Source organism: Flavobacterium hiemivividum (genome assembly GCF_004349145.1).
In the GTDB taxonomy this organism is placed as follows: Bacteria; Bacteroidota; Bacteroidia; order Flavobacteriales; family Flavobacteriaceae; genus Flavobacterium; species Flavobacterium hiemivividum.
Genome location: NZ_SMFO01000004.1, coordinates 230,686 through 288,356, shown reverse-complemented (window position 1 = coordinate 288,356; position 57,671 = coordinate 230,686). Strand labels below are relative to the sequence as shown.

The following is a 57,671-nucleotide window of genomic DNA, read 5'->3' as shown; positions in this document are numbered from 1 at the left end:
TAGATTTTGACGGAATTGATGATTATGTTGATTTAGGAACAGGATTTAATGGATCTTATAGTATTGAGGCATGGATAAGACCAAAAACCAATATTGGAACTATTATAAGCGGCCCAACATTTGAAATTAAAATATCAGACCTTCCAGTAACAATTATCCCTAATTCTCGATGGTATCATATAGCAATGTCCAACGGAAAAATATATGTTGATGGAATCGAAATGAAAAATGCAGGGACAGGAATAGGCGGAACTAAAACTATCATTGGTGCTCGATGGAACAATACATCTGGAAAACCTGAAAATTATTTCACTGGTTGGATCGAAGAAGTTCGTATTTGGAATAAAAATATTACTCAAGAGCAAATACGATTTATGATGAACCAACATCTCCAAAACGCCACTAATATTGGTGTTGAAATTCCAATTCCCGTTGAAGGAGGATTAGTTTATTCTGATCTAGCGGGCTATTATCGATTAATTTCGGAATTTCCTGATTCCTCTAATTTACAGACTTATAGTAATACTCTAAAACCTGTTAACGGAATAACACCAAATTTAGCAATTGCCGGAACTCCGGCAGTGTTATATAACATGACTACACATCAACAAAATACAGCTCCAATGCCTTATATTTCTGCAGCTGACGGAAAATGGACCGATATCAATACCTGGTTAAGACCCACAGTTTGGGATATACCAAATAGCAACGGCCTTAATGCTAGCCCTATTGATTGGAATATTGTAATCACAAGAAATAATACCACTTCAGATGCAAAAGACATAACAGTACTAGGTTTAAAATCAGAATCAGGTAAACTAACTATGGCGGACCCAGCTCCCGCACCTCAAAACGAAACTAACGGTGGTCGCATGCTGTGGATCACGCATTATTTAAAATTGGACGGGAATATTGATTTAGTTGGAGAATCACAATTACTGCAAAAACGTTATGGCTCTTATGATTCTGATTTCTACTTTTCCACTGCCCAGGTTAGTGAAAGTATTTTTGATGAAGCTAGCTCAGGTTTTATAAAACGAGATCAACAAGGCAAGAAAAATAGTTTCAATTACAATTACTGGTCATCACCTGTTACGCTGCAAGGAAACCCAAACAATGCACCATATACAATTGCTGGTGTGCTGAGAGATGGAACTGTTTCTGCTATTCCCAAAGCAATTAATTTTCAATATGGAGCTTATGATGCAGATGGCCCCGTTACTAGCCCAATTAAAACAACTTACCGATGGATTTGGTCCTATAATTCTCTTACTCCAGATTCGAATACAGATTGGCAAAATTATTACCAATGGAATTATGTTGGTACAAATGCAATAAAAGTAGGTAATGGATTTACTATGAAAGGATCTGGTGGGACGGCAGCTATCAATGCCACACAAAATTATGCATTTATAGGGAAACCGAATTCAGGTGATGTTGATTTAACCATAGGTTTAAACCAAACCTATTTAATAGGGAATCCTTATCCTTCTGCCCTTGATGCTAATCAGTTTATCAGGGATAACTTAAAAGACTGCGTCGGTTGCCCTGCAGCGGGAGGCTTTAACGGTACTGCAAATACGTTTAGTGGTGCGCTCTATTTTTGGGACCATTTTGGATTATCTAACAATCATATTTTAGCACAATATGAAGGTGGATATGCTACCTATACCTTATTGGGCGGATCTCCTGGAGTTTCAGATTCCCCATTAACAGCGACAGCTAATAATGCTGCACTATTAGCTCCTAAACGCTATATTCCCGTGGGTCAAGGATTTTTTATTAATGCTGCCGCGAATCCAAATAAAGCAGGAACATCAGCTGCTGTACAAGGTGGAACTATAAAAATAAGAAACAATCAACGAGTATATTATAGAGAAACTTCAGCTTCATCACTATTCCTAAAAACAGCGGGGACTAAAAAATCAGCAGCAATCAAAATACCTGAAGACAACCGTTCAAAAATTAGACTTGGTTTTGATGCCCCAAACGGTAAACATCGACAACTCCTTGTGGCAGCAGATCCTAATACTACTAATCAATTTGATATAGGTTACGATGCAGAAATCTTTGATGCGAAAGACAATGATATGTACTGGGAAATAGAAGATAGTCAACTTGTAATTCAAGGGATTCCAAATTTTGATGATAACCAAATAATACCTATTGGAATAAATACAGCAAAAGAGGGGTTAAGCACCATAAAAATTGACGCTTTAGAAAATATACCAGATAGACTGGAAATATATTTATTTGACAACGTGACCGGGCTTTACCACGATATAAAAAATAATAACTTTACTATTTCACTTCCAGTAGGTAAATACAATAAACGTTTCTCATTACAATTTGTCAATAAAACCTTAAGTGTAGATAGCAATACACTAGAAGATGGAATCCTGATTTATTATTCGAATGTCAATCAGACTTTAAACATCCATAATAATTTTATTGATGCAGAAGTCACTAAAGTTGACCTGTTTAATTTATCAGGCCAAAAAATAGCACATTGGGTTATTGAAGAAGTAAAACAAAATAACATTAAAATTCCGATTGCTAACGTAAGTACAGCAGGATACATTGTAAAAGTTACCACTACAAAAGGAGCTTTTAGCAAAAAAATAATTATAAAATAGTATCGTAAATTATGCGTATTAAAACTATTTAAAATACTGAATCGTATTTAAATTATTAATACATTTGACATTGTAAACCATTAAAAACTAAAAAGATGACAAAAATACTCTCCATATTAGCGATTGCTTTATTTACAATTACTGCAAGTGCGCAAGAGGTAAAAACGGCTTCTAAAAAAGAAGTACAAAAAGAAAAAGAATGTTGCTTAAAAGCAGCCGATTCTAAAGCGATGACTGCAGATGAAATTGCTCAACACAAAGCCAAATGTAAAGCAGAAGACAAAAAATGTGATGCTAAAATGACCGGCACTGAAGAAAAAAAGTGTTACTCTAAAAAAGCATAATTAACTTTTAATATAATAAAAATGCCTCCATTCGGAGGCATTTTTATTATAAAATGGGTTTGCGAATGAATTATGGTTTTACTCTCACACTCCATTCAAAATCCATTTCAGAGACTTGAACTCCTTTTTCGTCAGTTCCTATCGCTTTCATCCAGAAGGTTTGCCCCTCGCCTGTTGCTATAGATTCTTGAATAGCGCGCTCTATTAAATGACCGTCTTTGCATACAAATGTTATTCTTCCGGTGGCTTTTTTAGTAAAATTTCCTTTATTGTTTGCTACTAGCATTGATATTTTTCTACCGCTTTTTTGAATTTGATACATCACTAAAGCTCCTGTCGAAAGTTCGGCGGCCATTGCCTGCACTGCAAAATACATCGAGTTAAATGGGTTTTGGTTAATCCATCGGTGCTTCACTGAGGTCACACAGGCTGTTTCATCAAGCTTCTTCACTCGAACTCCGCATATAAATGCCGAAGGCAATTTGAAAAATAAAAATTTATTTAGTTTAGACGCCGTAAGTTTCATTATCAGTGGTTTTTTTGCTAATGTACAAAAAAATACTATGCGTACATATAATCTTTATTTGTTAAAAAAATGTTAACTTTTACTACTATGCGATACAAGATACTGTCTTTTAGACATATATTTGTATAAGAAATTACTAGGTACTCTTATTTAAATTGTCCTGAGGGTTTCGATCATCAATCATCAAAAAAAATAAATCAAAACAATGGAAGCAACAACCGAAAAAAACATCGCCACCTTTACGCACCTAAGTGCACTAACCCAATATTTTATCCCTTTTGGGAATTATATTTTTCCAATAATTCTTTGGAGTTCGAAGAAAGACAAGTCGGAATTTGTAGATCACAGCGGAAAACAAGTTCTAAATTTTCAATTAAGTTTGCTACTATACTCAATAGCTCTTGCGCTTATCGCTATTCCAATTTTAATCTTTACCGTTTTTAATTCAATTCCGTTGAATACAATTATCAACGATGAAAGCGTTGTATTCGATAATTTTAATTTTAGTGAAAATATAGGATTAATCACCCTAGGAATAACAAGCGTATTTGTATTTATCTGTTTAAAAATTGCAGAATTCTTTCTTATTATTTATGCTTCTATAAAAACATCGAATGGAGAAAAATTCAAATACCCTATAACGATTCCATTTATAAAATAGTGAGTCACTAGCCCTGATGGAAGCGGCATCCTTTTTTATCTTGAACTTCTTTCAAGATAAAAAAGATATAGCGGACAGCAGGAAAAAGCTCCAAAAAAAAGAGAATAAGTAATTTAAGATTACTTTGTTACTCACAATGCCAAATCATCCATCAAAAAACGAATAGTTTAATCAACTAAAAAATCAAAAAAAAAGAATTATGAACATTGAAAACACAAAAGCCCAGATGCGCAAAGGTGTTCTCGAGTTTTGCATCTTATCTGTATTGAAAGAAAAAGATGCCTACACATCGGAAATATTAGACACTTTAAAAAACGCAAAATTACTAGTGGTAGAGGGAACTATTTATCCGCTGCTCACCAGACTAAAAAATGACGGATTGTTAAGCTACCGTTGGGAAGAATCAACTTCGGGACCGCCAAGAAAGTACTACGGTTTGACCGAAATAGGACAGACATTTTTAAAAGAACTAAGCAGCACTTGGACAGAATTGTCTGATGCAGTAAATCTAATCACAAACCAAAAATAATAGCCATGAACAAGACTGTAAATATAAACTTAGGCGGAATGTTCTTCCATATAGATGAAGACGCATACCTGAAACTAACACGTTATTTTGAAGCCATAAGACGATCACTATCGCAATCTTCTGGTCAAGAAGAAATCATAAAAGATATCGAAATGCGTGTTTCGGAACTTTTAAGCGAAAATCAAAAAACAGACAAACATGTTATAGGTCTAAATGATGTAGATCAAGTGATTGCTGTAATGGGACAACCGGAAGACTACATTATAGAAGACGATAATCCATCTTCACAAACCTATAATAATACCGCTCCTAGAAGAACAAAAAAATTATACCGAGATACTGAAAAAGGGATGCTTAGCGGAGTTTCAGCTGGATTGGGACACTATTTAGGAATTGACACCGTATGGATTAGAATCATCTTTATCCTATTAGTATGGGGAGCAGGAACGGGAGTTCTATTGTACATTATCCTATGGATCGTTACTCCCGCTGCAATCACAACCTCAGAGAAATTAGAAATGACTGGAGAACCAGTTAATATTTCGAATATCGAAAAAAAAGTTAGAGAAGAATTTGAAAATGTTTCAGAGAAAATAAAAAATGTAGACTACGACAAATATGGCAACCAAATAAAAACAGGTGCCGGTAAAATAGGTAGTTCATTTGCAGATTTTATCATGACAATTTTTAAAATTTTTGCAAAATTTCTTGGGATCCTATTAATTATGACTGGATTAGGTGTCTTGATGGCGTTGTTGATAGGAGTGTTTACTCTAGGGACCACCTCAGTTATAGAATTTCCTTGGCAAGGTTTTGTAGAAGCGGGAAACTTCACTGACTATCCTATCTGGGTTTTTGGACTATTAATGTTCTTTGCCGTAGGTATTCCCTTCTTTTTCTTGACCGTATTGGGTTTCAAACTTTTGGCTCCAAATATGAAATCGATTGGAAATATTGCTAAATACACCTTGCTTGCCTTATGGTTAATTTCAGTTGCATTAGCTATTTCTATAGGAATAAAACAAGCATCTGCTTTTGCCGCAGACGGACGAGTAGTGCAAAAAGAAAATATTATACTGCAGCCAACGGATACGCTTTTTATTAAATTCAAACACAATGATTTTTATGCTAAGAACGTTGATGATCGTGATGATTTTAAAATTGCACAAGATATTTCTGGAACAGATCTCCTATATTCGAATGATGTAAGTTTGAGAATACAAAGTACAGATGAAAAGGTAGCTTATATCCAAATAGAAAAAGAGGCAAAAGGGAAATCGCTTTCAGAAGCTAGACTAAGGGCAGAGCAAATAAAGTACAGCTATAAAATTGAAGGAAATCATTTAATCTTAGACAACTATTTAATTAGTGATTTGAAAAATAAATTTCGTGATCAAGAAATACAAGTCACCTTATATTTACCAAAAGGAACATTATTAAAACCAGATAGTTCTATGCGAAAATATGATCGTACAGATGAGGATTACTTTCTATGGAACCCAGATTCTAGCAATGAAATCTACAGAGTAGAAGACAATAAAATTAGATGTTTAAACTGTACAACCATTGAAGGCGATTACAGTAATGAAGAAGAGGAGAACAAAACAATCAGGATCACAAAAAATGGCATTTCTATCACAAATGATACAATCAATGTATCAAATGACGATCTTAAAGAACTAAAAATAAATAACGATGGTATAATTATTAAAACCAAATAACCATGTTAAAAATCATAACCATAATAACCAAATTCATCCTGATCGCATTAACTGCTTTGTTATTAACATCTTGCAACCATTCGATAAACATAAAATCCATAACAGGAAGTGGCAATGTTACGACGGAGAACAGAACTGTAAGCAGTGATTTTACAAGTATCGAAGTTAGCAATGCTATTGATCTGATAATTGAACAATCAGATAAAACGGAGATTACTGTCGAAGCCGATGATAATTTACAAAAAAGCATTACTACAAAAGTAGAGAACGGCGTACTAATCGTAGCTTGTGACTATAATTCATTTATAAATATCGAATCAAAAAAAGTTACAGTAAAAATGCCCGTTATTGAAGCTTTACGTGCTTCAAGCGCTTCTTCAATCAATAGTGTAAATACTCTCAAGGGCGCAAACATTAGTCTTAGAACATCTAGTGCCGCCTCGATGAACTTAAATATAGCCTCAGACAATATTGATTGCAAATCCAGTAGTGGAAGTTCTATTAGTATCGAAGGAATGGCACTTAGTCTCAAAACTACTGCTTCAAGTGGGAGTGATATTAATGCAAACGACTTACTTGCAAATGAAGTAAACGCTGTAGCCTCAAGCGGCGCGACAATCAACGTGCACCCAATTGTAAGTCTAAAAGCGAAAGCATCCAGTGGCAGTAATATTAACTACAACACTGCACCAAAAACAGTTGAAAAAAGAACTAGCTCAGGCGCAAGTATTGACAAGATCTAACTTCCTAATTCACAATTAATAACTAAATCATCCATCATAAGCGGATGATTTTTTTATATTTGTAATAACTATAACATAAATATAAAATGAAAAAATATACTGTAATCATTCTACTGATATTTTCAACGACTCTAACATTCGCACAGAAAAAGGATAAAATAAAAGGCTCAAAAAAAGTAACTACTGAGCTAAGGGAAGTTGGTAACTTTGAAACGATAATAGTAGAAGATAACATCGAAGTTTATCTAGAAAAAGGAGAAACTACGGGGATAAAAGTTGAAGCTGATTCTAATTTACATGAGTTTATTTCAATGGAATTAAAAGATAAAACGCTTCGTTTTTTTACTACTATAGAACCTATAAAATTTAAAAAACTGGTCGTAAAAATAACTTATACAAGCGATTTAAAAAGTGTGTCTTCAAGAAATGATGCCATTGTAAACGCGATACAAGAAGTACAAATTGACTCTATTGCTTTTAAAAGCATCGATAATTCAAAGCTGTTTCTGAATATCAATACTAAAAATTTTGTTCTGGAAGCTATTGATAAATCACAAGTTGAATTGAATGCCAAATCAGAAAAAATAAAAATTTCTTTGAGTGGTAATGCCGAATTGAAAGCCTTAATAAATGGCCCAGAAATGATTTGCGACTTGTATCAAAAAGCGCAAGCAAACATAGAAGGTGCCGTGCCAACTGCCGTTATTCGCTTGGACAACAACTCTAGTTTTAAAGGCAACAAATTAACCATTAAAGATTTAGAATTAGTTACAGAGAGTGCCTCGAGCGCTATTGTAAACGCAGAAACATCCATAAGCATAAGCGCTAAGTCGAAATCTCAGGTTCAACTTTACGGAAACGCAAAAATTGAAATGAAAAAATTTACTGAAGAAGCTAAATTGTTTAAAAAGGATAAATAAAAAAACAAACACAAATGAAAAGTCCCATTTATCGAGGTAAATGGGACTTTTTTATTGGAAATTGCTTCTAAAATTAGTCTTTAGCAGCTAAATATCTTTCTGCATCAAGTGCTGCCATACAACCTGTACCTGCAGCCGTAATTGCTTGACGATACACATGATCTGCAGCATCTCCAGAAACAAAAACTCCTTCTACATTCGTTTTTGAAGATCCAGGAGTATTAACAATATAACCAGTTTCATCAAGTGTTATAAACTCTTTAAAAATATCTGTGTTGGGTTTATGACCAATGGCTACGAAGAATCCTGTTGCAGGAATCTCAAATTCTTCATTTGTAGTTTTATTCAACGCTTTTACACCTGTTACAACTTGTTCGTCTCCTAAAACTTCAACTGTATCATGATTCATTAGAATCGTAATGTTTTCTGTTTTACGCACACGAGCTTCCATAATTTTTGAAGCTCTAAATTTTTCACTTCGCACTAACATCGTCACTTTTTTACAAAGCTTAGACAAATAATGTGCTTCCTCACAAGCTGAATCTCCAGCTCCAACAATTACCACTTCTTGATTTCTATAGAAAAAACCATCACAAACTGCACAGGCAGAAACGCCACCTCCCATTTTCAAATAGTGTTGTTCTGAAGGCAATCCTAAATATTTAGCTGATGCTCCTGTAGAAATAATTACAGTTTCACAATGCAATTCTTTAGTTTCATTAATCCAAACTTTATGAACATCTCCTGAAAAATCAACTCTTGTTGCCCAACCATCACGTACATCAGTACCAAAACGTTGTGCTTGAGCTTGTAAGCCTACCATCATTTCTGGACCAGTAATTCCCTCAGGATTTCCAGGCCAGTTTTCCACTTCATTAGTTGTTGTTAGTTGGCCTCCAGGTTGCATTCCTTGGTACAAAACTGGATTCATATTTGCTCTGGCTGCATATATTGCTGCAGTATAACCTGCTGGACCAGAACCTATAATAAGACATTTAATTTTTTCGATTGTATCTGACATAATAATTGAAATTTATTTTTTAAAACAGCACAAAAGTAACATTTAATAAATTGGTTAACGAAGGCTATTTATTGTTTTTTGTTATATCCAAATAAAAAAATCCTTTCTGTAGAAACAGAAAGGATTTTTTGTCGGGGTGGCAGAGTTTATTCCGATACCGGAAATTCGAAGCTGCGGTCTTCCCTTAAATCCAGAGTGTGAACTTAAATGCCGACTTAAAGGTTCTACAATTTCCATCGAAGTGCAGCCAACATAATATTTATCAATTAATTTTGAATATAAGATGTAAACGTAAAACATAATTCTTGGGTATAAAAAAACCTTCTTGGTTCACAAGAAGGTTTTTGTCGGGGTGGCAGGATTCGAACCTGCGGCCTCCTGCTCCCAAAGCAGGCGCGATAACCGAGCTACGCTACACCCCGTAGCGAGTGCAAATATAAAACTTTTTTTTCCTTAAACAAGATTATTTCAAGATTTAGAAATAAAAAAAATAATCTTAAAATAACACTTTCATTCTATCAACTACCATTAGCTTCATCTTATGTCATTTACGCTTCCTCACTTTTGATCTATTGCTTTAAAAGAAAACGCTTCGATTTGGAAAGTACTTTATTGATTAAAAAAAAACGAACACAGAAAGCATTACATCGAACCTTAAGAACATTAAATTCAAGCTTCTCAATTCGAATAAAAAAGCCGCACACACAAGCTAGAGCTACCATCTCAAAATTCCTTTAAACGAATTAAGAAACCACCAAAAATAACTAGCAATATGCCCCTAATCAAGCTTTAACGAATGTTAACAAAATAGATTTTTAGAAACCATAATAAATTGTATTTTTACGGTTCAAAATTTATAAAATAAATGGGCAAAATCATTGCGATTGCTAATCAAAAAGGAGGGGTTGGAAAGACTACAACATCTGTAAATCTTGCCGCTTCCCTAGGTGTTTTAGAAAAGAAAGTATTACTAATAGATGCTGATCCACAGGCCAATGCGAGCTCAGGATTAGGAATTGATGTTGAAAGTGTTGAAATTGGGACATACCAAATTCTAGAACATAGCAGTACTCCTAGAGAGGCAATTATCAAATGTTCAGCACCAAATGTAGATGTAATCCCGTCGCATATTGACCTTGTTGCCATCGAAATCGAATTGGTAGATAAAGATAATAGGGAATATATGCTTAAGAAAGCATTAGAAAGTATAAAAGATGACTACGATTATATCATCATCGATTGTGCTCCTTCACTTGGACTACTTACTTTGAATGCATTGACCGCAGCTGACTCCGTAATAATCCCAATTCAATGCGAGTATTTTGCACTGGAAGGTTTGGGTAAATTACTAAATACGATAAAAAGTATTCAAAAAATTCACAATCCAGATCTAGATATTGAAGGACTATTATTAACCATGTTTGACTCCCGACTTCGTTTATCGAATCAAGTTGTTGAAGAAGTGCAAAAGCATTTTAACGATATGGTTTTTGACACTATCATTCAAAGAAATGTAAAGTTGAGCGAAGCGCCTAGTTTTGGCGAAAGCATCATCAACTATGACGCAACCAGTAAAGGAGCGACTAATTATTTACATTTAGCTCAGGAAGTTATAAAGAAAAATAGCAAATAGTTTTATGGCAAAAGCACTAAAAAAACAAGCCCTTGGGAGAGGATTATCTGCATTATTAAAAGATCCAGAAAATGACATTAAATCAGTAGACGATAAAAATGCCGACAAAGTTGTGGGAAATATTATTGAGCTTGAAATAGACGCTATTGAGATAAATCCTTTTCAGCCCAGAAGCAATTTTAACGAGGAATCATTAAAAGAACTTGCTACTTCCATAAAAGAACTAGGGGTTATACAACCTATTACTGTACGAAAATTAGACTACAATAAATACCAGTTGATTTCAGGGGAACGTCGTCTGCGCGCTTCTACCCTAGTGGGATTAACAACCGTTCCAGCATACATCCGTATTGCAAACGACAATGAATCCTTAGTAATGGCCTTGGTTGAAAACATCCAACGTCATGATCTAGATCCTATTGAAATTGCACTTTCCTATCAAAGATTAATTGATGAGATTCAATTGACTCAAGAACAAATGAGTGAGCGCGTAGGAAAAAAACGTTCTACGATTGCCAATTATTTACGTCTTCTAAAACTGGATCCGATTATCCAAACAGGAATTCGTGATGGCTTTATCAGCATGGGTCATGGTCGCGCGATTATAAATATCGAAGATTTAGACATTCAAACTGATATCTATCAAAAAATTGTAAGCCAAAACCTTTCTGTTCGTGATACCGAAGCATTGGTAAAAAACTATCAAGAAAGCCTAAAGCCACAACCGGCAAAAACAGCAAAATCATCAGGATTTGAAATAGAAGAAACTCAGAAAAAAGCATTTACTAACTATTTTGGTAACAAAGTAGATGTAAAAGTAGCTGGAAACGGGAAAGGAAAAATCACAATTCCATTTCAATCAGAGGAAGACTTCAATAGAATCTTGGAATTAATAAAAGGATAGTGAATAAATTTCTTTACATAGGAATGTTCTTTTTTATTGTAGGACACACCACTCTTTTTGCGCAAGGAAAAAAAGAAACGACTCTCGTAGCTAAAGACACGATATTATCAAACAATATCGATCCCTTAACTCCTGCAAAAGCAGCTTTCTATTCTGCCATTTTACCAGGTCTGGGGCAGGCTTACAATAAAAAATATTGGAAAATCCCACTTGTTTATGGAGCCATGGGAACCAGTCTTTATTTCTACTTAGACAATAATAAAAAATACCACCAATATCGAGATGCTTATAAACGTAGACTTGAAGGTTATAATGATGATAATTTCTCTTATCTAGATGACTCTCGATTAATTGCGGGACAAAAATTCTATCAGCGTAATCGTGATTTATCTTCCTTGTTTGTAGTGGCATTCTATGCTTTAAATATTATTGACGCTAACGTCGATGCGGCCTTACTGCAGTTTAACGTTGACGAAAACTTATCAGTACGACCTGTAATTTATCCTAATGATGTAACATTAAAGACAAATGTGGGTCTAACCTTTAATTATAATTTTTAGATTCTAATCGAAATAGCTCGTTTAGAACCTTCTTTTTTAATTTATAAATAAATACCAAATGAAAATTGCGCTTTTAGGATACGGAAAAATGGGTCAAGTAATCGAAAGAATTGCACAGGAAAGAGGTCATGAGATTGTCTTGAAAAAAGATGAAAACAACACCTATGACGGACTCTCTACTGCCGATGTTGCCATCGACTTCAGCGTTCCTACAGCAGCGGTTCCTAATATTTCGAATTGTTTTCTTGCTAATGTACCTGTAATTTCAGGGACAACAGGTTGGTTGGAACATTATGACGAAATGGTCGCACTTTGCACTGAAAAAAACGGTGCTTTCATATCCAGCTCCAACTTTAGTTTAGGAGTTAATATATTTTTCGAAATAAACGAATACCTAGCCAAAATGATGGCTAAACTAGATAATTACAGTATTGATATGGAGGAAATTCACCATACTCAAAAACTGGATGCACCTAGCGGAACTGCTATTTCTTTAGCCAAAGGAGTAATGGAAAATAGCAATTACACTAATTGGACTCTAGATGTGCCCGCAGCAAATGAAATTCATATTGAAGCAAAAAGAATCGGAACGGTTCCTGGAACACATACGGTAACATATAACTCAGTTGTTGACAGTATCGAGATAAAACATACCGCACACAATCGTGAAGGATTTGCTCTTGGAGCTGTAATAGCGGCAGAATGGATTGTGGGAAAACAGGGCGTTTTCACAATGAAAGACGTCTTAGAATTAAAATAAATCAAATCACTTTTTAAGGGAAGTATCTTTTAAACTTCCCGTTCTTTATAACTAAAAAATTAAGCTATGTCTCTATATCAATGGTTTGTGTTTTTCCTACTTGTACAAATAGTTCACTTTTTAGGAACTTGGAAACTATATGAAGCCGCCGGCAGAAAACGTTGGGAAGCAGCAATTCCAGTTTACAACGCTATTGTTTTAATGAAAATCATTGGCCGCCCTACTTGGTGGACACTATTGCTTTTTATTCCAATTATCAACTTGATAATGTTTCCTGTAATCTGGATCGAAACTTTGAGAAGTTTTGGAAAAAAAACAAGCTTAGACACTTTTTTAGGAATAATTACTTGTGGATTGTATATCTATTATGTCAATTACACTCAAAAATTAGAATACATTGCTGACAGAAGCACTCAACCGCACAATAAAACCGCCGATACGATAAGCTCTTTATTGTTTGCAATCATCGTCGCAACAATAGTACATACTTATTTCGTACAACCATACACGATTCCGACATCCTCTTTAGAAAAGTCATTATTAGTGGGAGATTTCCTGTTTGTAAGCAAAGTTAATTATGGAGCCAGAGTGCCTATGACTGCTGTTGCCTTGCCAATGGTTCACGACTCTATACCGATGACTAAATCACCATCGTACCTGAAATGGCCACAAATACCGTACTTAAGGTTACCTGGAATAGAAGATATCAAACGATCAGATATTGTCGTTTTTAACTGGCCTGTAGATACTGTACATTACTTTTTTGAACCAAAGGGAAGACCCGGCGTAATCAAACCAATCGACAAAAAATCGAATTATGTAAAAAGATGTGTAGGAGTTCCTGGAGACAGTTTGTCTATAAAAGATGGTATTGTTTATATCGATGGAAAAGTGCTGCAACTGCCTGAAAGAGCAAAACCTCAGTTTTCATATTCAGTAGCTTTAGACGGAAAAACGCCAATTGATTTCGAATATCTATTAAGAAGCATGGACATCACTGACGCTGTAGGCTATAAGAGTGATTTAAAAGATACATTAATATTTAGAGCACTAACCGCTGATGGAGCCGCTAGACTACGAAACGTACCTGGAATTACTGCTGTAACCCAAGAAATTGCTAAAGGAACAGAAAACGGTATTTTCCCGCACATCAATAACTGGAATCAAGACAATTTAGGTCCCATATATATTCCTGAAAGAGGAAAAACAGTAGCGCTTACTGCAGAGACATTACCTTTTTATCAAAGAATCATCACTGACTATGAGCTGAAAGATAACGGAGAAAAAAACGATCTTAAAGTTACAGGAGGCGAAATAAGACTAAATGGCGAGCTTATTAAAGAGTACACTTTCAAACAAAATTACTATTATATGATGGGTGACAACCGTCACAACTCTGAAGATAGCCGTTACTGGGGATTTGTACCCGAAAATCACGTTGTAGGTAAACCAGTATTCATCTGGTTGAGCTGGGACACGAATGGAAAAGGCCTGAATAAAGTGAGGTGGGATCGAGTTTTCACAACTGTTAATGGCGAAGGGCAACCTGAATCTTATTTTAAATACTTCTTAATTGCATTAGCAGCCTTTTTTGTAGGTGAGTATTTTTGGAAAAAAAGAAAAGCAAAAAATAATATCTAGTTTAAAGTTTTAGGTTTAAAGTTTCATGGATAACATGGAACTTTAAACCTAAAACAAAAAACAATACAATGAATACACTACTTCATCCTACCTATTTCCCATCAATAAGCCATTTTGTCGCCATGTCACAAGCTGACAGTATTATTTATGAAATAGAGGATAATTTCCAGAAACAAACCAACCGCAACCGTACTTATATCTATAGTCCTAATGGAATTCTACTACTGAATATCCCCGTTAAGCACTCTAAAGACAACCATCAAAAGACTAAAGATATTCAGGTTGACACTGATTTTGACTGGCAAAAGCAACATTACAAATCACTAGAAACAGCCTATAAAAGCTCTCCTTTCTTTGAATTTTTTGAAGATGATATCCGTCCTTTTTTCGAAAAAAAGCACAAATTCCTGTTGGATTTAAATTTTGAGACCTTAGAAATTATATCTAAATGTATGCGTGTAAAGTTTGAGTCTACGAAAACCACCGAATACATTCAACAAGATAATACTGATTTAATTTTAGATTATAGGTTTCTAGCTGACGGAAAAAAAGATCCTTCTTCTTTTGAAAGATACATGCAAGTATTTGAGGACAAGCATGGCTTCATCAACAACCTAAGTGTGTTAGACTTAATCTTCAATGAAGGAAAATTTACTTTAGATTATTTAAAAAACCAAAAGTTAGCGCTTAAATAAAAGTCACTGTATTTTTATTCCAATGACAACTTCGCCATAATGGGATAATGGTCGGAATTTTCAAAGTCCGAAAAGCTTTCAAACTTTTTAACAGTCATCTTCTCATCTGCAAAAATATAATCAATTCTGGTGGGGTAATACTTGAACTTATAAGTTGCTCCAAAACCTACTCCTGCTTCTTCAAAACTATCTTTTAAACTGCCTTTAATATTTCGATAAACATAAGAGAATGCGCTGTTATTCATATCGCCACATATGATAATCGGGTAATCAGATTCTTTTTCATGTTTTTTAAAAATCTCTGCTTGTTGCTGTTGAAGCTTAAAAGCCTTACTAATTCGACTCAGCATCATTTGGGATTTATCCTTATTAATCACGTCAATATTCTCCGATATTTCACTAACATCAGGCGAGATCTTTATAGATTGCAAATGCATATTATACACCCTAATGATATCTTTACCTTTTTTTATATCGGCATAAATAACACTGTTATTAGTACTTGGCAAAACAACATTTCCTTGATTTATGATAGGAAACTTCGAAAAAATAGCTTGCCCCGTTTTAATTTTATTCCCCTCCATTAATATGTATTTATGAGGATACACTTTCAGGTCAATAACTGCCGAAGACGAAAATTCCTGAATGCATAAAATATCCGGGTTTTTATCGTTTATAAACTCTAAAATATCCCCAGCGACATCTGGTTTATCTAGCCATTTAAACAGGTTAAACAAGCGCACATTGTAGCTCATAACGGTAAAATTCTTTTCGTCAGAAGGGTATTCTTTGGCAGAAAACTTATAAAATTTATTTATGAATGTAATCCCAATCAGCAGCACCAATCCAGACAAAATCATTCGTTTCTTGAACTGAAAACCCCAATAGATAAAAAACAGACCATTTAGTATGAAAAACAATGGCATCAAAAGGGTCAAAACAGATAATATCGGGAAAATCTTTGGAGCTAAAAACGGTAAAATATAAGCGACAAAAGTGACAATAATAAGAACGACGTTCAAACTATACATTGCTTTATTGAACCAGGAAAGATTTTTCATATTTTTACTTGTTCCATTAACCGCTTAATAAAATAATAACGGGTATTTTCTTAATTTATTTCTAAAGTTGCTATAACGCACTTATTTTCCAGCCTTAAACAAAAATTCTTTCTCTTCTTTAGTCAAACTATCGTAACCTGATTGGCTAATTTTATCCAAGATTTCATCAATTTGCTGTTGCGCTTTGTCTTTTGTAATAATTTTAGAAGCCCTATTTTCTGCAGGTTTAGCATAATTCTTATGCACTTTTCTAAATGGTGTTGAAGGTGATTTTTTAACTAAATTGGTGAAAAACGTAATAAAACCTGTCACGATTTGACTTAAATCAGTTCCGTTTTGAAGTACTCGGATAAAAATAAAACCAAACAAAGCTCCAGCTAGATGAGAGATGTGCCCGCCGGTATTGTCTAAACGGAATTGCATGAGATCTAATAGTAATATCACCGCCGTGATATGCCACAATTTAATATTACCTATCAACAACAACCTAACATTCATCAATGGTTGATAAGTCGTTACAGCTACTAACACAGCCATAATTGCTGCAGAGGCACCTACAATCGAAGCACTTAAATTCAAAACGAAATAACCGGTTACAAACGCTATTCCAGCAAAAATAGCACTCAAAATATACAATCCTAATAACTGCTTTTGGGTGAAAAAAGTTAAAAACAGCGAACTGGCAAAATTAAAAACCACCATATTAAATAGCAAATGCCAAAAACCATCATGAAAAAAGGAATATGTTAAAAATGTCCACGGTTTTAATCCAAAAGCAGAAAGCTCTGTCGACAAAGCAACCCAATCAGGAAAATAAAACGAACCCGACTTAAAGTCATAGAAAAAGACCAATGAAACTAGGAAGCAACCAACATTCCAGTAGATTAATCTATGGGCCACACCACCCATTTTATACTGCATTTTTAAGTCATCTAATATATTCATTCTTTGTTTTTAGGTTGTTTTATAATAGCACATAATTAGAAACTTTTTAGTTCCATCTGTTATCATTAAACTGATTCTTCTTCCAATACCACATAATTAAAAAGCCAAATAAAGCCCCACCTACGTGAGCAAAGTGTGCGATTCCACCACCACCGAAAATAGATTGCCCAGAGACTCCTAAATACAAATCTACTAAAACTAAACCGGGTACAAAATACTTTGCTTTTATGGGCACAGGAATAAACATCAAGGCTAATTCAGCATTAGGAAACATGAATGCAAAGGCCACAATTACACCATAAATAGCGCCAGAAGCTCCAACAACAGTTCCCATATAAGCACTAATAAAATTTTCATATTGTGACGCAGTTAACAGCTCTTGCCATTGAGTGTTTATCTTTCCTTGGTTTAAAATTTGAACAATTTCAGACTTAGGAAAACCATTCGCTTCCAGTGTATTTACCGCATCGATGAAATAGTAATAATTGATTCCTGTATGCAGCATTGCCGCACCTAAACCGCAAGAAATATAGAAGAATAAAAACTTTTTACTTCCCCAAAAACTTTCCAATGCCGACCCAAATGAATACAAAGCAAACATATTGAAAAAAATATGCATATAGCCCCCGTGCATAAACATATGCGAGATAGGCTGCCAAAATTGAAAGCTTGAATTTTCAGGAAAAAACATCGCTAACATCTTATAAGCAGGATCTCCAACGATTAATGTTCCAATAAAAAAAAGAACATTAATTATAATTAACTGTTTTACGGTTTCGGTTACATTTCTCATAGTGCAAATTTTTTGTCTAAATCTTCCACACGCATGGTGATGAAAGTTGGTTTTTGAAAAGGGGAAACATTAGGGTCTTTACAGGCAAAAAGTCCGTTTACCAAGTTTTCTTGTTCTTTAATAGATAAAGAAGTTCCTGTTTTTACAGCTAAACTTTTGGCCATAGATTTTGCAATCGTATCATTTTGACTAAAACTGCTGTCGGGAATTCCGTCTTGTAAATCGCTTAGTAATTGTTCTAAAACTAGAGAAACCTCACTTTCGGTAACATTTACCGGAATTCCCGAAATCACAACATGATCAGGACTAGTCTCTTCAAAAACAAAACCAGTATTTACTAGCGAAAGTTTTAAGTCCTCGATAAGCTCCATTTCATTAGCCGAAAAGAACAAATCCAAAGGAAATAACAATTGCTGACTGGATGCTTGATGCACAGTCATATTTGTCAAAAACTGCTCATACAGCACTCTTTGATGTGCTCGCTGCTGATCCACAATAACCATCCCTGATTTTATGGGAGAAACGATATATTTTTTATGAATTTGGTATGCAGTATTAACGGTCTTTTCGACGTCTTCTTCATTAAACAGCGAACCTGTCACTTCCTCAGTTTCGAATGAAAAATCAGTGGTCCCGGAAATAAAATCAACCTCTTGTTTTAGTCCCACATAAAGACTTTCCCAATTTGCTGTTGGCTCCGGTTTTTTATAATTCGAACTAGCTCCACCAGAATAATGTTTGTTTACTTTATCATCAGAAAAAGGATTGAAAGTACTATCTACTTGTATCGTAGGCGTTGCTCCTTCTAAATCTTTATAACTATAAGGCGTATCTAAATTTGAATCTCTATCAAAATCTAAAACCGGCGCGACGTTAAACTGTCCTAAACTGTGCTTTACAGACGCTCTTAAAATCGCATACAAAGCATGTTCATCATCAAATTTAATCTCTGTTTTAGTAGGATGAATATTAATATCAATAGTATTAGGCGGCACCGTTAAATATAAGAAATAACTAGGTTGCGCACCATCTTTCAAAAGTCCATCGTAAGCAGCCATGATTGCATGATGCAAATAACCGCTTTTAATGAATCGATCATTAACAAAGAAAAACTGCTCACCCCTACTTTTTTTGGCAAACTCAGGTTTACAGGCAAAACCTTGAATTGTCACAATTTCAGTTTCTTCTTGAACAGGAACCAATTTTTCATTGGTTTTACCAGAAAAAACAGCAACAATTCGTTGTCTTATGCTTGAAGGAGGCAAATTGAACATTTCGCTTCCATTATGAAAAAAAGTAAAATAGATATTTGGGTGTGCCAATGCAACACGTTGGAACTCATCAATGATATGACGGTACTCCACTGTATCCGACTTTAAAAAATTACGGCGTGCAGGAATATTGAAAAACAGGTTTTTAACCGCAAATGATGTTCCTTTGGGCAAAACCGCTACTTCCTGCGAGACAAACTTACTGCCTTCAATAATAATTTGGGTTCCTAACTCTTCTTGATCTTGTTTGGTTTTCATCTCCACGTGAGCAATCGCAGCAATGGAAGCTAATGCCTCACCGCGAAACCCTTTTGTATGTAAAGAAAATAAATCCTCAGCCTTACGAATTTTTGAAGTTGCGTGGCGTTCAAAACACAAACGCGCATCAGTAACATTCATTCCCTGTCCATTATCAATCACCTGAACTAACGCTTTCCCGGCATCTTTAATAATTAATTTAATGTCTGTAGCCTTTGCATCGACCGCGTTTTCAAGTAGTTCTTTGACAACAGAAGCAGGTCTTTGTACGACTTCTCCAGCAGCAATTTGGTTAGCGACATGATCAGGAAGCAATTGAATGATACTCGACATTAAAAGGAATTTGTTTAAAGTTTACGTTTAATTTTTAAAACCAAAGTGCACAAATTTAATGAATTTATGTTGGCTTTTATAGCTAAGACAGTCATAAATAAAACAAAAAAACCTATACTATTCACTAAACAGTATAGGTTTTTATTATAATTTATTATTGTTTTATTCCTTCAATTCTAAAGGTGTTCCTTCTTCAATTCGCAAAGGACCAGTTGACAATAAATTTTGATTTCCATTTTGATGTGTCAATGAAGCTTGTTGACGAATAAAAGCCATTTTTATCGCAGCTATTGCAGCCTCAGTCCCTTTGTTTCCATGAATACCACCACTTCTATCGATCGATTGTTGCATGGTATTGTCTGTAAGAACACAAAAGATAACCGGAATATCAGTTTGAACATTCAAATCTTTTATTCCTTGAGTAACGCCTTCGCAAACAAAATCAAAATGTTTAGTTTCGCCTTGAATCACACAACCTATGGCAATAACAGCATCCACGTTTTGTGTTTGCAACATTTTTTTACAGCCATAAATCAGTTCAAAACTTCCTGGAACATTCCATCGAATAATATGCTCAGCTGGAACATTATTTTCTAAAAACGCTTGCTCTGCTCCATTATACAAGCCTTCAGTTATAGCTTCGTTCCACTCAGCAACAACTACTCCGAAACGAAAATTTTTCGCTTTTGGAACAGTGTTCTTGTCATAAACGGATAAATTTTTATTTACAGTTGCCATTTGATATAGATTTTAAAATTCATTTTTAAGATTTTAAAAGTTAAAGATAGAATTTTGAAATCAAAAAACTGCAATCTAAAACTAGAATCTCAAACCCTTTTTTACTATTGAGCTAAACCAATTAAAACATCAATTGAAGCAGCTTCTGGAGATGCGTCATAATTGTCTTTTATATCAGTAAAATATTTCAATGCATCTTCTTTTTTACCTAAAGCTAAAGCAGTTTTTCCTGCTTTCAGCAAATAACGTGGCGTTATAAAATCATTTTTATTTGTTTCAGCAGCTTTAATATAATTTTTCAAAGCTTCTTCTGGCTGATTGTTTTCTGCGTAAGCATCTCCAATTGCACCTTTAGCTAAACCACTCAAAACGATATCTTCTGATTTAAATTTACCTAAGTAATCAATCGCTTCTGTATATTTTCCTGTGTTCAAGAAGGCAATCCCAGCATAATAATTAGCTAAATTTCCAGCATCAGTACCAGAATATTCATCTGCAATTTTGATAAATCCAAACTTACCTTCAGAACCATTTAAAGATAATTTATATAAAGAATCGCTTGCAACACCGTCAGTAGCTTGTTGAAAATTAAATTGTGCAACAAACATTTCATCTGCCGCTTCCAATTGTTTTGGCTCAGCGATAAATTTTTGATATACTAAATAACCTATAGTTACTAAAGCAACAGCTCCTACAACACCGATAATCCAATTCTGGTTTTTAGCTACAAAAGCTTCCGTTTTTCCAGCAGTTTCATCTAATGTAGAAAAAACACCCGCCGTTGTACTGTCTTTTTCAGCAATTACTACATCTTCAGTTGTATCTTTTTCTTCTTTTTCTTTTGGTGCTTTATATCCTCTTTTACTGTAAGTAGCCATTTAATTTATAATTTAGTTAACCGCAAAAATAAAATTTTTATTCAAACCGACGCAAAAAAAATAGGATTTTATGTTTAAATACAAAAAATAACTTTCTCAGCCCTGTCTTTATATAATATATGCCAAAATAATTAGCACAGAAAAGCCTGAAAACGCCTTTATCTCGATATTTTTCAATAATTTGCACCCACTTTAAAAAGCATTCCAAAATAACATACTCCTCAATACCAGCAAGCCTTAAGATGTACCTAAAAAAGATTTCATTATTCAATTACAAGAACTTTTCGGAAGCTAACTTCGAATTTGACGGAAAAATAATTTGTTTTGTAGGTAAAAACGGGATCGGAAAAACAAACGTGCTTGATGCCATCTATCATTTATCCTACGGCAAAAGCTATTTCAACCCTTTAGCAGTCCAAAACATTAAACATGGCGAAGAATTTTTTGTTATTGATGCCGAGTTTATAAAAAATGAAAGAAATGAACAGGTTGTATGTAGTTTAAAGAAAGGTCAAAAAAAAGTATTGAAACGCAATGGCAAAGCCTACGATAAATTTTCAGATCACATAGGTTTCATTCCCTTGGTTATTATTTCTCCAGCAGACCGAGATTTGATTGTAGAAGGCAGTGAAACTCGCAGAAAATTCATGGATAGCGTCATCTCGCAATTAGATTCTCAATATTTACAACAATTGATACAGTACCAAAAAGTACTCAATCAACGCAATGCTTTACTGAAATATTTTGCATTGAACCGTGTTTTTGACAACGACACCCTTTCTATATATAATGAGCAACTGGACGGTTATGGAAAACACATTTTCGAAAAAAGAAAAGAATTCATAGCGCAGTTCATTCCTATTTTCAATACCCATCACCATGCTATAACTGGATCTCAGGAAACGGTACAACTGGTGTATGAAAGTCATTTATTCGAAAATAACTTACTGACTTTATTACAAGAAAACATCAATAAAGATAGAGCCTTGCACTACACTACCGTCGGAACTCACAAAGATGATTTGTCATTCGAAATCGATGGTCACCCCATTAAAAAATTTGGTTCTCAGGGACAACAAAAATCATTCTTGATCGCTTTAAAATTGGCTCAATTTGAATTTCTAAAAAAACAAAGCGGTGTAAAGCCCCTTCTATTATTTGATGATATCTTCGATAAATTAGATGAAAGTAGGGTCGCGAAAATCATTGAGATGGTCAATAGCGATACTTTTGGCCAACTTTTTATTTCAGACACACATCCGGAAAGAACCGAAGCAATTTTAAAATCAACGAATCAATCCTATAAAATATTTAACTTATAGCCAGTGTATTTTATGATTTAAAAATCTTCAACCCTAATAATTTACTTAAATTAGCCTAATCAATTTTTAAAATAAATTCTAATGAAATTTCGCGCACTATTATTCATATTACTATCATTCTTTATAACATCTTGTAACGCACAAGCTTCTAAAAATATAAAGTTAATCGAAGTAAAAGAATTTGCTAAAAAAGTAAAAACAACCCAAAATCCGCAAATCTTAGATGTACGTACTCCAGCCGAATTTACGGCGGCACACATTGAAAATGCTACCAATATAGACTGGCTTGGCGACAGTTTTGTTATTGACGCAGAAAAACTAGACAAAACAAAACCCGTTTATGTTTATTGCAAAAGTGGAGGCCGTAGCAAAAAAGCAACTGCCAAACTTGAAGAACTTGGATTCAAAAACATCTACGAACTCGATGGTGGTTTTATAAAATGGAGCGCTGAAGAGCTAAACAAACCCTAAGCGGAAATTATTCCAATTAGCAACAGAGCTAAGAAAGTCTCATTGAATACAAAACGAATGGTGTGCACATTGTAAAAAAAGCGCCTCATTTTACGAAAAAAAAATCAAGAATACAATTACAACAACCACAACATGCTTTCAAAAGATTCACTACAATTCCTGGACGATTTAAAAGCGAATAACAATAGAGATTGGTTTTTAGACAATAAAAAAAGATACGAAGTTTTCAAAAAAGACTATCATCAATTGGTCGCAGATTTTCTTGACGTCATGAAACCTTTGGACCCTACGTTAGAATTGCTGGAAATAAAAAACTGTACTTTTAGAATCAATAGAGACATACGGTTTTCTAAAGATAAATCACCCTATAAATCACATATCGGGGTATGGATGTCCTCAGGGACAAAAGGGCAAAACCGTTCCGGTTATTATGTTCATATCGAGAAAGGCGCCAGTTTTATCGCCGGTGGATTCTATGCGCCACTTCCTGAAGATTTGAAAAAAGTACGCAAAGAAATCGCTTATTTTCATGATGATTTAGAAGTAATTCTCAATGAGAAAAACTTCAAAAAGGAATTTGGAGACTTTGATCGAAATGAAAAAAGCACACTTAAAAACCCTCCTCGTGGGTATGACAAAGAACATCCCGCAATTGAACTATTAAAACTAAAAAGTTTTGAAGCCAGCGTAGAATTTGACATTATAGAAATCCTTCAAAAAGATTTTGTGTCAAAAATGAGTAAAAAGCTCATCCTTTTAAGACCTTTAAATGAATTCATCAATCGAGCACTGACCACTGATGAGTTTTAAATTATTTCGATGAAAAAAAGAAAAATACTTTTTTTAGGCGAATCTTATAGAGCTGATGCTATTACCTGGCAGAATGGTCTAAAGGAATTTGGTGATTTCGAAATAATCAGTTGGGAGTTAAAAACACCAAGCGATACTTTTTTCAACAGAATAGCACGACTAGTTGAGTTCAGCTTTGCATTACATGAAATTAAGAAATTAATACAGCTGCATCAACCAGATATGGTCATTGCCGAGAGAACCACAAGCTACGGCTTTCTTGCCGCTCTATCTGGTGTAAAACCATTGGCTATTGCACAACAGGGCAAAACTGATTTATGGCCCGAAGGATCTATTTTATTGCCCTTCAAAAAAATAATCCAAAAATATGCTTTCAAAAAAGCAACTCTTATTCATGCTTGGGGGCCAGTAATGACAATCTCTATGGCTGCGGCCAAAGTAGATAGGAGTAAAATCATGGTGCTACCAAAAGGGATTGATTTAGTAAAATTCAATAATAGAAACACGGCAAATCCCGATAAAATTTGCGCAATTGTCAGCCGTTCTCTAATGCCGGAATACCGCCATGACGTTATTTTAAGAGCGTTCGGAATGTTAAATGAAAAAGGAATTGATTTTACTCTTACAATAGTTGGCGACGGAAAACAGCTTAACAACTTAAAAGACTTAGTGAAAATTTTAAATATCGAGAAGAAAGTTATTTTTACGGGCAGAATTGCAAATACTAAGTTACCTATATTACTACAAGAATCTAATTTTTATATCAGCATGCCAGTTACAGAAGGCGTTTCAGCATCATTGTTTGAAGCGATGGCCTGTAATTGTTATCCTATTGTCTCTAATATCGCTGGAAACCAAAGTTGGATCAAACATCGCAAAAACGGACAATTAATTACTGTAGATGATTCAAATATGCTTGCTGAGGAAATATTGTGGGCTTTCGAAAATAGTAATTATAGAACGAAAACCGTGTTGAAAAACAGACAATTTATCGAAGAGCATGCCGATTACAAAATCAACATGAAGATCATCGCCAACAAATACCACGAATTAATAAACAACGTCGAAGTTAAGTAGCATTTTATGATTCTAAGACGATGTTTGCATTTAACGTTCGAGACAAATAAAAAAGCCAACCCAAAACAACTCCTAATATCATAGCAATATTTAAGATGTATATCTGAACGAAAAGCGAGGCAAACAAATTTTAATTCTTACTTTTGAGCTCGGAATACATTTATAAAAAGCACTTTCTTTCATGGAAATACAAACTAACTTTTCTCTAAAAAACTATAATACTTTTGGTATCGAAGCCAAAGCAAAACAATTTATTGCAGTACACAGTACCGCCGAATTGACTACCATTTTAGAACAAAACAAAGCAGAGCGTAAATTCATTCTTGGTGGCGGTAGCAACATGCTTCTTACCAAAGACATTGATGCTTTAGTAGTTCATATTGACCTTAAAGGAAAAAGAATTGTCAATGAAAATGAAGATTATGTATGGGTCGAAAGTCAAGCTGGTGAGAACTGGCATGAATTTGTACTTTGGACCATTGACCAGAATTTTGGCGGACTGGAAAACATGTCGCTTATTCCAGGAAATGTAGGAACAACTCCCGTACAAAATATTGGTGCATACGGAACCGAGATGAAAGATACTTTTGTTTCCTGTGACGCAATAACCATTACAGATCAAGAATTAAAGACATTCACAAAAGAAGAATGCCGTTTTGGATACCGAGAAAGCGTTTTTAAAAATGAAGCAAAAGACCAATACATCATCACCTCAGTGGTTTTCAAACTTACAAAAAAAAACCACAAAATCAATATTTCTTACGGCGATATCACAACCGAATTAGCCAAAAAAAACATTACCAATCCTAACTTGAAAGAAGTAAGCGATGCGGTTATTGCTATTCGAAAAAGCAAATTACCCGATCCTAAAGAATTAGGAAATAGCGGTAGTTTTTTTAAAAATCCGATCCTTTTAAAATCTGATTTCGAAAAAATACATCAGCAATTTCCTGAAATGAAATATTATGATGTCTCCCCAACCGAAGTAAAAGTTCCTGCAGGATGGCTTATCGAACAAGCCGGATTTAAAGGAAAACGATTTGGAGACGCAGGAATCCATAAAAACCAAGCTTTGGTTTTAGTGAATTATGGGAATGCAACGGGACAAGAAATCCTTACGGTTTCAAAGCTTATACAAGAAACGATTTTCACCACTTTTGGTATCCACATTGAAGCCGAAGTGAATGTAATTTAAAATAATTAATCAAACCTATAAGTCAATATCATGTACACTCCTGACCTTTACAAAAATGAAAACCGAGACGATATACATGTATTTTTACAAGAAAATAGCTTTGGTATCCTTATCAATCAAACGCAAGGCAAGTTAACGGCAACCCACATCCCGCTAGAACTTGAGACTGACAAAGAAGGAAATAGTATTTTATACGGACATCTTTCTAAAGAAAATCCACAATGGAAAGGCTTCACTGAGAACGACGAGATATTAGCCGTTTTCTCCGGCCCACATTCCTACATTTCTTCCTCTTGGTACGATCATGAAAATGTTCCTACCTGGAATTATATTGCAGTACATGTCTATGGAAGAATTAAAATTGTCGAAGGAGAAGCAGTCGTTGAATCCCTAAAAAAATTAGTAGACAAATATGAAAAGGCATCTAAAAATCCTGTTCGAGTGGAGGATCTATCCAAAGAAACGATGATGCAAGCCAGTGGAGTTGTCGCTTTTGAAATTGAAATTACCGAAATTCAGGCGACAAAAAAACTATCGCAAAATAGGGATGATAAAAATTATCAAAATATCATCTCAGAGTTAGAAAAAACCAAAGAAAATCAAGCAGTTGCAATGGCAAATGAGATGAAAAAATGCCCTCGGTAATTTTTTTAAAAATCAATAATTTATAATTTCTAAATACTAATTCTATTCATACCTTTGCACCCGATTCAACAACACAAAAACTCAGATGCTTATTATAATTCTTTACTTTTTTATTGCTGTCGTTTTCATTCAGCTTTTTTATTATTTAGGTGTTTTTGGAAAATTTGCTTTCGCGAAAGCACAAAAAGTAACACCCAAAAGACTTTCGATTTCAGTTATTGTTTGTGCTAAAAACGAAGAAGATAACATAGTGGAGTATATTCCGCTACTTGCTGAGCAAAACTACCCTGATTATGAAATTGTCTTAATTGATGACGCTTCTAGTGATGCTACTTTAGAAATATTCGAAGGTTTTGAAAAACAGTACCCAAATATCCGTTTGGTAAAAGTTAAAAACAACGAGGCTTTTTGGGGAAATAAAAAATACGCATTGACTTTAGGAATAAAAGCAGCCAAAAACGAATATTTATTATTTACTGACGCTGATTGCTATCCTACTTCAAAAGAATGGATTACAGCGATGAGTTCCCAATTCACCATGCAGAAAACGATTGTGTTAGGCTATGGCGCATACGAAAAAATCAACAAATCTTTTCTTAACAAATTAATGCGTTTTGAGACTTTACTCACTGCTATGCAATACTTTTCTTGGGCAAAATCAGGACGACCTTATATGGGAGTAGGTCGAAATTTAGCCTACAAGAAAGAAGAGTTTTTTAACGTAAACGGGTTTATAAACCACATTCAGGTACGCTCTGGTGATGACGATTTGTTTATCAATCAAGCCGCAACTTCAAAAAACACTACTATCGCCTACACGCCAGAAAGTTTCACCTATTCGAAATCAAAAACTACTTATAAGGATTGGATTATCCAAAAAAGAAGACATGTTGCTACGGCAAGCTATTATAAAAAATTAGATAAATTTCAATTGGGACTTTTCTACTGTTCCCAATTACTTTTCATTTTACTACCCATTATCTTGTTGTCGTTTCAGTTTTACTGGATTGTGGTATTGAGTTTAATTTTTGTTAGATACGCGGCTGTTTGGACAGTTGTTGGCTTTTCGGCAGCTAAATTAAAAGAGAAAGATTTAAAATACTGGTTTCCTATTGTCGAATTAATACTTATATTCACACAAATCAATATCTTTATTACAAATACTTTCTCAAAACCGGTAAATTGGAAATAAATAATCAAATCGAAAAAGCAAAACAAGGCGATCAAGCGGCCTTTACTTTTCTATTAAATTACTATTGGAATGAAGTTTATGGCTTCATGTTGAAACGTACCGAAAACGAGACTAATGCCGAGGACATTACCATTGAGACGTTCTCAAAAGCGTTTGACAAAATCGCGACTTACAATCCTGAATTCCAGTTTAACACCTGGCTAATTAGTATTGCTAAAAATGTACACATCGATTTACTACGTAAAAAAAAGTCCAGCCTTTTTATCGAAATTACAGATCAAGAAGATCAGAAAGCGTATAATATTGCAGACACCACTCCTTCTAAGGAAGACGAACTGATTACAGAACAGAATCTTTCTCAACTCTTGCGTTACATAAAAGAGCTAAAACCCCATTACCAAGAAGTAATTCAGTTGCGCTATTTTCAGGAAATGAGCTATCAGGAAATTGCTACTAAAATCAATGAGCCTTTAAGCAACGTAAAAATTAAACTCCTTCGTGCTAAAAAATTATTGGCAGAAATCATTAGAGACAAAAGATAAACTACAATCTATTCTGTTAAAAATTAAATAATAAAACTTAATTTTAGTATTTATATAAATTATTTTTCAAATAATTAACGCATTGCACACTAAAACTCTTACTATTGACGTTAGTATTTAAAAATACTACACGCTTATGATTTAACTGATACCTAACCATTAAATTCATAAATTATGTCAAAACTAAGTCTTTACGAGTCCAACTGGATTAATCTAGTTTTCGAAAACAAAAACAAAGAATACGGGGCATATCAACTGCGTCAAGAAAGCGTAAAAACTTCTTTATTTGCACTTTTTATTGGTATATTATTATGTGCTTCTCTGGTAGGTATTCCAAAAATAATAAGTCTACTTAGTCCTACAACAGACATACATGCAGCAAATCCTGGAAGTATCGATCAAATTATTGAGGTGACTAAAATTTTCCCCAATCAAGTTAAACAAATTGAAGCACCCGTTCTACCAAAAGCTATCCAACAAAAACCAAGTGTCGTTATTGAAAAACACCAACTTAAAAACCCTACAATTGTTCAGGCTACGCTCGCGACTCCAGATATTGCAACCAATATTGAAAACCCGCTTACGATAAATAATAATCCTGATGGCAATGGGATTATTGGTACGAATCCAGTCGCATCGCAAGGAACGGGAAATGGAAGCCCTGCAATAGTTGATTATGGGAATACGGTTGTGGCTAGCACCCTTTTGGACAAAATGCCAGAATACCCCGGCGGAATTGCTAAATTCTACGCCTACATTGGTAAAAATTTTGAAAGCCCAGAAATAAACGGAGAAAGAAGCATTCGTGTTTATGTTTCTTTTGTGGTCGAAAAAGACGGAAGCATGACTGATATACAAGTAAAAAACGATCCAGGTTATGGATTGGGGAAAGAAGCGATTCGGGTTCTAAAATCGTTGAGAACCAAATGGGCGCCCGGAATAATCGATTCAAAAGCTGTGCGAACAGCTTACAATTTACCCATTGTTGTTCAACTGAATTAAACTTCGACAGAAAAGCAGAATCACTTGATTCTGCTTTTTTTTTTATGTTTCTCGAAAAAAACAAAACTCCTATACCCCTTTTACTTCTCACGCAGATAGGAATAAATACCTGCAAACCACAGCCACACAGAAAAATCACAGAGAATTGCGCAAATAATTAATATAAATCTCGCTTCAAGCTTCGCGCCCGAAACACCCTATTTTAAATCAACATTCCTTATATTTGCAGTCTTAAAATTGATTTATGGAAACTGTTTTAGAAAATACTTTACCTGTTCAAAAACCAAAATGGTTGAAGGTAAAACTCCCGATAGGACAAAAATACACTGAACTAAGAGGCTTAGTCGATAAATATAGTTTGAATACGATTTGCGCATCAGGAAGCTGCCCTAACATGGGTGAATGCTGGGGTGAAGGTACCGCTACATTTATGATTTTAGGAAATACATGTACCCGTTCTTGTGGTTTTTGTGGTGTAAAAACTGGAAGACCAGAAACAGTAGATTGGGACGAACCTGAAAAAGTAGCACGTTCGATAAAATTAATGAATATCAAACATGCTGTAATTACCAGTGTCGATAGAGATGACTTAAAAGATGGCGGATCTATTATTTGGATCGAAACCGTAAAAGCCATTCGTAGAATGAATCCAACTACGACTCTAGAAACTTTGATTCCTGATTTTCAAGGTATCGAAAGAAATATAGACCGAATTGTAGACGCAAATCCTGAAGTAGTTTCACATAATGTAGAAACAGTACGCAGACTAACTCGTGAAGTACGTATTCAAGCAAAGTATGACCGAAGCTTAGAAGTTTTAAGATACTTGAAAGAAAAAGGAATCAATAGAACAAAATCGGGGATTATGCTTGGTCTTGGCGAACAAGAAGAAGAAGTTTTCCAGACCATGAGAGACCTTCGCGATGCTAATGTGGATGTAGTAACCATCGGTCAATACTTACAACCAAGTAAAAAACACTTGCCAGTTAAAGAATTCATAACTCCTGATCAATTTGCTATCTATGAAAAATACGGATTAGAATTAGGATTCCGTCATGTAGAAAGTGGTCCGTTAGTTCGCTCTTCTTATAAAGCACAAAAGCACATTCTTTAAAAAAAACGTTTCAAGTTTAAGGTTTCAAGTTGAGTGACTTTAAACCTGAAACTTGAAACTTTAAACAAAATCTATTGAAAACAAGAATTGCCATTAACGGTTTTGGAAGAATTGGTCGAAATCTATTTCGATTGCTTTTGAACCATCCCACTATTGAAGTTGTTGCTATAAATGACATTGCCGATACAAAAACGATGGCTCATTTATTAAAATACGACAGTATTCACGGTGTTTTACCATACAAGGTAAGCGCAGATGAAAAAGGTATTCTTGTAGAAGAAGATCACTTTTTATTTTTTCATGAGAAACAAATTTCAAAATTAGACTGGAAAAGTTTTAATATCGATTATGTAATCGAATCAACTGGGAAATACAAAACTTTTGAAGAAATTAATGCGCATATAATCGCAGGAGCTAAGAAAGTAATCCTATCCGCTCCCTCTGAAGTAGATAGTATTAAAACTGTTGTTATTGGTGTAAATGATCATATTCTTGATGGTACCGAAAAAATTATTTCTAACGCCAGTTGCACTACAAATAATGCAGCCCCAATGATGAAGGTAATCGATGAGCTATGTGGCATAGAACAAGCTTATATCACTACCATTCACTCTTATACAACAGACCAAAGCCTGCACGATCAACCCCATAAAGATTTACGCAGAGCCCGTGGCGCGAGTCAATCCATTGTCCCTACAACAACTGGAGCCGCTAAGGCATTAACAAAAATTTTTCCTACATTAGACAACAAAATAGGTGGTTGTGGTATTCGTGTACCCGTTCCTGATGGATCATTAACAGATATTACATTCAATGTAAAGCGTGCCGTTACAATAACTGAAATCAACGAAGCATTTAAGTTCGCTGCCGAAAATAATTTAAAAGGGATCTTAGATTACACCGAAGACCCAATCGTTTCTGTAGACATTATTGGAAACAGAAATTCATGTGTGTTTGACGCACAGCTTACTTCGGTGATTGATAAAATGGTAAAAGTCGTGGGATGGTACGACAATGAAATAGGCTATTCGTCTAGAATAATAGATTTAATAGTGTTGACAAAAGAATAAAAATAGCTTAGAAAAATAAACAACAGATGAGATACCTTTTGGTTTTTATGTTTTTTATTCATTCCTTTCTCTATTCACAAAAAAAAGTGGATACTGATAGCATATCCCATTATACTGAGCAGGCGAATTCTAGCATCAAAGAAAACAATTATAAAAACGCACTTTTTTTTACTCAAAAAGCAATAAATTATTGCGAGGTCCATCTTAAAAAGGAAGCTCAAGCCATCCAAACTTTTAATTTAGGTAAAATTTACTACGACCTCAGTAAATACAGTGATGCAAACGAAAGTTTTACTGAAAGTATCTCATTATTCGAAGGCTTACCTCCTTCAACTCAAGTGGCAAATAGCTACTATTACCTTAGTCTTTCCTCTATTGGCACAAAAAACTACAAAGCAGCTGAAAATTCTCTTAATAAAGCATTATCCATCTATAAAACTTTAAATATTCAACCTAATGAAGACATCGTCAACCTTCAAAAAGGTATTATTTATAAAGCGTATAAGAATTACAATGCGGCATCGTTGTGTTTTAATTTGGTAATTTCTAAACCGGACAGTCCTGAAATTGCAGACATTAAAGCGGAGGCACTTTATCAAATTGGACTAATAGAAGAGATCAATAAGCGAAATAATTTAGCCTTAAACTATTACAATAAAGCCTTAGAATTAAATGCCAAAAACGACAATCTAAAGCAAAAATCGGATATTTTGCTAGCGCTGAGTTCCGTTTATGGTAATATATTAAATAAAAGCACTGCTTACTCCTATCTACAGCAGCACTTGAATCTTAAAGAAAGTATCTCGATTTCGAACAATGAAAAACTTGGAATCGATGATTATGAGAATTTTAAGGAAACGCAACGACTAGAAAAGATAGAGCGAATTAACAAAAAAATCGCGGAAGAGGAAAAAAACATCAAATTCTCTAAGCTGATTAATATCCTTGCCATTGCGTTAATTTTAATTCTATCCCTATTGAGTTTGTCTTTATACAAGAACAATATCATTAGAAATAAATCGAATTTATTACTACACGAAAAGAACACCGAGTTAATAATAGCAAAAGAGAAAGCTGAAAAAGCATCACAGGCAAGATTCGAATTTTTATCTACCGTTAGCCATGAACTCAGAACGCCACTAAATGCTATAAACGGTATCACTCATTTATTACTGGAAGAAAACCCTAAGAAGTCACAGTTACATTATTTATCATCTTTAAAATTTTCTGGAAACTATCTAACCACTTTTATAAATGAAATTCTAGAAATCAATAAAATCGAATCCAATACCGTTGAAGTAGATACTGTTAATTTCAATCTAAAACAGCTGTTAGAAGACATCAGAAATTCTTTGAAGGAAATCGCTTTAAAGAATAATAATACCTTTACATTTAATATTGATGAAACCATCCCAGATCATTTGATAGGAGATCCAACGAAATTGTCGCAAATTTTCATGAATTTAATAAATAATTCTTTAAAGTTTACCAAAAACGGGAACGTCACGATCCAAGCTAAATTACAATCCCATATAGATGACACTGCGGTACTATCATTTGAAATTATTGATACTGGTATTGGGATTTCACGCGATAAATTAGACACTATTTTTGAAAGTTTCGCCCAAGGATCTGTCGAAATAAATCGAAAATATGGAGGGACTGGATTAGGGTTAACAATCGTAAAAAAACTAACTAAAATTCTTGGCGGACAAATTAAAGTCGAAAGTATTTTAGGCAAAGGCTCTGTCTTTTCATTTCAATTAGAATTTACAGTAAACGAGCAGCATTCATCAGATAGTACCGTAATTAAAAATTATGATGAATCAATTTTTGCAAATAAAAACATCTTAGTGGTTGAAGACAATAAGATCAATCAGATGATAGCAAAAAAAATGGTGCTAAATAAAGGCATGAAATGCAAAATTATTGATAACGGAGAAGAGGCAATTGAAAAAGTCAGAAACCATAAGTTTGATTTAATTTTAATGGATGTCCATCTTCCAGGAATAAACGGTACAGTGGCGACTAAGAAAATTAGAGAATTTGATATTTTAACTCCTGTAATAGCAGTAACTGCAATTTCACTGAACGAAAACAGAGAAATGCTATTATCATTTGGCATGAACGATGTTATAACAAAACCATTCGATCCTGAATATTTCTACGCTGTTATTGCGGAACAATTAGACAAAGTTAATACCTAACGATCAACTCCTTAATCAATCTTCTTACATTTGGCTCTGCATTTTGAGCCGCTTCTAAGACTTCGTCATGGGAAATTGAATCAATATTATCCTCGTCTCCAATGTCTGTAATTACAGAGATTCCAAAGGTTTCTAAATCCATGTGACGAGCAACAATAACTTCTGGTACGGTAGACATTCCTACACAATCAGCGCCTAGGATTTTAACCATCTTATATTCGGCCAAGGTTTCAAAACTAGGTCCTTGTAAGCCTAAATAGATTCCATCTTTAACTTCAATATTTAATTCTGTGGCAAGTTCTTTTGCTTTAGCTATCATTTTCCTCGAATAAGGCTCACTCATATTTACAAATCGCGGACCAAAACGTTCGTCATTTACACCACGCAACGGATGCTCTGGCGTAAAATTGATATGATCCTTAATGATTACAATTTCGCCTATTTTATAATTGGGATTTACTCCCCCAGAAGCGTTAGAGACAATTAGTTTTTTAACTCCCAAAAACTTCAAGACACGCACCGGAAAAGTCACTTCTTTCATCGAATATCCCTCGTAGAAATGAAAACGTCCTTGCATGGCCACAACCTTTGTATCGCCAATAGTTCCAAAAACCAGAGCCCCCTTATGTCCCTGAACTGTGGATACAGGGAAATTCGGTATTTCGTTATAGGGCAATGTAAATTCAATCTTAATGTCATCCGTAAAACTTCCTAAACCAGAACCTAATATAATTCCATATTCAGGATTGAAGTGGTTTACTTTATTGATGTAACTTACCGTTTCTTGTACTTGTTCCCACATAATTCATGATTGTTTTTCTAAAGTCATTATCTCTTACAAGAAACTGACTTCGTATTGGTAAATAAAAAAGTTGATCGGCGGGGATTCTTCCCTGCAAGCGCACATAATCCTTCTCAGTCGTTATTATAATCTTATTTAGCGATTTATTTTTAATGTCTATTATATCGCTTTCACTAAAATGATGATGATCTGGAAAACTCATACAAACATCCTTTTCAGTTTTTAAATATTCGAAAAAAGAGCCAGGTTTTGCAATTCCAGCCAAAAGTAACTTATCACTACTCTTGATGTCTTTTACTGCTCGTACTCCCGTTTCTGAGTAAATAAATTCATCGTAAGCAATGGTCGTAAAATATAATTCTTGGTTTACACCAATTTTTAATTTGTTTTTAATGCTAGCCATCTCCACTTCTGATAGATCTGCAGGACATTTTGTTACAACTATAACATTAGCTCTCTTGGCTCCGCTTCTACTTTCTCTTAAGTTTCCTGCAGGAAGTATAAAATCATCACAATACAAGTCGCCATAAGAGCTAAGTAAAATATAATAACCTGCTTTCACTTTTCGATGTTGGTAAGCGTCATCCAACAAAATTACTTCTGGTTTTTGCGGTTGCGAGAGCAATTTTTCAATTCCGTTCTTTCGATTCGCATCAACAGCAACTTGAATATTCTTAAATTTCGTGTAGAATTGAAAAGGTTCGTCCCCTAGTATTTCAGCATTAGAACCTCCATCCGCTAAAATAAAACCCTCCGACTTTCTCTTATATCCCCTACTTAATGTTGCTACTTTGTATTGTTCAGACAGCAGTCTAATCAAGTACTCAATTTGCGGTGTTTTACCAGTACCGCCAACACTGAGGTTTCCCACAGCAATAATAGGCAGATCAAAACTATAAGATTTAAAAATTCCTTGATTAAATAGAAAGTTCCTAATACTCGTAATGAAACCATATAAAATAGCAAAGGGAAAGAGTATTTTGCGCAATAAAATCATTATAGAATTGTAAAAAATTGAACACGAATTTAACGAATTAATTCCTTTCTATTTCCATTTCGAAGCAGAACTTAAGCTTTATCTTCAAGAAGTATTTATTTGAACTCTTTAAAGAATTGAATAAGAAATGTAATTTCGAAAAAGTATTACATTTTAAAATAGTTCGTTACCTTAAAAACCTTCTTTAAAAAACAAAACAAGTTTAAATTCAGAACACTATACTTTGTATTCTGAATTTAAACTTGTTTTTTAATCTTGAAACCCAACTAATCGATCGAATTTGAATCTATGCCTTCATTTCCCCAGCTATTAGTTTTCCTTTAAAGAAAACGCCTTCTCTTTTAGGTAGACGCGCAACTGCTTCTGCAGAACAACTGGCTTTTACCAAAATAAAATTGGCTTCAGCATCCACCGCAGGCCATACCCGAGCACCAGCATCATTAAGTGGCAATATCTCGTTAGTAGTAGCAATATGTAAGGCGCGACTTAGACTATACTCATCTGTCCAACCGTAAAGTTGGGCACATAATTTTGCTTTTTCAAGCATATCACAATTTCCAAAAGGTTGCCAATGATCTACGATACTATCTGTACCAGTCATTAATTTTACACCGTGCTTTTTTAAAGTTGGAATTGGCATTATTGTGCGGCCAATAGGCACTGTAGAAACCACTCCAATACCAAGTGCCCCCATTTGTTCAGCTATTTTTTCTAATTCGTTTGCTTCCATTCTGGCAAGAGCAAAGCCGTGACTTATGTCTGTTTTTCCCTGTAGCTGTTTATTCTCTTCTGTTTTTTTAATGATGTATTCTATGGCGGCTTTACCTGTTGGTAATCCTTCATGCAAGTGAATATCAATTCCTTTATTGTTGTCAATTGCAATTTGAAACATGGCATCAAGAGATTTCTCTAAATTCCCATCGACAGTGGTTGGATCTAGGCCACCAATAAAGTCAACACCCATTTTTGCCGCTTCGCGCAACAGCGATTCTGACTGGGAATACAAAATTCCATGTTGTGGAAAAGCGACAATTTCCCAAGCAAAACTATCCTTATTTTTATCTAATGCTGCTAATAAATGCTCTAAACTTTTTAATCCGCTTACGGGATCAATATTAGTTTGGCAACGGGCAAAATAAGTACCTTGGCTTTTCATTAGTTCTATCGCTTCTTCGGCTTTGTGTTGGGAATCTGTCAATAACTGTGGAATAATCTTTTCCTCCAATACAATCATATCTTTCACTGTATACCCTTTTCTTGGTGCAGCATTCCATTTCCCACCATAAAATGTTTTATCAATATGAATGTGCATATCACGCAATCCCGGAAGCATTAAAAAACCTTTGGCGTCGATTGTCTTCAGCTTTAGATCAAGTTTGCCTTTTACAATCTTTTTGATTTTGCCATCGGAAATATGCAGGTTATATAAGGCTGTATTTGTGGCTATGACTTCCTTTTTTTCGTTGTACTCAAACCCTTCTTCCAGTCTTACATTCGTTAAAATATATTCTTTTAAAGCAGCAGTGTTTATATCCTCTGCTTCCTGTGGTGTCATTGCTGAAGTGCCAATACCTGAGAATAATGCAGCTCCAGTAGCGGCTGCACTCAATCCTAAAAATCTTTTTCTACTAATATGATTCTGTTCCATTTTTATCTTTTAATTATTTTGCTCCCGCTTTTTCTAATAATTTTACCATCTCAGCGTATCCTTGCTTCTTTGCGAGTCTCAAAGGTGTCATTCCGTTTTTATCCGTTATGTTTACATCGCAGCCGCCTTCGATCAAGGCAGCTACTATATCAATATGAACTTGACCCCCATCACTCAACAAAACAGCTTCTAATAAGGCAGTCCATCCAAGATTGTTTATATGATCTTTAGGAAAACCCGCTGTATTTACCAATAGTTTTACAATTTCTAAATGTCCTTTTTCAGCAGCAGGAATTAGTGCCGTACCTCCGTAGCGATTGTATATCTTGAAATTTGCACCATGGTTCAATGCCATTTTTACAATCTCCAAATTACCTTCGGCACCGGCGTATAAAAAAGGACTGTTTTTAATTCCATCCTGAGCATTTACGTCGGCTCCAGCGTTTATAAGCAATATGGCTATTTTGTTATCACTTTTATAAACTGCTTCCATCAGTGCTGTTCTCCCCTTATCATTTTTCAGTTCTAATGATGGCTTATCTTGTAAAATCTTTGCCAGCATTGTTGCATCGCCGCGATCAACAGCTTCAAAAAGCGCTTTATTTAAATCCATATCCTCTAATTTTAATTCTGTTTGTTTTGATGAGCAACCCAAAATTATCACAATGACTAAAATCAACTTGCTTAATAAAACGCTCCTATTTCGTTTGTTTGTCATAACTCATTTCTTTTTGAATTCATAAAACTGATTCTTTACCATAAAAGCAACTTGCACTTTCTTTTATGTGCACACATTTTTAGTAATTTTTATCAATTACAAAAATCGATTAGAAATTCAATATTGAATGGTACTATTAGTGGTAAGGATGGTAAAATTTATAACTTTCTCTAAAATCGCTCGGTGACTCCCCTGAAAGTTTTTTAAACACTTTGCTAAAATAGCCATTGTCATTAAAACCCAGTTGGTATGCGATTTCTTTCATAGATAAGTTAGTACTGGCAAGCAAGCGCTTAGCTTCCAGCATGCTTCTGTCTTTTATAAAATCTCCCGCAGCCGTTTTTAAATATTTTTGAGATAGGATGTTTAGATAGTTAGCTGTGATCTTTAGCTGCGTGGCATAAAACTTTACCGCGGGTTCTTGATGAAAATGCACTTCTACTAACTCAACGAATTTTTGTATTAATTTTTCAGGTCTAACAACACTATCGCGTTCTGGAAATTGAATTAGATAATTTTTTTCCAATAACTTAAGTAACAAATGCAGCTGAAGCACTACAATTTCCTTTGTCACTATATCATTATTGGGAAGTAACCCTTCTATATCGTTAAGCTGTTTTATAAACTCTTGGAAAACTGTTTCTGTTAACGAAATACACGATATAGAACTGGCTTGAAAAAAAGAAAGTGGAGATAAATTATAAAAAATATTTACTATTTCGTTCGAAAGCATCAGTTGAAACCCAGTAGTTCCTTCTTTAAGTGACCAATTGTGTATTTGTCCCGGGCGAACAAAATAAACCTGATTATCAGCGACTGTATACTGTGTGAAGTCGATATCGTGAACTCCAGAGCCACTTTCGACAAAAAAGACAAGATAAAAATCGTGTTTATGGGGCTGCTCAAATTCATTTCGTCCCTTCACACTATGACGGAATAGGCTAATACCCAAATTATCTTCACCAAGTATAGTACTAATAGATAAAGTAGGGAACGAAAGTTTGCTCAACTGAATTTATTTTTAATTATTCACTTCCAAAAATAAAGAATTAAAGGAGACTATACAAATCATAGCCAGTGAGACTATTAAATTTCAATTTGAACTAAGTAGCAAATTTTTAAATCTACTCAGAATAATAAAAGGTGAATCAACTTGAAAACAAGTTTAATTTTACAATTGAAACGGCTCAAAAATGAAAGAACTAAATTTCACATTGATGAACCGTACTATTAAGCTTTATAAATTAAACCAATCTTTGGTTATTTCTTTTTCTATGCTAATATTGTTGTTATGTACGTAGTCATTCTTAACAGCATCATAGCGATAGTCTATTTTCCATTTTTGAAAGTTTTCTGCAACTTCACTGATGGCGTCACATACAAAAATAATTTCGGCATTAGTCATTGTTGGATGAATAGACATGCGGATCCATCCTGGTCTTTCGACCATACAACCTTCTAAGATTTTCTTTTCGATGCTTTTTGAAGTTTGCCGATCTACGTTTAATAAAAAATGACCATAAGTACCAGCGCAAGAGCAACCACCACGAGTTTGAACACCAAATCTGTCATTCAATAATTTCACAATTAAATTAAAATGAGCATCAGTTACATAGAACGAGAAAATCCCTAATCTATCTTTATGTTCTGATGCTAGAATGGTAAGATTTGGTATTTTAGATAATTTATCGAAAATGATTTCATTAAATTCATGTTCACGTTCCAAGATATTTTTAATCCCCATCTTTTCTTTCAATTGAATTGAAAGCGCAATTTTTATAGTTTGCAAAAATCCAGGTGTTCCTCCATCTTCTCTAGTTTCAATATCGTCAACATAATCGTGGTCTCCCCAAGGATTAGTATAACTTACAGTACCTCCTCCTGGATTATCTGGAACTATGTTTTTATATAACTTTTTATTAAAAATTAAAACCCCTGAAGTTCCTGGCCCTCCTAAAAACTTATGTGGCGAAAAGAAAATCGCATCTAAATAAGATTCTTTCTCTTTTGGATGCATATTGATCTCAACATAAGGAGCGGAACAAGCAAAATCAACAAAACAAAGTCCACCATGTCCATGAATGACAGCGGCAATTTTATGATAGTCGGTTCTAATACCAGTTACGTTAGAGCAAGCCGTTACTGATGCAATTTTTATGGGCCTATTTTTATATTGAATTAAAACTTTCTCAAAACTTTCAAAACAAATTAATCCCGAATCGTGGCATGGAATTATCTCAACATCGGCAATGGTTTCTAACCAAGACGTTTGATTAGAATGGTGTTCCATTTGGGTAATAAAAACAATTGGTCTTAACGCATCGGGAATAGTAGTATGCGCCTTCAAATTTTCGGACACTTTTAATCCTAAAATACGTTGCAGTTTATTGACAACTCCTGTCATACCAGAGCCTTCGGTGATCAAGACATCATCTGAATTGGCATTCACATGTTTTTTAATTATTTCTCTTGCATCATGGTAAGCCATCGTCATAACAGAACCCGTTATTGACGTTTCTGTATGCGTATTGGCCACAAATGGACCAAATTGATTCAGCAATTTATCTTCTATAGGGCGGTATAATCTTCCGCTGGCAGTCCAGTCGGCGTAAATAATTTCTTTTTCACCGTAAGGTGATTTAAATTTCTGCTGAATTCCAACAATTTCTTCGCGATATTGTTGAAAATAAAGTTCTAATTCAGAAACCTTGTTCTTTTTTTCAATGGTAATCGGAGCCAACTCTTTTGAAAAAATATTTTTTAAAAAACTCATAATAAATACATTAACTTCAAACTATTCTAAATAAACACTCTAGCTTCTACACTAGAGTGTTCTATAAATAATCTTATTTTATCTCTATTTTAATAATTCAGCCAATAAAGTTTTTAATTCTTTGGACGAAGGTCTAGGAGCATCAGCCGTAACGATGTCCCCTTGTGGATCGACTAAAATAAATCGTGGAATACCGCTGATTCTAAAGTCCTTAACAAATTGAGAAGCCCAGCTTTTATCAGAATACAACTGTACTCCTGTCAATTCTTTTTCTTTCACCATTTGCTTCCACTTATCATGATCTTTCAATTCATCTACTGAAATACTTACAAATTCAATGTTTTTTGAATGATATGCTTTTTCTATTTCCTTCAAAAAAGGGATTTCTCCTTTACACGGACCGCACCAGGTAGCCCATACATCAATATATACGTACTTGCCTTTTAAATCCTCTAACGAGGTTTTGCCTCCATTATAGTTTTCATAATACATGAATTTTGGAGCCTTGGCACCTTTAACCAAAACTGTTTTTAAGTAATGATTGTCATTATAACTTTCTGAATAATAATTTACTATTGCGCTAACATCTTTTTTCTCCTTTTCGATAAAAATAGGGTCTAGTTTTTTTGCATTAGCTAAAGAAGTCGTTAGGATTTGACTTCCTTCATTCACTTTCTTATCAAAACCAATCTTATCTAATTCAAATAAAGAATCTTCATCAAAAAAAGTATTCAATAAAAGGTTCTTTGATGCCAAATAATTATTGGCCTCAGCCCCCATTCCTTGAAAAACAATGGATGCATCAAACTCTTTGGTGTCTAGAGTAAGCTCTAATTCATATCCATTCTTTAAATAAAGATTAAGTGCTTCGCTGCCATCTGACAAGCGATAATAGCCCGCTTCTACTTTTAAAGTATCTGAGAAAGTACCATCCTGTTTAACCTGAATTTTTTTCGAAAATGATCGCGACTGTATCATCAAAAAATCAGAAGTAGGATTCGTGATTTTACCGGTAACTGCTACATAATCCTTTACCGGAACTACATTGAATGCCAACCCTATAAATGCAATACTTAGTATATAAAATATTTTTTTCATTTCTACTTTTCATTAAAGTTAGCTAGTCCTGTTTTTAACCAGTTGTGATATTCTTCAGCGTCTGGAGTGTAACCCACAGGGTCAATTAAATTTTCTCCTTCGTGATCTGTCAACACATAAAATGGCTGAGCATTTGCCTTGTATTTTATGGTTTGGAATTCACTCCATTTTTGTCCCACGTATTTTAATTTTTTTCCTGGTCTTAGCTTAGAATCTATTTCTTCACCCGGAGGAAGCGGTCTTTTGTCATCTACATATAAAGAAATAAGCACTACCTCGTTTTTTAGGATTGCTAAAATCTGGTCTTTTGGCCAAACTTGTTGCTCCATTTTTCTACAGTTTACACAGGCATATCCAGTGAAATCTAGCATAACTGGTTTGTTTACTTTTTTGGCGTAAGCCATCCCTAAATCATAATCATTAAAAGCGATAATATTATGTGGTGCCATTAGATGTGCGCCTTCGGGAATTTCGGCAACGGCGGTTGTACCTCCGCCACCTTGCGAAGAACCTACTCCATAAGGAGATTCACTATAATGCTGGGCCGGGGGAAAAGCACTTATCAAGTTTAGAGGCGCACCCCATAAACCTGGAATCATATAAATAGTAAACGTTAATGTTAGTAAACCTAAACATAGTCTTCCTACTGAAATGTGTGTTAAAGGAGAATCGTGTGGCAATTGTATTTTTCCAAAAAGGTAAAATGACAAAGCTCCAAAAATAGCAATCCAAATCGCTAAGAAAACTTCGCGCTCTATCAAGTGCAATTGTAGAACTAAATCAGCATTCGATAAAAATTTAAATGCCAAAGCCAATTCTAAAAATCCTAATACTACTTTTACGGTATTCAACCATCCGCCTGATTTTGGCAATGAATTCAACCATCCTGGAAAAGCTGCAAATAATGCAAACGGTATGGCTAAGGCCAAAGAAAAACCTAGCATTCCAACGATAGGTCCAACTTGATTTCCGCCCGCTGCTGCTTGAACTAATAAAGTACCAACAATAGGCCCTGTACATGAAAAAGAAACGATTGCTAAGGCCAAAGCCATAAAGAAAATCCCAATTAATCCACCTTTATCTGCTTTTGTATCTACTTTATTCGCCCATGAATTAGGAAGCATGATTTCGAAAGCTCCTAAAAAGGAAACTGCAAAAACAACTAAAAGCACAAAGAAAATAACGTTAAACCATACATTAGTAGAAAGTGCATTCAAAGCATCAGCTCCAAAGACAGCACTGACGATTGAACCTAATAATACATATATAATCACAATTGACAATCCATAAATGATTGCGTTTTTGATTCCTTTAGCTCTAGTTTTACTTTGTTTAGTAAAGAAACTTACCGTCATAGGAATCATAGGAAACACGCAAGGTGTCAATAAGGCTGCAAATCCAGAAAAGAAAGCAATAATAAATATGGCAAGTAAACTTCTATCTGCGGATTTTTTCTCTTTACCATCAACAATTTTGTCCGCAACATCAGCTTTAACTACTGTTTCTGCAATAGTATCAGTCGCAATTTCTTCTTGTATAATCGTGTCAGTTACCACTACTTTTTCTACAAGCGGAGCTACTGTTTTTTCCGTTTTGTCAACTTCGACTGGTATTTCAGCAACCACTATTTTAGTTTCAGGAATCTGAAAGTTAAGATCTACGTAGGTAGGCGGTAAACAATTGGCATCATCGCAAACCATAAACTCTACTTCTCCCGAGATTTTAAAAGCTTTATTTGATAGTACTTTGATACGCTGTTTAAAAACGGCTTTGTTTTCAAAATATTTAATTTTCATATTAAATATAGGGTCATTAACAGTATGTCCTTTTTCTTCTGAAACTTTTCCCACTAATTCAAAACTAGGATTTTTAGGAAAAGTAAAAGCTGTTGGAATCGGACCGCCGTCGGGAACGTTTTGAGAATATAAATGCCAACTAGTTTCAATGGTAGCCTGGATTACTAAGTCATAAGTAGTCCCTGAGACAGCCACAACCGAAGTCGCCCATTTCACGGGCTTGTGTATTTGAGAAAAAGCATTAGCACTTAAGATAAAGGCTAACAGTATTAATAATTTCTTCATTAGATTATAATTTATAAGGATGTATTTAATAAAATAGGGCCATTATTCAATGACCCTAAATTTACTTTCGTTGTTTGTGTACTAATTCAAAATACTTAATAGAAACTAAGTAATAACGAAAGATGCTTTTACTATTACTTTGCGGGTTTAAATACGATTTCAAAACTTTGAGAATCATTCATCATTTGCTTCACAAACTTTTGAATGTCTTTTGGCGTAATTGTATTTATTAGATCTACATTGTTTTTAGTGTCGTTTCTATTATACCCTTCAATAAGGTAATCATAAAGCACGTCCAACTCGTAATTAGTATATTCTTTTTCTTCTTTTAGATCTTTTAGATAACTAGTAAGTGCTTTGTTTAAATCTTCTTTATCGATTGTACCATTTTTAATTTTATCAATTTCTTGATGAACGATAGAAATTAATTTATCTGCTTTCTCAGGATCACAATCAAAATAAACATAAAAACTAGCTAACTCTGTAGGTCTTTTACTTAAAATACTATACACACTCGCTCCATAAGTCCCGCCTTCTTGCTCTCTTAATGTCGCCATTAATCTAAGCTCAAGAATGTCTTGAAAAGCCTTTATGATGTATTTGTTTTTTAAACTGTATTTAAATGGTTTTTTAAAAGCAATACGTACTGTAGCTTTAGGATCTTCCATGGTCATGAAAACATCCTTTTTATTAGTATCTTTTAACCACTCAACTGAATTATCCTGCCATTTTTCCTTTTTCGTAGTGGTAGGCAAACTTGCTATGTACTTTTCCAATAAAGGTTTTAAAGTCTCTTTTGGGACATCTCCAACAATAAGAAATGCAAAATCAGAAGGATTGCTAAAACGATCCAGATATATCGATTTTATTTTTTCAAAAGAAACTTCTTTTAAATATTTTTCATCGAAGAGACGTTTTTTAGGATTGTTATATCCGTACAAAGTTGTGGTAATGCTATCTTCCATTTTATAAGCAATTCCACCTTTTCTTTGAATCAAAGTATTGTCTAGATTGTTTTGTAACACTTTAAAACTATTTTCATCAAAACGTGGTTTTACAAACTGTAAATGCACCATTTGCAACAAGGATTCAATATCCTTAGTTGTGGTCATACCTGAGATGTTTTCTTCTAATTCAGAAATACCTACTCTTGCATTCACATTTTTTCCTGCCAAAACCTTTGCCAAATCGGTTGCGCTGTATTCTCCTAAACCAGACATTCTCACTAAACCACCTACCATTGCTGCTGACGGGAGATCAGCATCTTTTATAACAGAATTTCCTCCAAAACTAACTGCTTCAAAAAGCACATTGTTTTTTTCGACATCACTAAATCTATAATCCACAACTACTCCGTTGCTTAAAACAAATCTCGTTGAACCTAATTCTTTGATATTTTTTTCAGAAACAATTTTCCCCGCTTTGATCTCAAGACCTGAAATCAATGTTTTTCCAACAAATTCATCAGTATATGCAACAAGAGTAGCGTCATTCTCTACTTCGTTAACAATTTTAAGAGCTTCATCTTGAGAAAGATTATTTTCACCCTCTACTCCTGTAACGTCTAAAACGCGATTTTCGGCAGTATAAAGTTTTTTGATGAAGTCTTGTAAATCTGAGGCTTTCAATTGATTAAACATCAGCTTAACAAGCTCATATTCTTTTGCCATATCAGTCATTGCCTCATTTTCTAAATAGTTTTTCTGAATGGTATTAACTATTTCTGCATGTGGTGTCTGATCTATTTTAGTGATTTTAGTTTGGTAAAAATTACTATAAATAGCAATAGTTCTGTCAATTTCAGCTTGGCTGAAGCCAAATTTAACTGCTCTATTTAATTCTTCTAAAGCTACTTTGAAAGCTTGGTGTTGCATATTAGGTTTTGGCGAAATCATCAATCCAAAATTATTTTTTGCTCTAGCAAAACTTTGAAAACTTGCGCTTGCCGAAACAAAAGGCGCATCTGGTTTTTGAGAGATTTCTCTAAGTCTTGAAGACAACATTCTACCCACCATTCCGCTGTACAAAGATTCTCTTAAGTCGGCAACCGTTTCATCTTTCAATGATTTTGGGTGATTAATTGTGAAAGAAATATTCGAAGTTGCAACTTCCTTATCAGTCCCTAAGTTATAAAGCATTGCTTTGTTATCAGGAATTTGTACAATAAACCTTTCCAATGGATTTTTTATTGCAGGAATTGGCGAAAACAATTTTACTATCTTTTGTTCCATTTCGGCAATATCAAAATCACCAACCACCGCTATAGCTTGTAGGTCTGTTCTATACCAATCGTGGTAGAAATCTCTTAGTGTTTTGTATTTAAAAGTATCAATAACACTCATTAAACCTATCGGCATACGATCAGCATATATGCTATTGTTAAACATCGTAGGCAATGAATTTTTAAAAAGTCGCATATATCCATTTTGTCTGGTTCTCCACTCTTCTTTTATCACGCCGCGTTCCGCATCAATTTCAGCATCAGTAAGTAATAAGCCATCTGCCCAATCATGTAAAATCAATAATGACGTATCTACTAGACCAGGAACATTTGTTGGAATATTGTCCATATTATATACTGTTTCGTCAAAAGCAGTATAAGCATTGATATCTTTTGCAAAGACAGCCCCATGTTTTTGAAGTGTATTTAGAACACCTTTACCAGGAAAATTTTTAGTTCCGTTGAAAGCCATATGTTCTAGAAAATGCGCCAGACCTTCTTGTCCATCCTTTTCTAAAACTGAACCTACATTTTGAATGATATAATAGCTCGCTACATTTTTTACTACATCAGTTTTGTAAATATAATACGTCATCCCGTTTTTAAGGACTCCTTTTTTTATTCTAGAATTCTCCGGAAGCGGATCATTCAAATTAAGTTCTTGTGCGTTAACAGTGCATGCGACAAGAAAAAAAGAAAAAATAGTTAATAGATTTTTCATGTTTAATTTAATAGTTATGGTTGTATATCTTATTTATTTAGAAGTTTCCTTCCTTTGGTTGATAAGTGGTTTTGGTAGCGAAACAAGATTTAATTATACAAATGATTCATTTACCGTCTTCTTTTAAAATAAATTTTTAAGAGAAAAGGTATTCGAAACAGTTCAGGGTAACCAATGAAATTTTTTTTGATTTAATTTGAAATGTAATTTAAAACTAGAGAAGCTAAATACTCTAGTTTTAAATCAACATTTTATAAAAGATAGCTTTTCACTTTCGAAAAACTACATGTCTAATGAGTTTAGTAGATCGGTCAATGCAGGTTCAGAAGGTCTTGGCGCATCAGCATTGATGATTTTTCCTTCTTTATCTAAAACTATAAAACGAGGAATTCCTTGAATATAATAACCTGCAGTAAACGCAGACTCTATTTCTTTGTCGGCCAAAAGATGGATTCCTGATAGGCCTTCGGCTTTAATCATATCACGCCATTTTTGTTCGTCTTTCAAACGGTCTACAGATATACTTACAAATTTTATGTTTTTGTCATGGAAAGCTTTCTCCACTTTTCCTATAAAAGGGAACTCATATTTGCAAGGTCCACACCATGTTGCCCAAACATCAATAAAAACATAGCTTCCTCTAAAGTCTGAAAGCGATGATTTTCCACCGTCATAATTGATATAATTTTTAAAATCTGGTGATTGCATGCCTGCTCCTAACTCACTTTTGTTTCTTTGCGCGTCAGCATATTGTTGTGCAATACCCTTTTTTAATTCTTCGATCATTTTAAGTTGAGAACTAACGAAGGAAGTATCAAGCTCTGATTTTTTTTGCTCAAGTGCCGCCTTAAAGTCCGTACTGAATTTATTGATTTTAGTATCAAACACTTCTTTTTCTGCGTTTAAAAAAGCATTATAATCGCCTCCATACAATTCTCCTTCTAGTTTAGCTTTGGTTCTTAAGAAATCATTTTCTTTTTCTCCTTTTCCTTTAATAGTAAGGCTTTTAGAAACATTTTTAGCATCAAAATTAATTTCTAAATCCATATCATTAGCAAGATACAGACTGAAAAATTTGTCATAAAAGGTATTAAAAAAAGTAGGTTTATCTAATTTAATAGTATCTCTATAAGTTCCGTCAGCGGCAACTTTAATCGTAATTGCTTTTGAACTAACTGGATCAAAAAGTCTTACGCCTAGTCCCTCAATTGGATTTTCAATTTTTCCGTGAACGACTACATAGTCTTTTTGTGGTATTACTTCTTGGCAAGAAAGCAAAACAAATAGTAATGCTAACAATGATAAATTTTTCATTTTGTGGTATTTTAAAATTAATAGTTAAAACAGGAACGGTGTACAATTCTTATGAATATTATATAATCACAGCTATATATTACACCGCTCCTTTAAAAATTGTCACTGGCTTAATAGCCTTTATTTTGAATAATTGTATTATTCCCTGTTATAACATCCAGAGGCATAGGTAACACAAACTGATTTTCGGATACTAATGAAGCTTTTACAGCTGAGGCAGTTAGATTTCCTTGTGAATGATAACGAACAATATCAAACCAACCTTCACCGTTTTCGAAGAAAAGTTCCAATAATTTTTCGTTGCGTATGTCTTCTAATAAAGTTGCCTTAGTAGTAAGAACTTTTGCAGTAACTCCCGCACGATCTCTAATTTCGTTAAGTCGTCCCAATGCGTTCCCTAAATCCCCACCAGTTCTACGTGCTTCTGCTTCTGCCTTAACTAAATATATTTCAGCAAGGCGTAAATGATACAATGTATTTCCTTGAGAAGATATTTGATCTAGAAATGGATATTTTCCATTACCGTTAGATTTTTTTGTAGCGTTACTGTAAGCAAACGAGAAACGTGGGTCATAACCGGAGCCAGCACCAGATAAACTACCATTAGTTGAAGTTCCTACTTGAGCATCGGCTAAAGTTCGCAATGACTGACTGTAAGTTGTTCTGTTTACTTGGCTCATTTGTGTTTTTCCCTCGTTATCCGGACCAGTAAATGGTGCGAAAATAACTTCTGACGAGTTAAAACTATTGCTAAAAATATCAGCATAGTTGTCTTCTAAAGCATAACCTTCACTATTGTTGATCACTTCTTCTGCTAATGTTGCTGCCTCAGTAAATTTCTTTTCGTACAAATATACTTTAGACAATAATGCTTTGGCCGCAAGGCTTCCTGAGTAGAAATGCTCCACATAAACAGGTCCATTTGCTGCAGCAAAAATCAAGTCATCTTCGATTTGCTTGTACACCTCTGCAACGGTATTTCTAGGTTTAGCTTCAAGTTTTGTTGAAAATGTTGTTTTTAAAACTATTCCGTAAGTTGAGTTTAAATTATAAAACTCCCCAAAATAACGCAGTAAATTAAAATGTGTAAAAGCACGTTGAAACTTAGCCTCAGCAAGCATCTCTCCTTTTTTGGTTTCAGAAATACCAATAGCCTTACCTGCTTCTAACTCCTGAATCAAAAAATTACAGGAATTGATAATCTTATAGTGACCGTTATACAAATTTCCTAAAAAGACATTATCAACAGGAACTTCATTAACATTGAAGCCTTTACTACCGCTCATAAATCCTGAAATTGTACCTTCATTACCCAAAGCAGCTAAATGCAATGGAAAAAAACTAACATCAAACTCTCTTCCTAAATCGTAAACACCATTAAGAACCATCTGAGCCGAAGCTTCATCTCTTACTGTGTTTTCTGTTGTTAATTTATTTTGTGGTTTTATGTCGTCAATGTTACAGCTAGTAATTGTTGCTGCAATTGCAAAAATTAAAACAGTATTTATTTTTCTTATATGTTGTTTCATCTGTACTTAAATTTAAAATTGAACTTGAATTCCTAACGAGAATGACTTAGCTAATGGATACGGATCTTCATTGTTTATTTGATCTGTAATTGTACCTCTTTCTGAAAAAGTTTCAGGGTCTATTCCAGGCCATTTTGTCCATGTTACTAAATTTGTTCCTGTCAACGTAAGTGTCGCTCTATCAACACCAATTTTATCTAACAATTGTTGTTCAAAATTGTAGCTAAACTGTAGGCTTCTTAAACGCAAGTAAGATGTGTCATATATATATCTATCTGAAACTCTACCATTAGCAGACGGATCTGAATAAAGTGCTTTTGCATAACGAGCATTTGGATTTTCTGGAGTCCAAGTATTTAATGCATACTCACTGTATTTATTTTCACCCAATGAATTGTAAACTCCCGTAGGAATTGCATTCCAAATCGATTTTGCTCCTACTGAATACTGTAACAAAGCATTAAGGCTAAAATTTTTATAAGCAAATGTATTTGAAATTCCACCAAAAAAGTCTGGTTGGATATTCCCGATTATAGCTCTGTCATCAATTGTGATTTGACCGTCTCCATTTACGTCTTCCATCATGAAATCTCCCACACTAGTTGACATTTTATCATAAATCCCTGTTGGCGAAGCATTATTTAACGCATCTACTTCGTCTTGAGTTTGAAAAATCTTAGCCACTTTATATCCTTTAATCGTACCTACTGGCTGACCTTCAATATAGTAGTCCAACTGAAATGGGTTGATACTAGCACCGTTTAATTTCACCAATTTATTTCTGTTAAACGACCAGTTTACATTGGTAGACCAAACAAAGTCTTCACTTCTTACGATATCACCGCCTATGCTTACTTCAACTCCTCTATTAGTTACATCCATAAAGTTTGAATAATAAGTAGCAGGACCTAACTCCTTTGGACTAGGTGTTCTAGTTAAAGCGTCAGTAGTTTTTCTATCGTAAACATCTACACTACCTTTCAAACGGTTATTGAAGAACCCGAAGTCTAGACCTAAATTCACCTCATCAGTCGATTCCCAACCTATAGTAGGATTTGGAAAATTATCCTCAGGGACAACAGCTGAATTACCATTGTAAATATTACCAGATTGAGTTTGAAAAAACTGTAAATAAGCAAAATCAGATACATTTGTAGAACCTACTCTACCAATACTCGCTCTTAATTTCAAAACATTTACTTTCTCACTATCCAATAAAAACTCTTCATTAGAAACATTCCAACTTGCAGATAAGGAGGGGAAATATCCTCTTTTATTACCTGGACCAAATTTTGAAGAAGTGTCTGTTCTAAAATTTAAAGTGGCATTGTATAAGTTTTTATAACCGTAGTTCAAACGAGAAAACAAAGAATACAATCCTGTTTCAACTCTATTACTAGAATAACCTATTACAGTTCTTGCTGCAGAAGCATTGATTAAAACCTCATCATCTGGAAAACCGGCATAAAAATTACTCTTACTATTAAAGTTGGTATTGTCCCAAGCAGCTCCTGCTAATAAACCTATTTTATGATCTGAAATATTAAACTCATAATTAGCAGTAAGATTCGTTGTAACATTTGAAACCAAACCATCATCTTCACTTAAGTAAGAATCGTTAGGAAAAAACAGAAAATCTGTCTCTGAAATTTTTGGAATAAAAGAGCTATTTCTATTGTAAAATACCGAAGCATTTACATCTGTTTTAATCTTTAAATCTTTTAATGGCTCTACTTCTAGGTAAGCACTACTAATTAAGTTATAAGACTTATTGTTTGTCTTGTTGCTTAGACGCATTAATGGATTCGGCTCCATTGTTGGGAAAAAGGCATATTGCCAATCCATTTGCCCTAATAATTTTCCGTTCTCATCTCTCACAGGTAGATCAGGACGAGCACGGGCGATAGAAGTGTTAACTGTGAACTGATTTAAAATATCATTCTCACCTGAATTTGCCTCAGTATGTCCTACATTTATCGAACTTCCTAATCTTACATAGTCACTCAACTCTGTATCTACAGAAAGTCCTAAATTATATTGTTTAAATTCATCATTAACTGTTAAACCTTCCTGGTCAATAAAAGAAGAACTGAAATTGTAATTCGTTTTATCGCTACCACCACTCAAACTTAAATTAGCTTGTCTTGTTATTGCCATACTTCTAAAAACTTCTTTGTTCCAATCCGTATCGGCAGTACCAAAATAATCGTCTTTTATACCATCATAATTTACCATGAAGGTATCCCAGTCAATTGCCACATTAGCAATACCCTCTAAATCAAAAGAAACAAAAGGATCTAATTGACCGCTATTCATAGCTCCTACTGTATTAGATAACAATAAGTTGTAGTAATTTTTATATTGACTAGCATTTAATACTCCAACCGTTTTTACAGGTTGAGCTAAAGTAGTTGCGTATGAAAAATTCACTCTTGGCGCTTGCCCTTTTTTACCTCTTTTTGTTTTGATGATTATTACACCATTGGCTCCGCGTGAACCGTAGATAGCAGTTGCTCCAGCATCTTTCAATACATCAAAGCTTTCAATATCATTAGGATTCAATGTCGACAATGGATTTGCTCCTTGCATTGCATCAATATTAAATGGCACTCCATCAATAACAAATAATGGCTGATTCAATCCTCCAGCAGATAGTGGTGAAGTAATTCCTCTAATATTGATACGAACTGGTGCACCCGGACGACCCGTATTTTGAGATACTTGTAATCCTTTTACTAAACCACCTAAGGCTCTGTCAAATCCTATAGTTCCAGTTGCAGCCTGCACAATATCCTTAGTACTTACAGATGAAACAGCTCCCGAAAACTCAGTACGTTTTTGATTACCATAACCTACTAGCACTACTTCCTCAAGCTCATTAACTTCTGCTTCAAGAACTATATTTACATCCGTTTGATTCGTGATTTTTAAACTTGCTGGCTTATAACCCAAATGTGAAAAGACTAAAATTTTTCCTTTTTCAGTTAGTGCTAATTCAAATTTACCATCAAAGTTTGTAAATGTTCCTTGGGAGGTGCCTCTAACAGCGATAGAAACACCCACTAAAGGAAGTCCCATTTCATCCGTCACTGTTCCTCTTATAACAATATCCGCATTTGCCTTAGAATTGCTAAATTGATTCGAAATCGGTTCTTGTTTTGAAGTTAAAACAATATGCGTTCCAGTTACTTTGTAATCTGTGCTTGTTCCTTTAAATAAAATATTCAAGACTGAATTAATAGTTTCGTCTTTTACTTTAATATCTATTGTACGATCGAGATTAACAGATCTATTGTTAAAAATGAATTTATAGTCAGTTTCACTTTCAATTTTTTCAATGACTTTGGCCACCTCAATATTATTGGCTATTAATGAAACCTTTGTTTTTTGGGAATAAAGTCCAGTGGCATGAACTACGGACAAGGTAGTAAGTAATAATAAAGTGGTTAGTTTCATTTTTAAATCAAATTTAAAAAAAGGTTTATCAAACCTGGTGCTCTTAGATAGTTTTTTCATACTTTCAAATGTTTTTTTTTAATGCGGTTAGTTTAGTTAAATTATTACGCTTATTTACCGGCCAATATTCGAGCATTTACAATCTCTTTTACTTAGCGGTACAAACGACCTTAGTTCTTGGTTTTACATCATAGGCAACAGTATTGGATTTTTATTGAATTATAATTGTATTGTCTTTTATTTTATAATTGATGGCGTAGCTATCATTAAGAAACTTAAGTACTACAGCAATAGGCTCATTATCAAAACGCGCACTAAAAACTTCTTTTCCAAGCGTTTTATTTTTATTAATAAAAGTCACGTTATAATGGCGTTCTAATTTTTTGATAATGGCATCAAAAGGCATGTTCTTGAAAACTAAACTTCCTGTGACCCATGCAGTATAAATATCAGTGTTTACTTTTTCGGTAAAAATATTTTGTTGTCCTTTAGTATTCGAACCTTTTAGACCAGGAGTTAATTTCACTAAGTTATTAGTCGTTTTTTGATCTTTATATAGTCCTACACTTCCCTCTACAAGTACTACATCAGAGGTAAGGTCTTCTGGATAGGTACTCATATTAAATTTAGTACCTAGAACTTCAACATTCATTTCTCGAGTATTTACAGTAAATGGATGTGCTTTGTCTTTGGCAACTTCAAAAAATGCTTCTCCAGTTAGAAAAACTTGTCGGTTTTGATTTTTCAAAAATCGAACAGGATACTTTAATGTAGTTCCAGAATTTAAGTGTACAATAGTCCCATCTGATAATGCAACCTGAAATCGTTTCCCATAAGGGATCTTTATTGTATTGTATGCTAAAACTCCATCAGATTCTTCATCTGAATACATAATCTTACTTTTATCTTGCTTCCCTACGATCTGTCCAAACTTATTAGTAATGCTTGTAGAAATTGCTGGATTAATGACCTGCACTTCGCCGTTATCAGATTGTAGTGTAATCAATTCTTCTTTGGGAATTAAAACTTCGTCATTTTGACTTAAAATACTATTATTTTGATAAAAATAAAATGCACTTAAACCTACTACAAGTACAGCTGCATATTTCAAATAAGATTGAAATCTACGTCTTAGAAATACATTGTTTTCCTCCCTAATTTTTTGCAATAGATCCTTTTTTGTCGCCTTAGAATCAAATGTGTTCATAGCATAGTCAATCGCATAATTTGTTTTTACGAAATCCTTAAACACCATTTGATTATCCATATTCCCGTCGAGCCATTCAGTAAGAGCTTGAATCTCTTCTAAATTTGCTTGATTTGTAATGAATTTTACAATTAGTCGTTCTGCTTTTTTCAATGTCATCATGGACTTTCTTTTTTACTACTACGAAGCCCAAATCCAATACCCTAATTATTAGTTCATCTTTTTTTTATTTCGAATGAATTTTATCTGATAATTTCTTTCCTTTGCTTCCATGAATAGCGCTGATTTTAATAATAATGACTTTCTCATAGAACGCCTGAGCAAAGGCGACGAAAAAGCATATGAGTACTTGATGAATACTTATCATCACAAACTTTGTGTTTATGCAAATAGTCTTATTAGGAATATTTATACCGCCGAAGACATCGTTCAAAATGTTTTTGTTAAAGTATGGGAACAACGCACAAGATTAAAACAGAGCCATTCCATCCAAAGTTTTTTGTATAAACTAGTATATAATGAGTTTATCGATCAATACCGTAAAAACCAATCGCTGTTTACGCTCGAAAAAACTTATTTTGAAGCTTTAAATACAGCCGCTCAAGAAAACAATGCCGAAGACATGGAACGAATAGTGACCGTTCTAAACAAAGAAATTAATAATCTACCTCCAAAATGCAAAGAGGTTTTTATTTTAAGCAAGCAAGAAGGTTTAACCAACGTCGAAATTGCCGAACATCTTGATGTTTCGATTAAAACAGTCGAGGCACAAATAACAAAGGCTTTTTCTTTACTGCGCTTAACTTTACAAGAAAAAGTAAAAACCATTTTATTTTATTTATTTGGCAAAGGAATGTCGATTTTTAAACGAAAGAAAAAATAATAGTACACCTATATATAGTATTCTAATCATAAACTAAATTTCATATCACTTTTCAAAGTTGTACTTTAGTACTGTCTTGCTATAATCAAGCTTGCAGTCTTAGCTTTATAATAAATTTTTTGTTTCTTTTGTTTAAAGTTTAAAGTTATCCACTCATCAAACTTTAAACCTTAAGCTTTAAACTAAAAAATCATGAAAATAAAAGAAATACTATCCGTTCTCGAAGAAATGGCTCCGCTGGCTTATGCCGAAGATTTTGACAATGTTGGTCTATTAGTCGGTGATCAAAACAGCGAAGCGACTGGAGTTCTAGTGTGTCACGACGCCTTAGAAAATGTGATTGACGAGGCAATTGAAAAAAAATGCAATCTAGTCGTTTGTTTTCATCCTATTTTATTCTCAGGTCTAAAGAAAATAACGGGTAAAAATTATGTCGAGCGTTCCATTATAAAAGCCATAAAAAATGACATTGCCATATATGCCGTTCACACTGCCTTAGACAATCATCAGCACGGAGTTAATAAAATATTTTGTGACGCAATTGGCTTAGTTAATACTTCGGTTTTAGTTCCAAAGCAAAATTTTATTCGAAAACTAATTACCTACACCATTCCAGAAAACGCTGAAAAAGTACGCAACGCACTCTTTGAAGCTGGCGCCGGAAACATTGGTAATTATGAAGACTGCAGTTTCAACTCTAAAGGAATTGGAACTTATATGGGCAATGAAAATAGCGATCCACAATTAGGAGAGCGATTTGAATTTGTGGAAACTCCCGAAATTAAAATCGAAGTAACATTCGAAAAACATTTAGAATCCAAAATTCTTAAAGCCCTTTTCAGTAATCATGTGTATGAAGAAGTCGCTTACGAAATTTATGAATTGCAAAACCAACATCAAAATATAGGATTAGGAATGATTGGAGAATTTAACACTCCAATGGAAGAGAACGATTTTTTAGCAGTTGTAAAGGACAAAATGCAATCGGATGGAATTCGTCATTCGGCATTTTTAGGAAAACCAATAAAAAAGGTGGCCGTCTTGGGAGGTTCTGGCAGTTATGCTATAAAAAATGCAATTTTGGCTGGAGCCGATGCTTTTTTAACCGCTGATTTGAAGTATCATCAGTTTTATGAGGCCGAAAATCAGCTTCTTTTGGCGGATATTGGACATTTTGAAAGCGAACGCTATACAAAAAATTATATTGTTGATTATCTTCGGAAAAAAATCCTTAATTTTGCCATCATTTTATCAGAAGAAAATACAAATCCAGTTAAGTACTTATAGAATATGGCGAATACGAAAGAATTAAGTGTTGAGGACAAGTTAAGAGCAATTTACGATTTACAACTTATTGACTCTAGAATTGACGAAATCAGAAATGTAAGAGGAGAACTTCCTTTAGAAGTGGAAGATTTAGAAGATGAAGTTGCAGGCTTGAGCACACGTTCTGAAAAATTGAAAAGCGAACTTGAAGTAATCGAGGACCTTATCAAAGGAAAAAAGAATGCAATTGATGAGCACAAAGAAGCTATCAAAAAGTACACAAAACAACAAGAAAGTGTTCGTAACAATAGAGAATTCAACTCTTTGACAAAAGAAGTTGAGTTTCAAGAACTTGAAATTCAATTAGCTGAAAAGCAAATGAAAGAAATGAAAGCTTCTATTGAGCACAAGAAAGAGGTTATTTCTCAATCGAAAGAAAGATTAGAAGTAAAATCAAATCACTTGAAACATAAAAAATCAGAATTAGACGCTATTATGTCTGAAACTGCTAAGGAAGAGGAATATTTAACAGAGCAATCTGCTGAATACCAAACTCAAATCGACGCTAGATTACTAGCTGCTTACACTAGAATTAGAACAAGTGTTCGTAACGGTTTAGCTGTTGTTTCTATCGAAAGAGGTGCATCTGCAGGATCTTTCTTTACGATTCCACCTCAAACTCAGGTTGAGATTGCTTCTAGAAAGAAAATTATAATCGACGAGCATTCAGGAAGAATTT

The 57,671-nt window shown here is 34.3% G+C and carries 49 protein-coding genes and 1 tRNA gene (2 of these 50 only partly in view); 28 read left to right on the top strand and 22 right to left on the bottom strand.

From position 1 onward, the window contains the following. Both E0F98_RS08555 and E0F98_RS08550 read left to right on the top strand, forming a co-directional pair. Positions 1-2,636: the 3' portion of a T9SS type A sorting domain-containing protein gene (locus E0F98_RS08555; protein WP_207917089.1), read on the top strand. The gene continues 7,723 nt to the left of window position 1, outside the view; 2,636 of the gene's 10,359 nt are visible here — the last part of the coding sequence; the start codon falls outside the window, past its left edge; it ends in the stop codon at positions 2,634-2,636. A 95-nt stretch (positions 2,637-2,731) separates the two neighbouring features. Further along, positions 2,732-2,980, top strand: a complete 249-nt coding sequence (locus tag E0F98_RS08550; protein ID WP_132110447.1) for a hypothetical protein — start codon at positions 2,732-2,734, stop codon at positions 2,978-2,980. Positions 2,981-3,050: 70 nt separating this feature from the next. Here E0F98_RS08550 and E0F98_RS08545 read toward each other — a convergent pair whose 3' ends face one another. Next, positions 3,051-3,506: a DUF4442 domain-containing protein gene (locus E0F98_RS08545; protein WP_132110445.1), complete on the bottom strand. Its 456-nt coding sequence runs from the start codon at positions 3,504-3,506 to the stop codon at positions 3,051-3,053. Between the two features lie 205 nt (positions 3,507-3,711). On the opposite strand from E0F98_RS08545, the gene E0F98_RS08540 reads away from it, so the two are divergent. The 5 genes from E0F98_RS08540 to E0F98_RS08520 all read left to right on the top strand — a co-directional run bounded on the left by E0F98_RS08540 (position 3,712) and on the right by E0F98_RS08520 (position 8,080). Next, positions 3,712-4,167, top strand: coding sequence for a DUF4870 domain-containing protein (locus E0F98_RS08540; RefSeq protein ID WP_132110443.1), 456 nt, complete (start codon positions 3,712-3,714; stop codon positions 4,165-4,167). Positions 4,168-4,366: 199 nt separating this feature from the next. Next, the gene (locus tag E0F98_RS08535; RefSeq protein ID WP_132110441.1) at positions 4,367-4,696 is read left to right on the top strand and encodes a PadR family transcriptional regulator; all 330 of its coding nucleotides are present in this window, start codon (positions 4,367-4,369) and stop codon (positions 4,694-4,696) included. A gap of 5 nt (positions 4,697-4,701) precedes the next feature. After that, positions 4,702-6,417 carry a PspC domain-containing protein gene (locus E0F98_RS08530; RefSeq protein WP_132110439.1) on the top strand — a complete coding sequence of 572 codons (1,716 nt, stop codon included), beginning with the start codon at positions 4,702-4,704 and terminating at the stop codon, positions 6,415-6,417. Between the two features lie 2 nt (positions 6,418-6,419). Beyond that, positions 6,420-7,160: a head GIN domain-containing protein gene (locus E0F98_RS08525; protein ID WP_132110437.1), complete on the top strand. Its 741-nt coding sequence runs from the start codon at positions 6,420-6,422 to the stop codon at positions 7,158-7,160. An 86-nt stretch (positions 7,161-7,246) separates the two neighbouring features. Beyond that, positions 7,247-8,080 carry a GIN domain-containing protein gene (locus E0F98_RS08520; protein WP_132110435.1) on the top strand — a complete coding sequence of 278 codons (834 nt, stop codon included), beginning with the start codon at positions 7,247-7,249 and terminating at the stop codon, positions 8,078-8,080. A gap of 73 nt (positions 8,081-8,153) precedes the next feature. Here the strand turns inward: E0F98_RS08520 and trxB are convergent, their stop codons facing one another. Together trxB and E0F98_RS08510 are read right to left on the bottom strand one after the other, a co-directional pair. After that, positions 8,154-9,101: a thioredoxin-disulfide reductase gene (gene trxB / locus E0F98_RS08515; RefSeq protein WP_132110433.1), complete on the bottom strand. Its 948-nt coding sequence runs from the start codon at positions 9,099-9,101 to the stop codon at positions 8,154-8,156. A 347-nt stretch (positions 9,102-9,448) separates the two neighbouring features. Then, positions 9,449-9,523 (bottom strand) — tRNA-Pro (locus E0F98_RS08510). Positions 9,524-9,966: 443 nt separating this feature from the next. Between E0F98_RS08510 and E0F98_RS08505 the strand changes: the two genes are divergently transcribed. From E0F98_RS08505 to E0F98_RS08480, 6 genes are all read left to right on the top strand, one after another. Continuing rightward, the gene (locus tag E0F98_RS08505) at positions 9,967-10,734 is read left to right on the top strand and encodes a ParA family protein (RefSeq protein WP_132110431.1); all 768 of its coding nucleotides are present in this window, start codon (positions 9,967-9,969) and stop codon (positions 10,732-10,734) included. A gap of 4 nt (positions 10,735-10,738) precedes the next feature. Continuing rightward, positions 10,739-11,638 (top strand): ParB/RepB/Spo0J family partition protein, encoded by a 900-nt coding sequence (locus E0F98_RS08500; RefSeq protein ID WP_132110429.1) that lies wholly within the window; start codon positions 10,739-10,741, stop codon positions 11,636-11,638. Between the two features lie 23 nt (positions 11,639-11,661). After that, entirely contained in the window at positions 11,662-12,198 is a 537-nt protein-coding gene (locus E0F98_RS08495) for a DUF5683 domain-containing protein (RefSeq protein WP_132110469.1), read from the top strand. A gap of 58 nt (positions 12,199-12,256) precedes the next feature. Beyond that, positions 12,257-12,958 carry a 4-hydroxy-tetrahydrodipicolinate reductase gene (dapB, locus tag E0F98_RS08490; RefSeq protein WP_132110427.1) on the top strand — a complete coding sequence of 234 codons (702 nt, stop codon included), beginning with the start codon at positions 12,257-12,259 and terminating at the stop codon, positions 12,956-12,958. 66 nt (positions 12,959-13,024) lie between these two features. Further along, complete coding sequence (gene lepB / locus E0F98_RS08485) at positions 13,025-14,599, top strand: signal peptidase I (protein ID WP_132110425.1); 1,575 nt, start codon at positions 13,025-13,027, stop codon at positions 14,597-14,599. Between the two features lie 68 nt (positions 14,600-14,667). Then, the gene (locus E0F98_RS08480) at positions 14,668-15,294 is read left to right on the top strand and encodes a WbqC family protein (RefSeq protein WP_132110423.1); all 627 of its coding nucleotides are present in this window, start codon (positions 14,668-14,670) and stop codon (positions 15,292-15,294) included. A 14-nt stretch (positions 15,295-15,308) separates the two neighbouring features. On the opposite strand, the gene E0F98_RS08475 is transcribed toward E0F98_RS08480, so the two are convergent. The 6 genes from E0F98_RS08475 to E0F98_RS08450 form a co-directional block, all read right to left on the bottom strand. Then, positions 15,309-16,355: an endonuclease/exonuclease/phosphatase family protein gene (locus tag E0F98_RS08475; RefSeq protein WP_132110421.1), complete on the bottom strand. Its 1,047-nt coding sequence runs from the start codon at positions 16,353-16,355 to the stop codon at positions 15,309-15,311. 81 nt (positions 16,356-16,436) lie between these two features. After that, positions 16,437-17,300: a rhomboid family intramembrane serine protease gene (locus E0F98_RS08470; RefSeq protein WP_132110419.1), complete on the bottom strand. Its 864-nt coding sequence runs from the start codon at positions 17,298-17,300 to the stop codon at positions 16,437-16,439. Positions 17,301-17,346: 46 nt separating this feature from the next. Beyond that, complete coding sequence (locus E0F98_RS08465; protein ID WP_132110417.1) at positions 17,347-18,093, bottom strand: rhomboid family intramembrane serine protease; 747 nt, start codon at positions 18,091-18,093, stop codon at positions 17,347-17,349. Then, positions 18,090-19,955, bottom strand: a complete 1,866-nt coding sequence (gene mutL, locus E0F98_RS08460; RefSeq protein WP_132110415.1) for a DNA mismatch repair endonuclease MutL — start codon at positions 19,953-19,955, stop codon at positions 18,090-18,092. Before mutL ends, E0F98_RS08465 begins: the two co-directional genes overlap by 4 nt. 162 nt (positions 19,956-20,117) lie before the next feature. Then, complete coding sequence (gene ribH, locus E0F98_RS08455) at positions 20,118-20,693, bottom strand: 6,7-dimethyl-8-ribityllumazine synthase (RefSeq protein WP_132110413.1); 576 nt, start codon at positions 20,691-20,693, stop codon at positions 20,118-20,120. A 104-nt stretch (positions 20,694-20,797) separates the two neighbouring features. After that, positions 20,798-21,571, bottom strand: coding sequence for a tetratricopeptide repeat protein (locus tag E0F98_RS08450; RefSeq protein WP_132110411.1), 774 nt, complete (start codon positions 21,569-21,571; stop codon positions 20,798-20,800). A 242-nt stretch (positions 21,572-21,813) separates the two neighbouring features. On the opposite strand from E0F98_RS08450, the gene recF reads away from it, so the two are divergent. From recF to E0F98_RS08390, 12 genes are all read left to right on the top strand, one after another. Next, the gene (recF, locus tag E0F98_RS08445) at positions 21,814-22,893 is read left to right on the top strand and encodes a DNA replication/repair protein RecF (RefSeq protein ID WP_132110409.1); all 1,080 of its coding nucleotides are present in this window, start codon (positions 21,814-21,816) and stop codon (positions 22,891-22,893) included. 81 nt (positions 22,894-22,974) lie between these two features. Continuing rightward, positions 22,975-23,364, top strand: a complete 390-nt coding sequence (locus E0F98_RS08440; protein ID WP_132110407.1) for a rhodanese-like domain-containing protein — start codon at positions 22,975-22,977, stop codon at positions 23,362-23,364. 132 nt (positions 23,365-23,496) lie between these two features. Next, positions 23,497-24,174 carry a DUF2461 domain-containing protein gene (locus E0F98_RS08435; RefSeq protein WP_132110405.1) on the top strand — a complete coding sequence of 226 codons (678 nt, stop codon included), beginning with the start codon at positions 23,497-23,499 and terminating at the stop codon, positions 24,172-24,174. A 9-nt stretch (positions 24,175-24,183) separates the two neighbouring features. Beyond that, positions 24,184-25,251, top strand: coding sequence for a glycosyltransferase family 4 protein (locus E0F98_RS08430; protein WP_132110403.1), 1,068 nt, complete (start codon positions 24,184-24,186; stop codon positions 25,249-25,251). Between the two features lie 181 nt (positions 25,252-25,432). Further along, a complete protein-coding gene (gene murB, locus E0F98_RS08425; RefSeq protein ID WP_132110401.1) occupies positions 25,433-26,446 on the top strand; it encodes a UDP-N-acetylmuramate dehydrogenase in 1,014 nt (337 codons plus the stop codon). Positions 26,447-26,476: 30 nt separating this feature from the next. After that, the gene (locus tag E0F98_RS08420; RefSeq protein ID WP_132110399.1) at positions 26,477-27,091 is read left to right on the top strand and encodes an FMN-binding negative transcriptional regulator; all 615 of its coding nucleotides are present in this window, start codon (positions 26,477-26,479) and stop codon (positions 27,089-27,091) included. A gap of 85 nt (positions 27,092-27,176) precedes the next feature. After that, complete coding sequence (locus E0F98_RS08415; protein WP_132110397.1) at positions 27,177-28,283, top strand: glycosyltransferase; 1,107 nt, start codon at positions 27,177-27,179, stop codon at positions 28,281-28,283. Continuing rightward, entirely contained in the window at positions 28,274-28,825 is a 552-nt protein-coding gene (locus E0F98_RS08410) for an RNA polymerase sigma factor (RefSeq protein WP_132110395.1), read from the top strand. Before E0F98_RS08415 ends, E0F98_RS08410 begins: the two co-directional genes overlap by 10 nt. 174 nt (positions 28,826-28,999) lie before the next feature. Then, complete coding sequence (locus E0F98_RS08405; protein ID WP_132110393.1) at positions 29,000-29,827, top strand: energy transducer TonB; 828 nt, start codon at positions 29,000-29,002, stop codon at positions 29,825-29,827. A gap of 244 nt (positions 29,828-30,071) precedes the next feature. Then, entirely contained in the window at positions 30,072-30,941 is an 870-nt protein-coding gene (gene lipA, locus E0F98_RS08400) for a lipoyl synthase (RefSeq protein WP_132110391.1), read from the top strand. Between the two features lie 74 nt (positions 30,942-31,015). Further along, the gene (gene gap / locus E0F98_RS08395) at positions 31,016-32,011 is read left to right on the top strand and encodes a type I glyceraldehyde-3-phosphate dehydrogenase (RefSeq protein ID WP_132110389.1); all 996 of its coding nucleotides are present in this window, start codon (positions 31,016-31,018) and stop codon (positions 32,009-32,011) included. A 26-nt stretch (positions 32,012-32,037) separates the two neighbouring features. Then, a complete protein-coding gene (locus E0F98_RS08390) occupies positions 32,038-34,218 on the top strand; it encodes a tetratricopeptide repeat-containing hybrid sensor histidine kinase/response regulator (protein WP_132110387.1) in 2,181 nt (726 codons plus the stop codon). On the opposite strand, the gene E0F98_RS08385 is transcribed toward E0F98_RS08390, so the two are convergent. From E0F98_RS08385 to E0F98_RS08325, 13 genes are all read right to left on the bottom strand, one after another. Next, positions 34,208-35,020 (bottom strand): purine-nucleoside phosphorylase, encoded by an 813-nt coding sequence (locus E0F98_RS08385; protein ID WP_132110385.1) that lies wholly within the window; start codon positions 35,018-35,020, stop codon positions 34,208-34,210. The genes E0F98_RS08390 and E0F98_RS08385 overlap by 11 nt on opposite strands. After that, the gene (gene lpxK, locus E0F98_RS08380; RefSeq protein ID WP_132110383.1) at positions 34,980-36,017 is read right to left on the bottom strand and encodes a tetraacyldisaccharide 4'-kinase; all 1,038 of its coding nucleotides are present in this window, start codon (positions 36,015-36,017) and stop codon (positions 34,980-34,982) included. Before lpxK ends, E0F98_RS08385 begins: the two co-directional genes overlap by 41 nt. Before the next feature lie 286 nt (positions 36,018-36,303). Continuing rightward, positions 36,304-37,665: an amidohydrolase gene (locus E0F98_RS08375; RefSeq protein WP_132110381.1), complete on the bottom strand. Its 1,362-nt coding sequence runs from the start codon at positions 37,663-37,665 to the stop codon at positions 36,304-36,306. Positions 37,666-37,678: 13 nt separating this feature from the next. Continuing rightward, a complete protein-coding gene (locus tag E0F98_RS08370) occupies positions 37,679-38,383 on the bottom strand; it encodes an ankyrin repeat domain-containing protein (RefSeq protein ID WP_132110379.1) in 705 nt (234 codons plus the stop codon). 136 nt (positions 38,384-38,519) lie between these two features. Further along, positions 38,520-39,392, bottom strand: coding sequence for an AraC family transcriptional regulator (locus tag E0F98_RS08365; protein WP_243699214.1), 873 nt, complete (start codon positions 39,390-39,392; stop codon positions 38,520-38,522). Positions 39,393-39,620: 228 nt separating this feature from the next. Next, positions 39,621-41,156: an aminotransferase class V-fold PLP-dependent enzyme gene (locus tag E0F98_RS08360; protein WP_132110375.1), complete on the bottom strand. Its 1,536-nt coding sequence runs from the start codon at positions 41,154-41,156 to the stop codon at positions 39,621-39,623. Positions 41,157-41,240: 84 nt separating this feature from the next. After that, complete coding sequence (locus E0F98_RS08355; RefSeq protein WP_132110373.1) at positions 41,241-42,254, bottom strand: TlpA family protein disulfide reductase; 1,014 nt, start codon at positions 42,252-42,254, stop codon at positions 41,241-41,243. A gap of 2 nt (positions 42,255-42,256) precedes the next feature. Beyond that, positions 42,257-44,335: a protein-disulfide reductase DsbD family protein gene (locus E0F98_RS08350; protein WP_132110371.1), complete on the bottom strand. Its 2,079-nt coding sequence runs from the start codon at positions 44,333-44,335 to the stop codon at positions 42,257-42,259. 134 nt (positions 44,336-44,469) lie between these two features. Next, positions 44,470-47,277 carry a M16 family metallopeptidase gene (locus E0F98_RS08345; protein ID WP_132110369.1) on the bottom strand — a complete coding sequence of 936 codons (2,808 nt, stop codon included), beginning with the start codon at positions 47,275-47,277 and terminating at the stop codon, positions 44,470-44,472. 282 nt (positions 47,278-47,559) lie between these two features. Next, positions 47,560-48,591 (bottom strand): TlpA family protein disulfide reductase, encoded by a 1,032-nt coding sequence (locus E0F98_RS08340; RefSeq protein ID WP_132110367.1) that lies wholly within the window; start codon positions 48,589-48,591, stop codon positions 47,560-47,562. A gap of 110 nt (positions 48,592-48,701) precedes the next feature. Then, complete coding sequence (locus E0F98_RS08335) at positions 48,702-50,120, bottom strand: RagB/SusD family nutrient uptake outer membrane protein (RefSeq protein WP_132110365.1); 1,419 nt, start codon at positions 50,118-50,120, stop codon at positions 48,702-48,704. Between the two features lie 12 nt (positions 50,121-50,132). Beyond that, positions 50,133-53,576 carry a TonB-dependent receptor gene (locus tag E0F98_RS08330; protein ID WP_243699213.1) on the bottom strand — a complete coding sequence of 1,148 codons (3,444 nt, stop codon included), beginning with the start codon at positions 53,574-53,576 and terminating at the stop codon, positions 50,133-50,135. 211 nt (positions 53,577-53,787) lie between these two features. Then, the gene (locus E0F98_RS08325) at positions 53,788-54,945 is read right to left on the bottom strand and encodes a FecR family protein (RefSeq protein WP_132110361.1); all 1,158 of its coding nucleotides are present in this window, start codon (positions 54,943-54,945) and stop codon (positions 53,788-53,790) included. 109 nt (positions 54,946-55,054) lie between these two features. Between E0F98_RS08325 and E0F98_RS08320 the strand changes: the two genes are divergently transcribed. The 3 genes from E0F98_RS08320 to E0F98_RS08310 all read left to right on the top strand — a co-directional run. Then, positions 55,055-55,666 (top strand): RNA polymerase sigma factor, encoded by a 612-nt coding sequence (locus E0F98_RS08320; protein ID WP_132110359.1) that lies wholly within the window; start codon positions 55,055-55,057, stop codon positions 55,664-55,666. 192 nt (positions 55,667-55,858) lie between these two features. Further along, positions 55,859-56,953, top strand: coding sequence for a Nif3-like dinuclear metal center hexameric protein (locus E0F98_RS08315; RefSeq protein ID WP_132110357.1), 1,095 nt, complete (start codon positions 55,859-55,861; stop codon positions 56,951-56,953). Between the two features lie 3 nt (positions 56,954-56,956). Further along, positions 56,957-57,671, top strand: partial view of a zinc ribbon domain-containing protein gene (locus E0F98_RS08310; protein WP_132110355.1) — the 5' portion only. The gene runs 65 nt beyond the window's last position; the window shows 715 of its 780 coding nt (coding positions 1-715); it begins with the start codon at positions 56,957-56,959; the stop codon falls past the right edge of the window.

Coding starts and splice junctions, on each gene's coding strand:
- E0F98_RS08340 (WP_132110367.1), bottom strand. CDS start 48,591: ATGAAAAATTTATCATTGTTAGCATTACTATTTGTTTTGCTTTCTTGC.
- lpxK (WP_132110383.1), bottom strand. CDS start 36,017: ATGATTTTATTGCGCAAAATACTCTTTCCCTTTGCTATTTTATATGGT.
- ribH (WP_132110413.1), bottom strand. CDS start 20,693: ATGGCAACTGTAAATAAAAATTTATCCGTTTATGACAAGAACACTGTT.
- E0F98_RS08495 (WP_132110469.1), top strand. CDS start 11,662: ATGTTCTTTTTTATTGTAGGACACACCACTCTTTTTGCGCAAGGAAAA.
- E0F98_RS08440 (WP_132110407.1), top strand. CDS start 22,975: ATGAAATTTCGCGCACTATTATTCATATTACTATCATTCTTTATAACA.
- E0F98_RS08505 (WP_132110431.1), top strand. CDS start 9,967: ATGGGCAAAATCATTGCGATTGCTAATCAAAAAGGAGGGGTTGGAAAG.
- E0F98_RS08500 (WP_132110429.1), top strand. CDS start 10,739: ATGGCAAAAGCACTAAAAAAACAAGCCCTTGGGAGAGGATTATCTGCA.
- trxB (WP_132110433.1), bottom strand. CDS start 9,101: ATGTCAGATACAATCGAAAAAATTAAATGTCTTATTATAGGTTCTGGT.
- E0F98_RS08430 (WP_132110403.1), top strand. CDS start 24,184: ATGAAAAAAAGAAAAATACTTTTTTTAGGCGAATCTTATAGAGCTGAT.
- E0F98_RS08415 (WP_132110397.1), top strand. CDS start 27,177: ATGCTTATTATAATTCTTTACTTTTTTATTGCTGTCGTTTTCATTCAG.
- E0F98_RS08360 (WP_132110375.1), bottom strand. CDS start 41,156: ATGAGTTTTTTAAAAAATATTTTTTCAAAAGAGTTGGCTCCGATTACC.
- E0F98_RS08330 (WP_243699213.1), bottom strand. CDS start 53,576: ATGAAACTAACCACTTTATTATTACTTACTACCTTGTCCGTAGTTCAT.
- E0F98_RS08390 (WP_132110387.1), top strand. CDS start 32,038: ATGAGATACCTTTTGGTTTTTATGTTTTTTATTCATTCCTTTCTCTAT.
- E0F98_RS08550 (WP_132110447.1), top strand. CDS start 2,732: ATGACAAAAATACTCTCCATATTAGCGATTGCTTTATTTACAATTACT.
- E0F98_RS08465 (WP_132110417.1), bottom strand. CDS start 18,093: ATGAGAAATGTAACCGAAACCGTAAAACAGTTAATTATAATTAATGTT.
- dapB (WP_132110427.1), top strand. CDS start 12,257: ATGAAAATTGCGCTTTTAGGATACGGAAAAATGGGTCAAGTAATCGAA.
- E0F98_RS08540 (WP_132110443.1), top strand. CDS start 3,712: ATGGAAGCAACAACCGAAAAAAACATCGCCACCTTTACGCACCTAAGT.
- E0F98_RS08450 (WP_132110411.1), bottom strand. CDS start 21,571: ATGGCTACTTACAGTAAAAGAGGATATAAAGCACCAAAAGAAAAAGAA.
- E0F98_RS08545 (WP_132110445.1), bottom strand. CDS start 3,506: ATGAAACTTACGGCGTCTAAACTAAATAAATTTTTATTTTTCAAATTG.
- E0F98_RS08315 (WP_132110357.1), top strand. CDS start 55,859: ATGAAAATAAAAGAAATACTATCCGTTCTCGAAGAAATGGCTCCGCTG.
- E0F98_RS08405 (WP_132110393.1), top strand. CDS start 29,000: ATGTCAAAACTAAGTCTTTACGAGTCCAACTGGATTAATCTAGTTTTC.
- E0F98_RS08375 (WP_132110381.1), bottom strand. CDS start 37,665: ATGGAACAGAATCATATTAGTAGAAAAAGATTTTTAGGATTGAGTGCA.
- E0F98_RS08335 (WP_132110365.1), bottom strand. CDS start 50,120: ATGAAACAACATATAAGAAAAATAAATACTGTTTTAATTTTTGCAATT.
- E0F98_RS08345 (WP_132110369.1), bottom strand. CDS start 47,277: ATGAAAAATCTATTAACTATTTTTTCTTTTTTTCTTGTCGCATGCACT.
- E0F98_RS08370 (WP_132110379.1), bottom strand. CDS start 38,383: ATGACAAACAAACGAAATAGGAGCGTTTTATTAAGCAAGTTGATTTTA.
- E0F98_RS08385 (WP_132110385.1), bottom strand. CDS start 35,020: ATGTGGGAACAAGTACAAGAAACGGTAAGTTACATCAATAAAGTAAAC.
- E0F98_RS08325 (WP_132110361.1), bottom strand. CDS start 54,945: ATGATGACATTGAAAAAAGCAGAACGACTAATTGTAAAATTCATTACA.
- murB (WP_132110401.1), top strand. CDS start 25,433: ATGGAAATACAAACTAACTTTTCTCTAAAAAACTATAATACTTTTGGT.
- lipA (WP_132110391.1), top strand. CDS start 30,072: ATGGAAACTGTTTTAGAAAATACTTTACCTGTTCAAAAACCAAAATGG.
- E0F98_RS08475 (WP_132110421.1), bottom strand. CDS start 16,355: ATGAAAAATCTTTCCTGGTTCAATAAAGCAATGTATAGTTTGAACGTC.
- E0F98_RS08525 (WP_132110437.1), top strand. CDS start 6,420: ATGTTAAAAATCATAACCATAATAACCAAATTCATCCTGATCGCATTA.
- E0F98_RS08420 (WP_132110399.1), top strand. CDS start 26,477: ATGTACACTCCTGACCTTTACAAAAATGAAAACCGAGACGATATACAT.
- E0F98_RS08530 (WP_132110439.1), top strand. CDS start 4,702: ATGAACAAGACTGTAAATATAAACTTAGGCGGAATGTTCTTCCATATA.
- E0F98_RS08520 (WP_132110435.1), top strand. CDS start 7,247: ATGAAAAAATATACTGTAATCATTCTACTGATATTTTCAACGACTCTA.
- recF (WP_132110409.1), top strand. CDS start 21,814: ATGTACCTAAAAAAGATTTCATTATTCAATTACAAGAACTTTTCGGAA.
- E0F98_RS08350 (WP_132110371.1), bottom strand. CDS start 44,335: ATGAAGAAATTATTAATACTGTTAGCCTTTATCTTAAGTGCTAATGCT.
- E0F98_RS08535 (WP_132110441.1), top strand. CDS start 4,367: ATGAACATTGAAAACACAAAAGCCCAGATGCGCAAAGGTGTTCTCGAG.
- lepB (WP_132110425.1), top strand. CDS start 13,025: ATGTCTCTATATCAATGGTTTGTGTTTTTCCTACTTGTACAAATAGTT.
- mutL (WP_132110415.1), bottom strand. CDS start 19,955: ATGTCGAGTATCATTCAATTGCTTCCTGATCATGTCGCTAACCAAATT.
- E0F98_RS08480 (WP_132110423.1), top strand. CDS start 14,668: ATGAATACACTACTTCATCCTACCTATTTCCCATCAATAAGCCATTTT.
- E0F98_RS08355 (WP_132110373.1), bottom strand. CDS start 42,254: ATGAAAAAAATATTTTATATACTAAGTATTGCATTTATAGGGTTGGCA.
- E0F98_RS08320 (WP_132110359.1), top strand. CDS start 55,055: ATGAATAGCGCTGATTTTAATAATAATGACTTTCTCATAGAACGCCTG.
- E0F98_RS08435 (WP_132110405.1), top strand. CDS start 23,497: ATGCTTTCAAAAGATTCACTACAATTCCTGGACGATTTAAAAGCGAAT.
- E0F98_RS08470 (WP_132110419.1), bottom strand. CDS start 17,300: ATGAATATATTAGATGACTTAAAAATGCAGTATAAAATGGGTGGTGTG.